General features: G+C 65.6%; 41 protein-coding genes and 1 tRNA gene. 16 read left to right on the top strand and 26 right to left on the bottom strand.

From position 1 onward, the window contains the following. Positions 1-89 precede the first annotated feature (89 nt). From ltrA to ACFTR6_RS19675, 7 genes are all read right to left on the bottom strand, one after another. Positions 90-1427: a group II intron reverse transcriptase/maturase gene (ltrA, locus tag ACFTR6_RS19705; RefSeq protein WP_377959174.1), complete on the bottom strand. Its 1338-nt coding sequence runs from the start codon at positions 1425-1427 to the stop codon at positions 90-92. 577 nt (positions 1428-2004) lie between these two features. Continuing rightward, positions 2005-4062: a DEAD/DEAH box helicase gene (locus ACFTR6_RS19700; protein ID WP_377959173.1), complete on the bottom strand. Its 2058-nt coding sequence runs from the start codon at positions 4060-4062 to the stop codon at positions 2005-2007. Between the two features lie 502 nt (positions 4063-4564). After that, positions 4565-5218 (bottom strand): MOSC domain-containing protein, encoded by a 654-nt coding sequence (locus ACFTR6_RS19695; RefSeq protein WP_377959172.1) that lies wholly within the window; start codon positions 5216-5218, stop codon positions 4565-4567. A 50-nt stretch (positions 5219-5268) separates the two neighbouring features. Beyond that, positions 5269-5586 (bottom strand): antibiotic biosynthesis monooxygenase family protein, encoded by a 318-nt coding sequence (locus ACFTR6_RS19690; protein ID WP_377959171.1) that lies wholly within the window; start codon positions 5584-5586, stop codon positions 5269-5271. A 417-nt stretch (positions 5587-6003) separates the two neighbouring features. Next, the gene (locus tag ACFTR6_RS19685; protein WP_377959170.1) at positions 6004-6633 is read right to left on the bottom strand and encodes a hypothetical protein; all 630 of its coding nucleotides are present in this window, start codon (positions 6631-6633) and stop codon (positions 6004-6006) included. Positions 6634-6767: 134 nt separating this feature from the next. Continuing rightward, on the bottom strand, positions 6768-9209 hold the full coding sequence (locus tag ACFTR6_RS19680) for an AAA family ATPase (protein WP_377959169.1): 2442 nt from the start codon (positions 9207-9209) through the stop codon (positions 6768-6770). A 24-nt stretch (positions 9210-9233) separates the two neighbouring features. Beyond that, positions 9234-9692 carry a hypothetical protein gene (locus ACFTR6_RS19675; protein WP_377959168.1) on the bottom strand — a complete coding sequence of 153 codons (459 nt, stop codon included), beginning with the start codon at positions 9690-9692 and terminating at the stop codon, positions 9234-9236. Positions 9693-10876: 1184 nt separating this feature from the next. Here ACFTR6_RS19675 and ACFTR6_RS19670 point away from each other — a divergent pair. The 5 genes from ACFTR6_RS19670 (at position 10877) to ACFTR6_RS19650 (ending at position 16169) form a co-directional block, all read left to right on the top strand. Further along, positions 10877-12097: an acyl-CoA dehydrogenase family protein gene (locus tag ACFTR6_RS19670; protein WP_377959167.1), complete on the top strand. Its 1221-nt coding sequence runs from the start codon at positions 10877-10879 to the stop codon at positions 12095-12097. A 55-nt stretch (positions 12098-12152) separates the two neighbouring features. Continuing rightward, positions 12153-13814 carry a phospholipase D family protein gene (locus tag ACFTR6_RS19665; protein WP_377959166.1) on the top strand — a complete coding sequence of 554 codons (1662 nt, stop codon included), beginning with the start codon at positions 12153-12155 and terminating at the stop codon, positions 13812-13814. A gap of 63 nt (positions 13815-13877) precedes the next feature. After that, positions 13878-14276 carry a nuclear transport factor 2 family protein gene (locus ACFTR6_RS19660; protein WP_377959165.1) on the top strand — a complete coding sequence of 133 codons (399 nt, stop codon included), beginning with the start codon at positions 13878-13880 and terminating at the stop codon, positions 14274-14276. Positions 14277-14355: 79 nt separating this feature from the next. Then, positions 14356-15096, top strand: a complete 741-nt coding sequence (locus ACFTR6_RS19655; RefSeq protein ID WP_377959164.1) for an SDR family NAD(P)-dependent oxidoreductase — start codon at positions 14356-14358, stop codon at positions 15094-15096. Positions 15097-15221: 125 nt separating this feature from the next. Continuing rightward, positions 15222-16169 (top strand): DUF6454 family protein, encoded by a 948-nt coding sequence (locus ACFTR6_RS19650; RefSeq protein ID WP_377959163.1) that lies wholly within the window; start codon positions 15222-15224, stop codon positions 16167-16169. A gap of 4 nt (positions 16170-16173) precedes the next feature. On the opposite strand, the gene ACFTR6_RS19645 is transcribed toward ACFTR6_RS19650, so the two are convergent. The 7 genes from ACFTR6_RS19645 to ACFTR6_RS19615 form a co-directional block, all read right to left on the bottom strand. Beyond that, a complete protein-coding gene (locus tag ACFTR6_RS19645) occupies positions 16174-16944 on the bottom strand; it encodes an SDR family oxidoreductase (RefSeq protein WP_377959162.1) in 771 nt (256 codons plus the stop codon). An 81-nt stretch (positions 16945-17025) separates the two neighbouring features. After that, on the bottom strand, positions 17026-18441 hold the full coding sequence (locus tag ACFTR6_RS19640) for an MFS transporter (protein ID WP_377959161.1): 1416 nt from the start codon (positions 18439-18441) through the stop codon (positions 17026-17028). Beyond that, entirely contained in the window at positions 18438-18986 is a 549-nt protein-coding gene (locus ACFTR6_RS19635; RefSeq protein WP_377959160.1) for a winged helix-turn-helix transcriptional regulator, read from the bottom strand. The genes ACFTR6_RS19640 and ACFTR6_RS19635 overlap by 4 nt, the downstream gene beginning before the upstream one ends. A gap of 32 nt (positions 18987-19018) precedes the next feature. After that, positions 19019-20338, bottom strand: a complete 1320-nt coding sequence (locus tag ACFTR6_RS19630; RefSeq protein ID WP_377959159.1) for a glycosyltransferase family 87 protein — start codon at positions 20336-20338, stop codon at positions 19019-19021. Beyond that, positions 20335-21495, bottom strand: a complete 1161-nt coding sequence (locus ACFTR6_RS19625; RefSeq protein WP_076801087.1) for a cystathionine gamma-synthase — start codon at positions 21493-21495, stop codon at positions 20335-20337. Before ACFTR6_RS19625 ends, ACFTR6_RS19630 begins: the two co-directional genes overlap by 4 nt. Before the next feature lie 32 nt (positions 21496-21527). After that, a complete protein-coding gene (locus ACFTR6_RS19620; RefSeq protein WP_377959158.1) occupies positions 21528-22913 on the bottom strand; it encodes a cystathionine beta-synthase in 1386 nt (461 codons plus the stop codon). A 65-nt stretch (positions 22914-22978) separates the two neighbouring features. Continuing rightward, positions 22979-23380, bottom strand: coding sequence for a VOC family protein (locus tag ACFTR6_RS19615; protein WP_076801084.1), 402 nt, complete (start codon positions 23378-23380; stop codon positions 22979-22981). A gap of 153 nt (positions 23381-23533) precedes the next feature. Here ACFTR6_RS19615 and ACFTR6_RS19610 point away from each other — a divergent pair, with 153 nt between their 5' ends. Then, entirely contained in the window at positions 23534-24553 is a 1020-nt protein-coding gene (locus ACFTR6_RS19610; RefSeq protein ID WP_377959157.1) for a DNA-3-methyladenine glycosylase family protein, read from the top strand. Between the two features lie 68 nt (positions 24554-24621). Here ACFTR6_RS19610 and ACFTR6_RS19605 read toward each other — a convergent pair whose 3' ends face one another. Continuing rightward, positions 24622-26295, bottom strand: coding sequence for an AMP-binding protein (locus ACFTR6_RS19605; protein WP_377959156.1), 1674 nt, complete (start codon positions 26293-26295; stop codon positions 24622-24624). 100 nt (positions 26296-26395) lie between these two features. On the opposite strand from ACFTR6_RS19605, the gene ACFTR6_RS19600 reads away from it, so the two are divergent. Continuing rightward, positions 26396-26674: a putative quinol monooxygenase gene (locus ACFTR6_RS19600; protein WP_377959155.1), complete on the top strand. Its 279-nt coding sequence runs from the start codon at positions 26396-26398 to the stop codon at positions 26672-26674. A gap of 75 nt (positions 26675-26749) precedes the next feature. On the opposite strand, the gene trxA is transcribed toward ACFTR6_RS19600, so the two are convergent. Then, positions 26750-27187, bottom strand: coding sequence for a thioredoxin (gene trxA, locus ACFTR6_RS19595; protein WP_377959154.1), 438 nt, complete (start codon positions 27185-27187; stop codon positions 26750-26752). Between the two features lie 397 nt (positions 27188-27584). Here trxA and ACFTR6_RS19590 point away from each other — a divergent pair, with 397 nt between their 5' ends. Further along, positions 27585-28592, top strand: coding sequence for a LysM peptidoglycan-binding domain-containing protein (locus tag ACFTR6_RS19590; protein WP_377959153.1), 1008 nt, complete (start codon positions 27585-27587; stop codon positions 28590-28592). Between the two features lie 97 nt (positions 28593-28689). After that, the gene (locus ACFTR6_RS19585; protein WP_377959152.1) at positions 28690-29424 is read left to right on the top strand and encodes a potassium channel family protein; all 735 of its coding nucleotides are present in this window, start codon (positions 28690-28692) and stop codon (positions 29422-29424) included. Positions 29425-29502: 78 nt separating this feature from the next. On the opposite strand, the gene ACFTR6_RS19580 is transcribed toward ACFTR6_RS19585, so the two are convergent. Continuing rightward, positions 29503-29584, bottom strand: a tRNA-Tyr gene (locus tag ACFTR6_RS19580). Between the two features lie 116 nt (positions 29585-29700). After that, positions 29701-29955 carry a hypothetical protein gene (locus ACFTR6_RS19575; RefSeq protein WP_377959151.1) on the bottom strand — a complete coding sequence of 85 codons (255 nt, stop codon included), beginning with the start codon at positions 29953-29955 and terminating at the stop codon, positions 29701-29703. 199 nt (positions 29956-30154) lie between these two features. Between ACFTR6_RS19575 and ACFTR6_RS19570 the strand changes: the two genes are divergently transcribed. Together ACFTR6_RS19570 and ACFTR6_RS19565 are read left to right on the top strand one after the other, a co-directional pair. After that, on the top strand, positions 30155-30646 hold the full coding sequence (locus ACFTR6_RS19570) for a YajQ family cyclic di-GMP-binding protein (protein WP_076801068.1): 492 nt from the start codon (positions 30155-30157) through the stop codon (positions 30644-30646). 129 nt (positions 30647-30775) lie between these two features. Next, positions 30776-31231: a GNAT family N-acetyltransferase gene (locus ACFTR6_RS19565; protein ID WP_377959150.1), complete on the top strand. Its 456-nt coding sequence runs from the start codon at positions 30776-30778 to the stop codon at positions 31229-31231. Positions 31232-31374: 143 nt separating this feature from the next. Here ACFTR6_RS19565 and htpX read toward each other — a convergent pair whose 3' ends face one another. Further along, complete coding sequence (htpX, locus tag ACFTR6_RS19560) at positions 31375-32244, bottom strand: zinc metalloprotease HtpX (RefSeq protein ID WP_377959149.1); 870 nt, start codon at positions 32242-32244, stop codon at positions 31375-31377. 39 nt (positions 32245-32283) lie between these two features. Then, positions 32284-33555, bottom strand: a complete 1272-nt coding sequence (locus ACFTR6_RS19555) for an MFS transporter (RefSeq protein ID WP_377959148.1) — start codon at positions 33553-33555, stop codon at positions 32284-32286. Positions 33556-33631: 76 nt separating this feature from the next. On the opposite strand from ACFTR6_RS19555, the gene ACFTR6_RS19550 reads away from it, so the two are divergent. From ACFTR6_RS19550 to ACFTR6_RS19530, 5 genes are all read left to right on the top strand, one after another. Then, the gene (locus tag ACFTR6_RS19550) at positions 33632-34105 is read left to right on the top strand and encodes a Fur family transcriptional regulator (RefSeq protein WP_076801058.1); all 474 of its coding nucleotides are present in this window, start codon (positions 33632-33634) and stop codon (positions 34103-34105) included. 19 nt (positions 34106-34124) lie between these two features. Further along, a complete protein-coding gene (locus tag ACFTR6_RS19545) occupies positions 34125-35624 on the top strand; it encodes a catalase (RefSeq protein WP_377959147.1) in 1500 nt (499 codons plus the stop codon). Positions 35625-35760: 136 nt separating this feature from the next. After that, on the top strand, positions 35761-36990 hold the full coding sequence (locus tag ACFTR6_RS19540; protein WP_377959146.1) for a polysaccharide pyruvyl transferase family protein: 1230 nt from the start codon (positions 35761-35763) through the stop codon (positions 36988-36990). Between the two features lie 7 nt (positions 36991-36997). Next, complete coding sequence (locus ACFTR6_RS19535; protein WP_377959145.1) at positions 36998-39112, top strand: DUF6541 family protein; 2115 nt, start codon at positions 36998-37000, stop codon at positions 39110-39112. A gap of 156 nt (positions 39113-39268) precedes the next feature. Continuing rightward, positions 39269-39904: a DUF2461 domain-containing protein gene (locus tag ACFTR6_RS19530; RefSeq protein ID WP_377959144.1), complete on the top strand. Its 636-nt coding sequence runs from the start codon at positions 39269-39271 to the stop codon at positions 39902-39904. Positions 39905-39983: 79 nt separating this feature from the next. On the opposite strand, the gene ACFTR6_RS19525 is transcribed toward ACFTR6_RS19530, so the two are convergent. From ACFTR6_RS19525 to ACFTR6_RS19500, 6 genes are all read right to left on the bottom strand, one after another. Then, positions 39984-41531, bottom strand: coding sequence for an amino acid permease (locus ACFTR6_RS19525; RefSeq protein WP_377959143.1), 1548 nt, complete (start codon positions 41529-41531; stop codon positions 39984-39986). A gap of 252 nt (positions 41532-41783) precedes the next feature. Next, positions 41784-47435: a peroxidase family protein gene (locus ACFTR6_RS19520; RefSeq protein ID WP_377959175.1), complete on the bottom strand. Its 5652-nt coding sequence runs from the start codon at positions 47433-47435 to the stop codon at positions 41784-41786. 364 nt (positions 47436-47799) lie between these two features. Then, a complete protein-coding gene (locus ACFTR6_RS19515) occupies positions 47800-48231 on the bottom strand; it encodes a DUF779 domain-containing protein (protein WP_377959142.1) in 432 nt (143 codons plus the stop codon). Continuing rightward, the gene (gene adhP / locus ACFTR6_RS19510) at positions 48231-49253 is read right to left on the bottom strand and encodes an alcohol dehydrogenase AdhP (RefSeq protein ID WP_172411554.1); all 1023 of its coding nucleotides are present in this window, start codon (positions 49251-49253) and stop codon (positions 48231-48233) included. Before adhP ends, ACFTR6_RS19515 begins: the two co-directional genes overlap by 1 nt. A 95-nt stretch (positions 49254-49348) precedes the next feature. Continuing rightward, on the bottom strand, positions 49349-50872 hold the full coding sequence (locus ACFTR6_RS19505; RefSeq protein WP_076801046.1) for an aldehyde dehydrogenase family protein: 1524 nt from the start codon (positions 50870-50872) through the stop codon (positions 49349-49351). A gap of 174 nt (positions 50873-51046) precedes the next feature. Then, positions 51047-52423, bottom strand: a complete 1377-nt coding sequence (locus ACFTR6_RS19500) for a GAF domain-containing protein (RefSeq protein WP_377959141.1) — start codon at positions 52421-52423, stop codon at positions 51047-51049. Positions 52424-52553 lie beyond the last annotated feature (130 nt).

Genomic DNA, 52553 nt, shown 5'->3' with positions numbered 1-52553 from the left:
CCGCCGCCACACACAAAGGTCCGCCCCACGCTTCCAGGAAGCGTGCACTGCCATGCCCCGAACATGTACTTGACAGGACCTATAGCCAGCTAGGTCGTTTGAAATCGATCCCATGCAGCGCGAAAGAGAATGAGGCCTTGCCCTGCCCAGTACTCGGTTGGGAGTGCCCTGTGGAGGACGGGCGATTTCGCGATCCGCCAGTAGGCTCTGCTGCTGTTGCCCCATTGATAGGCCAGATCCGGCCTGATCCCGAGCTTGCGCAGATTCGCGATGCGGGTCCGCGGTTTCTTCCATTCCTTCCACCGGATTTGGCGCATCCTCCGCCTGAACCACTCATCAAGATCGGAGAACTTCCTCGGCGTCTGTGACAGCCGGAAGTAACCCATCCATCCCCGAACATAGCGGTTGAGTTGTTGGATGCGGTATTCCATGGAGACACTCCATTTGCGCGAGGTCAGTTCCCTGATGCGGTCCTTCATGCGTTTGAACGCCTTCGGAGCTATCCGGATCCTCACCCCGGCTCTGGTGAAGTAGAACCCGAACCCCAGCAACGTAGCTACACTTGCTGGGTTGATTACGGATTTCTCCCGGTTGACACTCAATTTCAGGTCCCGTTCCAGGACTTTCGTGCCCTGGTCCAGTACCCGTTCCGCGGCCCTCCTGGACTTCACAAAGACCCTGATGTCATCGGCATACCGCACGAAACGGTGCCCCCGACCCCAGAACTCCTGATCAAAATCGTCCAGCATGATGTTGGACAGCAACGGCGACAAAGGCGACCCCTGCGGGGTTCCCTCCACCGTCGGTTGCCGCACCCCATCAGCCATGACTCCGGCTTCAAGAAAGCGCCGGATCAGCTTCAAGAGTCGCTTGTCTTTCACTTTCCGCGCAACCCTGGCCATCAGCACATCGTGGTTCACCCGGTCAAAGAACGCATCCAGATCAACCTCGACCACCCACCGATACCCCTGTGAGATCACCGTTCGGGCGACCCTCACCGCATCATGGGCGCTTTTGCCCGGCCGGAACCCATACGAGACCGGCACGAACCCCGGATCAAAGACCGGGGACAGGACCTGCGCGACTGCCTGCTGGATCAACCGATCCAGCACGGACGGTACCCCCAGCCTCCGTTCCCCGCCATCAGGTTTGGGAATCATCACCTGACGAACCGGCAGCGGAGCATAAGTACCCGCGTCCAACGCTTCCCGGGTTTCAGGCCAGTGTCCTAAGCACCACGCACGAAGTTCCTCCGTGCGCAGCCCGTCAGCACCGGCAGCACCCCGGTTACGCTCAACACGTTTCAACGCGATCATCAGATTCTGCCGGGAGAAAACTGCCTCCCACAGACCCTGACCATCCCTGACGTTCTCCCCGATACCCGCCGGGTCCTCACTACGCACAGACAGGGGCCATCCCGGATTCACCGTTCGCTCCTTCACTCTCTGTCCCACCACTCCCGTGGGTTGGCTGCGATTCCTGTGGAACACACGAGAAGCACCGCTTCAAACCATCAATTCCCAGCGTTCAGCCCTTCCCGGCAACCTCGCGATCCCGCCGGTACTATGGCCTCGGCTGACTTCTGCCCCGTCAGAACAACCCTTAAGGTTGATCCGCTCCGGCACCCTTCGGGGCGCCGACGCACCGGGACAGATCTCCCCAGATAAGAACATTCACTTTCCCCCTGCCGCCGCCGCATTTACACACTGGCCGTTTCGGTGGAACGGGCTTCACCATCTGTTGCTGGCTTACCCCGACCAACATGCCTTCTATGCGGTTCGTGTCCCTCGGTGCAGGGATTTGCCTCCGGCTTCCTTCCCACCCCACCTCACGATGACGCAGTTGCCCTTGGCTAGAAGTTAAACCACCTTCTCCTCCAGAGGACTTTCACCTCCAAGCAAATGCCCATGCTGGGCGTACAACAGAAACAGGCCGGCTGGTCAGCCGGCCTGTTTCTATGCGGATGCGGAAGCCACCGCAGCGACATTCATCGCAGTGATGCGGTTACCACTTGCCCTTGCGGTTGAAGTCGCGGTGGCCGCCTTCGCTGCCGTGACGCGGCTTGCGTGCGCCGTTACCGTGTCCTCCGAAGCGGGAGTCGCTCGACTGGCCGCGGTCGCCCGAGATGCTGCGCTCGGCGCGGTCGCTGTACGCGCGTCCGCCGCGGTCAGCGGAGGAACGCTCGCCGTCGTTCTTGCGGAACTCCTTCTTGAAGCCGCCGCTGCCCTTGAAGTTGCCGCCACGGCCGCCCTGGTAGCCGCCGCGGTCGCCACGGTCACCCTGATAGCCGCCACGGTCACCAGATGGGCGGCGTCCGTTGTCCAGCTCGAGGTGGATCAGCTCGCCGCCGATCCGGGTGCGGGACAGGGCGCGCAGCTGCTCCTGGCTCAGGTCGGCCGGCAGCTCCACCAGCGAGTGGTCCGAGCGGATGTCAATGCCACCGATCTGGGACGAGGAGATGCCGCCCTCGTTGGCGATGGCGCCGACGATGGAACCCGGCATAACGCGCTGGCGGCGTCCGACGGCGATTCGGTAGGTGGCGTTTCCTTCGGTCAGCGGGCGTGACGGGCCGCGGGAGCCGAAGCCGTCCTTGCCGCGTTCGCGCTTCTGGAAGTCCGGAGCAGCGGGCAGTTCCTTGACCAGCAGCGGCTGGCCGCCCTGGGCCATGACTGCCAGTGCCGCAGCGATTTCTGCTGCCGGCACCTTGTGCTCTTCCTCGTAGGAGGCGATGAGGTCGCGGAACACCGCAACGTCCTCTGACTCCAGCGTCTCCGTGATGCGCTCGGCGAACTTGCCCAGGCGGAGCGAGTTGACCGTTTCCGCCGTCGGCAGGTGCATCTGCTCCACGGACTGGCGGGTGGCCTTTTCGATGGCCCGCAGCAGGTACTTCTCGCGCGGGGTCATGAACAGGATCGCGTCACCGCTGCGGCCCGCACGGCCGGTGCGGCCGATGCGGTGGACGTAGGACTCGGTGTCGTGCGGGATGTCGTAGTTGACCACGTGGCTGATGCGCTCGACGTCGAGGCCGCGGGCGGCAACGTCGGTGGCCACCAGAATATCGATCCGGCCTTCCCGCAGGGCATCAACGGTCCGCTCGCGCTGCTGCTGCGGGATGTCGCCGTTGATGGCCGCGGCCTGGAAACCGCGGGACTTCAGCTTGTCGGCGAGGTCCTCGGTGGCCATCTTGGTGCGGACGAAGGCGATGACGCCGTCGAACTCTTCAACCTCGAGGATGCGGGTCATGGCGTCAAGCTTGTGCGGGCCCATGACCTGCAGGTAGCGCTGGCGGATGTTCGTGCCCGTGGACGTCTTGGACTTCACCGAAATCTCGGCGGGGTCGTTGAGGTACTGCTTGGACATGCGGCGGATCTGGCTCGGCATGGTGGCCGAGAACAGCGCCACCTGGCGGTCCTCCGGCGTCTGCTGGAAGATCTGCTCAACGTCCTCGGCGAAGCCCATGCGCAGCATCTCATCGGCCTCGTCCAGGACCAGGTACTGCAGCTCGGAGAGGTCGAGCGAGCCCTTGGCGATGTGGTCGATGACGCGGCCGGGGGTACCGACAACAACCTGGGCGCCGCGGCGCAGGCCGGCCAGCTGGGGACCGTAGGCGGAGCCGCCGTAGACGGGCAGGACCGTGAAGTCGTCGATGTGCTTGGCGTAGGAAGTAAACGCCTCGGCCACCTGGAGCGCCAGCTCGCGGGTCGGGGCGAGAACCAGGGCCTGCGTCTTGCGGGACGGGCCGTTCAGGTCGTGGAGTTCAGCCAGCTTGGACAGTGCCGGTACTGCGAATGCTGCAGTCTTACCGGTACCGGTCTGGGCCAGGCCAACAACGTCGCGGCCTTCCAGCAGCAGCGGAATGGTCGCTGCCTGGATGGGAGAGGGCTTTTCGTAGCCGACGTCCTGCAGGGCGGCCAGGACCCGGCCGTCGAGGCCAAGGTCGGTGAAGCGGACGCCTTCTTCTTCCGTCTCAGCAGCAGGGCGGGTTTCAGCGGCAGCTGCGGTTTCGGGAGCTTCGGTTACTTCCGCGGCTTCGGTGGTGGCTTCGTCGTGATTTTCGGGCATAGGAAACTTTCCTCATCCATAGGGGGCCAGGCGGCACAACCCGGAATGAGCGGAGCCGCAGTACATGTGCCGTGGGCGCCGGGCATCCATTGACCGGCCGGTCACGTCGAAGTCCGGCGCTTTCGCAATCCCATGGCAGGACTTCGCACTGCATCTCTTGGCTGCTATCCCAGCAGTCTGTACAGCGTTTTCTTCAGCCGGCTCTCCCTATGAAACTGCCCGCATCACATTTGCGGGCCCCAACACTTGCCAGTCCTGCCTCAAAAATTGGGCAGGAATAAGGGATTTCCGGAGTGGGGGATGCTTCAAGTGTAGGGCATGGCGCCGCATGCGGACGAACCGGGGGTCCGGCAGGGGCGGTGAGCTTGGGCACACACGGCATTTCTGCACCGGTTTCCACCTCTGCCGGATCCTTCGGCCGGTTCCCGCGGCCGCACCGATTCAGGGGCACGTCGGGTGGGGGCTGCCGAAAGCGGTGCAGCAATGCGGCAGGACGGCGGGACTAGCGGCCCACCCGGCGGAGCATCTTCTCGAAGCGGTCGTGGTATTCGGGCTGCAGGCGGATTTCGCCGTCGGCCTCGGCGTCCCGCAGGGCCTCGATGGCATCCATGTCGGGCTCGCTGAACCACTGGCCAATGGTCACGCCGTGCTTCGGCACGAACAGGCGGTGGATGTGGTCCCCGGCCTGCACCGAACCGGTCTTGATGACGCGCAGATAGGTGCCCACCCGGCCGGCCTCCGTGAAGCGCTTGACCCACTGGGTCTCGTCCATGCGCCGCTGGAAGGTGGCGCACGGAACACGCGGCGAGGTGACCTCGACTTCAACGTCCAGCCCGATCCGCCAGCGTTCACCGATGACGGCACCGGTGGTTTCGATCCCTGCCACCCGGAGATTCTCGCCGAAGATCCCCGGCGGCAGCTCGCGCTCCAGCTCTCCGACCCAGTAGTCGGCGTCGGCCTGGGAGTAGGCGTACAGGGCCTGGTCCACTCCCCCGTGGTGGATGCGGCTGGCCTGGACGTCACCGTGCAACCCGAGCTTGTGCACCTTCACCGGCCCGTCCACGGGGCGCTTGTCGATGGCGGTAACGCCCACGCTTCCCTCATCCGGCAGGAGCTGGTGGACCCGGCAAACGGCAAGAAGAGTGGCGGTATGCATGCGACAAGTCTATATACGCTTGTTCTAGCATTAGCCCCCACTCTCCCTACTCAGCTCTGTTCTCCCCTTCTTGACCAACCGTACGTTTTCCACATAGTCGAAATCCTGATTTCATAACTTTCGAAAAATTCATCTCGGCCCCGTTGTTGGGTACGCACATGCTCCGGATGGTCTCGCCATTCTTCGATGGCAGCGGCGGATTCGAACTGGGCAACCGCCAATTCGGAACCATCCGCACCGCTGAATCCCTCAATAGAAATAAATCCGGGTATCTCCGCAACTAGTTCGAGCATGCGTGCAAACGTTGCTTCATACTCTTCCTGGTCTATGTCCTCACGGGTGTGTATACGGAAAAGAACTAGCTCCACAACTTTCTCCTAGTCATGCTTGCTTCGAACGTACATCGACAATATCTCGAAGAACAACCCGCCGATCAGCGTCTTTGCTTGTTAGCCAGCGGGTTGACGCGGGCATACGCTTTCAGTCAGTTTTGGACGACAAGCAGTTGACGGTCACCGCTAACAGCACCTGTGCCACGGCTCGATATCAGACCTTCGAATTGGACTGTTCTTTCCCGAAGGCAACCTCCCTGAAGCTGAGAATACCTCATGTTTCACGTTTCGGAATAAGCTTCTCAAACTCTTACGCGGAGCCGAAAATGAGGAAATAATTACCAGCACTTGGCATCTCCCCGGGCTAAATTGAGCGCTATCAATATTGCACATTTGAACTTGGCCACGTAGCCCACCCCGCCGATGCCCGGCCACATAACTGTGGAATCGTTACTACTTGCGGTATGGCATTTCCTCCCATCGATTCACAGGCCAGAGTCCTCGATTCATGTCGACCCCAGCAGCGCTTCGTAAGAGGCTTGCGACAGCGCTGTCAGTGAGTGAGGCCGCGCCTTCACAAACGGTGAAGTACTCCCGGAGGAACTCCTCGAGAATCCCGGGACGCACGTGCTCGGTTCGATCGAGGCGCAGGAGGAACATCCCCGGCACCCGGTCCGAGTCGAATCGCAGGGCGGGCTGGAAGTACTGGAGCGGTATTATGGTTGCACCGTGGCGCCCGTAAAAACGTAGTCGGTCAAGGGCTATGCCGGTGGCCATGTCGCCTGGCCAGCTGCGGGGGTCATCGACTTCTGCAAGGACCAGTGCACCGGGTGAGCCGGAGACCCATCGCGTCATCGCTGACTCAAGGAGCAGGGACCCCAGGCCCGTCCCACGCAGGGCGGCTGTCACTACCAGGTAGGTCATGAGCAGGACGCTGTGTTCCCGGTACCACTCCCCGAGCACGACTGCTTGCGGCTCATCCTGGACAACCAATACGGCCGACGGCTCAGGCTCTGTTCCACCGTAGCAGTCGAGCATTTCGTCAAGTTCGATGAGCTCCTCGGCGCGAAAGGCCGGTACCATCAGTCGCGCATACACTTCTTCCAACACTGGCTTGGGCAAATCCCCAAGCTCGAGAACTAGTCCTTCCTGAGGACTGATAATTTGATATTCTTCACGGCGCCCGGGTAGATGCCTAGGAGTCCAGGACGACGGAGTCATGAGGAACGTGGCCTAAGTAGGTCACCGCGGAGGCTTGCTTGCACGCGGTCCTCGATCCTCAACAGCATCTTCATGAAGGGGGTGGACTGCTGATTCAGCTCGCCAATATCCGGTCCCCGAGGAAACAGCATGTTGGCTAGCTCAGCAACGGTTCCGTTCCTGCAGACCTCTATTAACTCAGTTTCAGACCGCTTCGGCAAAGACGGCATAGTGGGAAATGACTCCTGCATTATCTGACCAAACCGCACTGACTCCGCGCTGCGGCCGCTGCGCCACAGCACCAGCATTTTCTCGATCGCCCGACCTCGCGCCTCGAAATAGAACTGCATCGTGTAGTCATCGGGAGGCCCGCCAATTCGGTGGAAAAGGAATGAATGCACGACCGCCAGACCATACTCCTTGGCTGCAAGGTCCGTCTTACCGTCGAGCCACGCGCAGTCCGCGCGTAGGCGGTGAATATTGGCGATGAGCTCTTCGTCCGGGTTCTTCTCGTCGAAGTCGTCGTACAGCAGAGAAGCTGCGTACGTTGCCTCATCCAGAGCTAGCTTTGTGTCGCCACTTTCCAATGCAAGGTCGCCGCGCTCGAAGACTACCCAAGGGACGTCCCAACTACGGTCAACCAGAGCGAAATGTCGAGCCGCCTCGTCGTAGTGCCTCTTTGATTCAAGGGGGTCGCCGGGCGAGCCGTATCGAGACGCGTGCGCAAGGAAGACTTGGAGCAGGGCTTCGGTGTGGCGTTCGCGTTCGCTCAAGTCTGTGCTTGGGTGGGTGAGGCCGCAGAGTTCCCGGATCTCAAAAAGCGCGTCCTCGACCTCGTTCCACGGCGCAGCTGGGTACGTCCGGTCAAAGTCCTGTCTGAGCTTGGCGCGATAAGGGTAGTTGTCCCTGAATCGCCGGACGGCGTCGGCGAATGCAACGAGATTGTCATCCTGTGTCTCAGAGGCCAAGCCCTCGAAGTCCGTGATCAGAATCTCGCAGAAGTCGAAGTTGACATAGTTGCCCCACCACCAGAAAGCGTCGAAGAACACCCTTGCAGCCTGCAGCATTGCAGTCCGCCGATCCTCGGAGTGCGCCACGTGGTAGAGCCATTTGCGTAGCCACGACTGCTGATCGGGTTTCTCGAAACCGAACATCTCGAAGTAACTGTTCGAGCCGGTGAACTGCCCGTAGAAGTATTCTGCCGCCACTGAATGCAGATGGTTCCGTTCGTGTGGGGCGTACTTGAGCATGCCATCCGCAATTCCTTGGCGGATGAACGCGTGGACCTTTACGTAGTCGATTTTGTCGATCGGCGACTTATACTCGTCTGTAAAGCTGAACGCCTCGAGGTCCTTCATAAGCGGTATAGCTGACTCTGGGGTCACACCATCGTCGGCGAGCAGGGCAGCAAGCAACTTGATGTCACACTCGGCGGGAATGCTGGCAGCCCGTAGCGCCTTGCCCAAAGGTCTCCCTTCCAGTCGCTCGACCATTTCGGTGACGACTCCGGCCAAACGCCCTTCTGCATTCCCCGGTAGTCGTAGCAGCCGCTTCTCCAGGTCTTCCCTACACAGCTTAATGGTCGGGTCGTTCATGAGGTCGACCAAGACCTGCAGTGCAATCGGAACGCCGCCGCTCCATTTGTAGAGCAGGGCCACCAAGTCGTCCGATATACGCTCCTGCCCTAGCGTCTGCGTCAGAAACTCGGATACTTCATCCAAGGAGAACGGCGATATCTGCAACGCGTCGCCCGTGCCCCGAGGGGCGTCTAACACGGAGTTTGGCTCGTGGGCGAGGACCACGACCGCGCCTTTAAGGTTGGAGATAAGGTGCGAAATCCAAAACCCCAACTCCTGTCCGGCGACGATGTCTACATTGTCGAAGAGCAGTAACATGGGCTGCGAACTGGAGATATCGTTGAGCGACGCAGCGAGAATGTTACTCAGCTGCAGTGTCGCCTCCCGAGCTGCCCCCACCAAAACTGCATCCTGGGCTGCATTCTGGTCGAAGTTGACCTTGATCGTCTGCGGAGAAGCCGAGATCAAGGCCCCGGCTCCAGCGGTCATCTCCGAGTAGACATTAACCTTTCCAACTTTCATTTTCTGGCGATTCCTAGTGAACTCCTGATCTGTCTCTTCGAGCACGATCGCTCGCTCCGGATCAAGATCGTGCAGGAGATCACTAGCCAGTGCCCGAACCTCGTTGTAGTGCTTGAGCGCCTGACCATAGGTCTGGTCTACACCGCCGCGGCCCCGGGCTTCAGGGTTGTAGCGAGCCAAATCAACGCTCGCGACAACCATGCCGGTGGACCTGGCGGCACTACGCCGCTGCGCCTCCTGAAGCAGGGTGGACTTCCCCATCCCCGTCGCACCAGCCACATCGGTTGTGCGGAGCCTCTGGCCCTGTTCCAAACCGGTCAGCAGTCGTGCGAGCAGGTCCTCACGCCCGACAAAAGGCATCGTTCGTTGACCCGGCATGGCGTGTCATTCGTCTTCGGAGTGCCCGAAGGTGATCGTCTGGCCGCTATCTTCGATCAGGGCGTGTTCGCCGGCGCGCATGACTTGTCGCACTCGCTGGGCGGTAACGCCCTTCACGGATTGGCCCGACCGCCGGACTGTTGTCCAGTTGGCCAGCTGCATTTGTTGCTCGACGTCGACGCCTTCGGCCTTGGCCACTCGTTTGGCGAAGTTGACTAGTTCGTCCTCTTCGCTGACGATTTCCTTGCTGAGTAGTTGGGTGAGTGCGGCCTTCTTCTTTTCCGACTCGGGTGCATCTTCCACCGCCTCGACAAGCACCTCCGCGGTGGGGTCGGCACTGAACCGATTCAGGAGTTTCCTACGGAAGGCGCTGTAAGCTTCCTTGACTTCGTCCTTGACGGCGTCGGTCATTCCTGCCGAGGCGCCCGCGATCACCGCGGCAACAACCAAACTGACCGGATCCATGTGTACTCTCCTCGTCCTGTGGTTGTACAGAAGTGTGCCTGTGGGTGGCTGTTCTGGCAAGAACTCAATGAGAATCACATGTAAGCCCCGTGGAGGCAGGGGCCGTCCCTCTCATGGGAGCGGCGAATGAGTGCCTGGGCGGCGTGGCGTATTCATCAATGCTAGAGAAGCGGACTTGCCGGCCCCAGGAGGTCGCGTCAGACTCGAGTCGAAGCCGACAATCTGCATCGGATACTTGACTCGAGCCGTTTCCGCTGGGCGCCGGTTGGGCTGCTACGTCCCTTCTCCCTCGCCCTTGGCTTATTGGTGAGCTTCATGGCGCCAGAGCCGATGCACAATCTTCCTGTTCAGCGCCGCACCGTCCCATATCGGCTGGGCCAGCACGTGCCACCTGGCCTTCCGCCAGGACCGCCGTTCGGATGCCCGAACCGCCCGTCGGGAATCCGTTCACGGTCTTCTACGTCCACATGCAACATCTCACGCTCCAGCATGTTCGTATCGCCGGGAACGATCCCGGCCATTGACTCCTATCCCTGCGTCCGATTCGATGAACGGCAGCGGGCACTGGCAACGGTCAAGATCCGGTGGACCGCGGAGATGTTCAAATGCAGATGGTACCCGATCCGGGCAGGACCCCACCGCCTGTTCACCCGCAAACCCAGCACCCGACTTTCGCTGCATACCCGGTCCGGTGCGGCCAGGTCAGGGGCGGTCCTGCAGTCCTCCAACACGTCTTCCCCAGCTCCCGATAGCGATATGACCAGCGTGCTGTGATCGGTACGGGATATTGAACATTTCCGCGACGCGGGGCAAAGGCCAGCCATCCACCACAATGCAGCGGGCCAACTGAAGACGGCCCGAACAAGCCAGAAACGCGTTACGGCGAGAACGAGGACCTTCTAGTTTGCAGGAGAACTGATAACTGCCGTACCGTCCTGAAATCCTTGCAAGAACGGTCGAAGCAGCTGAGGCTCGTGCCGCTCGATCCAAAAAGCTGCGCTGCCTATGGGCGGGCGCTCGGACCGGGGGTCCATGCATTCTGGCTTCCTTCAAGACAGATCACGCGGCTCACCCAGCGGCAAACGGCATTGAGTCCATAACTGCACGGCGAGCTCCACGAGTCCTCCGGCTATCACACAAGAGCCTGACGATTTGTACAACACCATGCCACGTAGGATGCTGGCATGAGCAACGACGCCCTTGATGCAGCGGAAGCCTCGGCCGAGTACGGCCTCCCGGACCCCTCGGATGTCCTGGCCCTCGATTCCCTGCTGACCCCCGATGAGCTGGCCCTCCGGCAGCGGATCCGCGACTTCACCGACCAGCAGATCCGCCCCGACATCGCCGACTGGTACGAGCAGGGCGTCTTCCCGATGCACCTGCCCGCGCAGCTCGGCGAGCTGGGCGTCCTGGGCATGCACCTGGAGGGCTACGGCTGCCCCGGCCGGTCCGCCGTCGAGTACGGCCTGGCCGCCATGGAGCTCGAGGCCGGCGATTCCGGAATCCGCACGTTCGTCTCGGTCCAGGGTTCCCTGGCCATGACCGCCATCCACAAATGGGGCTCGGAGGACCAAAAACAGGAGTGGCTCCCCCGGATGGCCGCGGGCGAGGTGATCGGCTGCTTTGCGCTGACGGAGCCGACGGCGGGGTCGGACCCGTCGTCGATGGCCACCGTCGCGCGGCAGGACGGAGCCGGCGAGGATGCCGGCTGGGTCCTGGATGGCGCCAAACGCTGGATCGGGCTCGCGTCGGTTGCCGATGTTCTGGTGGTCTGGGCAAGGACCGACGACGGCGTCCGCGGCTTCCTCGTACCCGCCGGCACGGCGGGCGTTACCGCCGCTCCGATCGGGCGCAAGCTGTCCATGCGCGCGTCCATCCAGTGCGACGTGACGTTCGACGGCGTGCGGCTGGGTCCGGAGGCACTGCTGCCGGGCGCGCTGGGGTTGGGCGGTCCGTTCAGCTGCCTCAACGAGGCACGGTACGGCATCGCCTGGGGGGCCATGGGCGCGGCCCGCGACTCCTATGAGGCGGCGCTGCGGTATTCGCTGGACCGCCAGCAGTTCGGCAAGCCGCTGGCCGGCCACCAGTTCACGCAGGAGAAGCTCGTGAACATGCTGCTCGAGGTCCAGAAGGGCACCATGCTCGCCCTGCACCTGGGCCGGCTCAAGGACTCCGGCCACCTCCGGCCCGAGCAGATCTCACTGGCCAAGCTGAACAATGTCCGCGAGGCCATCAAGGTGGCGCGGGAAGCACGGACCATCCTGGGCGGCAACGGCATCACGCTGGACTATCCGCCCCTGCGGCACGCTGCCAACCTCGAGTCGGTGCGCACCTACGAAGGGACTGACGAGGTGCACACCCTGATCCTCGGCCAGCACATCACGGGGCTCCCGGCGTTCCGCTGATTCCGAACGGCTTTAGCCCTCGCCGTGGCCGCACGGCCGGGAGCATACTGGGCACATGGCTGACGCTGACGATTTCCTCGCCTTGGGAGGGACCGGGGAACATCGGGTGGACAGTAGTCCTGCTGCATGGTTCCTCAGCGGCGATGAGCGGGAGAATGCAGCCACCGACGTACACGCGGGCGGCTCCGGATCGCTGTCCTGGTCGGAGGGCAACCTCGTGCGGCCACTGATTGACGGGGCAACCTACTTCGCCCGGCTGCATGAGGAGCTGTCGGCCCTGAAGCCGGGAGACCGTGTGTGGTTCACCGACTGGCGCGGCGATTCCGACGAGCGGCTGACCGCTGACGGACCGGCTATTGGCGAGTTGCTGGCGCGGCTGGCCAAAGCGGGCGTGGAAGTGCGCGGCCTGATCTGGCGATCCCACGGCGAGCGCGTGAAGGCCCCGATGAGTTGGCGGTCCAACGAGCTCCTCAGCCGCCGGATCAACGACGCCGGCGGGGAGGTGCTGCTGGACCAGCGCGTGCGCCTCTTCGGCTGCCATCACCAGAAGCTGGTCGTCATCCGCCGGCGCGACGACCCCGCGCTGGACGTCGCGTTCGTGGGCGGGATTGACCTTTGCCACAGCCGTCGGGACGATGCCGAACACCGGGGCGACCCGCAGGCGCTGGCCATGGATTCCCGGTACGGGAAACAGCCACCGTGGCATGACGCCGCCGTCGAACTGCATGGCCCGGTAGTGGCCGATGTGCTGGAACTGTTCGCCGAACGGTGGAATGACCCCCATCCGCTGGACCGCCGCACCCCGTACCGGATGCTGCTGCAGCGCCTGGCCGACATGCCCCGGCACCCCGAGCCGCTGCCCGACACTGCGCCGCCGCCACCGCCTGCGGGACCTCACGCCGTGCAGCTGCTGCGCACTTACGGCATGAAGCATCCGCCGTTCCCGTTCGCACCCAGCGGTGAGCGGAGCGTTGCCCGGGCCTACACGAAGGCCTTCGGCCAGGCCCGCTCGCTGATCTACATCGAGGACCAGTACCTCTGGTCCGAAGAGGTCGCAGCCGGAATCGCAGCGGCGCTTGAACATAACCACGGGCTGAACGTGATCGCCGTCGTTCCCCGCTACCCGGACTCCGACGGCATCCTCGGAGGGCCGCCCAAGCGGCTCGGGCAGATGCGTGCCATCAACAGGATGCGCCAGGCTGCGCCCGAGAGAGTTGGAGTGTTTGACCTGGAAAACACGGCCGGTACTCCGATCTATGTCCATGCCAAGATCTGCATCATCGATGACGTGTGGTTGACCTGCGGATCGGACAACTTCAACCGCCGGTCCTGGACCACCGACAGCGAGCTCACCTGCGCTGTGATCGACACCAGTGCCACCCGCAGGGAACCGGCCGGCGCGGAGACGGACACCGGGACCTCCCGCCCGCTGCCCTGCGGGCTGCGGCTCCAGCTCTGGGCCGAACACCTCGGCCTGGACCAGAATGACCCTCAGCTCCAGGACCCGGCGGCTGGGCTCAAACTCTGGAACGCCGCCGCCGATGCTCTGGACCAGTGGCACAGGAGCGGCCGCCGCTCGCCGCGCCCCAAGGGACATGTGCGCCACCACACCACAGAACCCGTGCGGCCCCTTCACCGTATCTGGGCGGAGGCTGCCAACCGCCTTGTGGTGGACCCGGACGGCCGCCCCCGCCGGATGCACGGCACCCCGTTCTAGGCACGCAGGCTGCCGCTGTCCCCGGCCCTCGCGGGGCCGGGCAGCCGGGAGCATACTGGGCACATGTCTGACGCGGACGATTTTCTGGCTTGGGTGAGGTCGGCGCTGTATGAAGCGGAGCTGGCCATCCACAACGGCGATGCCGGGCCGCGGCGGGCGATCTGGTCCCGCAACGAACCCGTGAGCGTCCTGGGCGCATGGCGCAACGCCTTCGGGCAGCAGGAACTGGATGAGCTGTTCGCAGGCCTTGCGAAGCAGTTCTCCAATTGCACCTCGTACCGCTTCGAACTGCTCGCATACGACGTCGTGGGAGACATGGCCTACACAGCCGGACTGGAACACACTTCGGCCTCCGTGGATGGTCAGCCGCGCAGCTATGTTTTGCGGGCCACTCAGGTTTACCGGCGTGAGGACGGCGAGTGGAGGGTCGCCCACCGGCATGGCGACACAGTGAACCCGTAGGCTCGTCGGCAGCGCGCCCACTGCTCACGGCATGTCTATCTGTAAGTACCCAGTTCGAGGTCCCAATGGAGGCATCAAGATGACAGCCGAACGCACTGTTCTGGTTACCGGAGGCGCCCGCGGAATCGGCAGGGCAATTGCCGAACGGTTAGCGGAAGGCGGCTGGAAGGTGGTTGCCACCTATAACACCGGCCTCGATCAAGCAAGGGAGCTGGCGCGAACGCACGGTGTGGAGATACGTCAGGTGGATCTGGCAGACAGAGCCGAATCACTGGACTTCGCCCGCCGGATCAGTGAGGAATTTTCCTTCGGCGGACTTGTCAACAATGCCGGGATCCTCGAAAAGGAGCCTCTCGGGGAAATGACTCTCGATGCCTGGGACAGGACCTTTGAAGTCAATGTCACGGCACCGCTCATCCTCGCCCGAACAATCGGCCCTCACATGTCCCGTGGCGCGAGCATTGTAAACATTGCCAGCATTGATGCCTACATCGGATCCTTCCGAAGCTTCGCCTACTCGGCCAGCAAAGCGGCTCTGGTTTCAGTCACTCGTAGCCTCGCAAACGTCCTTGGCCCCCGGGGCGTCCGGGTGAACGCTGTGAGTCCAGGCTGGGTGGACTCCGGCATTCTGACTGAATCCTATGAAGCAGCAAGCCTGACACCATTGGGTCGCAATGGAAGCCCCCTCGACATTGCCCGGACGGTCGCTTTCCTCCTGAGCGACGACGCATCGTTCATCACAGGAACATCAATCGTCGCTGACGGCGGGTACAGCGGCGTTGACTACTTCATGCACAAGGAGAATGAATCCCTTCACTAAACCCAATGACCTTCCGGCTTCTCGCTTCACCCTCCCGATACCTGCCGTTATCTGCCGTGCCATCCGGGATGCCTACGTTTGAACGCACCCGCAACCGGGCATCCCATCACGCACCTGGAGAAAACATGAAGACGAAGCGCGCCCTGGCCATTGCCGCAGTGGCAGCCGCCGCCCTGACAGCCGGAACCTCGGCTGTGGCCACCAACGGGCAGACCCCGCAGGGCCTCACGGCGGAGGCCGAGGCTTTCATCAAGGTGGACCGCAACACGCAGTGGAAGGAGGTCCAAAACCTCAAGCTGGACTTCCCGACCTTCCACCCGCAGGGCATGTCGCTCGTCGGCGACAAGATCTTCCTCAGCAGCGTCGAGATCCTCGAACCGACCGTGCGCTACCCCTCCCCCGTCGACGGTTACGACCGCACAACCGGCAAGGGCCGCGGCCACGTCTTCGTCATCGACCGGCAGGGCAAGCTCCTGAAGGACATCGTTCTGGGCGAAGGCACCATCTACCATCCGGGCGGCACGGACTTCGACGGCGACAGGGTCTGGGTCCCCGTGGCCGAGTACCGGCCCAACAGCAGCTCCATCGTCTACACCATCGACCCAGACACCTATGAGGTCATAGAGCAGTTCCGCCAGGCGGACCACATCGGCGGTGTCGTCGCAGACCGCAAGACCAACCGGATCAGCGGCGTGAGCTGGGGTTCCCGCAAGCTGTTCACCTGGAACAGCCAGGGCCGGCTGCTGGGGACACAGGGCAACCCCAGCCACTTCATTGACTACCAGGACTGCGAGTACGCCGGTGCCGGGCAGCAGCTCTGCTCGGGCGTGACCGGCCTCAAGACCGCCGACGGGAAGCCTTTCGAACTCGGCGGCCTCGCCCTGACCGACCTGTCGGACGGCACTATCACCCACGAGGTCCCCTTCCAGAAGTTCTCCACCGCCGGCCACTCGATAACCCGCAACCCGGTCGCCCTGGAATCCGACGGAGAGGTATTGCGTCTGTTCGCCGCCCCCGACGACGGCGAAGAGGCCGCCGGCACCGAGCTCTTCATCTTCGAAGCCCGCCCCTGAGGCGTTAAGCCGAAAACCCGCCGTCGGCCTTGATGAGCTGCCCGGACACCCAGCGGCCTGCCGGGGACAGCAGGAAAGCCACGGTTCCCGCGACGTCGGCGGGCGTGCCGAGCCGGCCGCCGGGCTGCCGCCGGGTGAGCCCTTCGCGGAGCTGATCATCCATCCAGCCGGTGTCCACGGGGCCGGGATTCAGCACATTGGCGCTGATCCCCAGCGGCCCCAGTTCACGCGCCGCGGCGATCACGATCCTGTCCAGCGCCCCTTTCGACGCCCCGTACGGGAGGTTGAACGCTGTGTGGTCGCTGGTCAGCGCGACGATCGCGCCGCCGTCGTCCGCTGCCTGCTGCGCGAAGGCCTGGACAAGCTGCCAGCTGGCCCGGGTGTTCACGGCGAAGTGCCGCTCGAAGCTTTCAAGCGTGGTGTCCAGGATGCCCGAGTCGACGGATTCGGCGTGGCTGAGCACCATCCCGTGCAAGGTTCCGGCGTGCGCTGCAGCTTCGGCCATGAGCCGGTCCACGGCGCCCGGGTCCCGAAAGTCGGAGGGCAGGGCCAGCACTCTGGAGCCGGCGGCCTGCAGTTCAGCGGTGAGCCGCCCGACGTCGTCCGGCTGAATTCCCCAGGGCATGCGGGCGTCGTAGTCTTGCCAGTAGGTCAGCACCAGGTTCCAGCCGTCGGCGGCCAGCTGCCGGGCGATCCCCGCACCGATCCCCGCGAGGCGCCCCACCCCGGTCACGAGTGCAGTTTTGGCCGTAGTATTACCGTCGGTCTGTCCCATGTCGCGTCCCCCAGTGGTCGTCCGGCAGTTTTGCGCCTGCAGGAGCCTCCCCCGGGGCGCCCGCCCAGTTTACAGAAGCGGCTAGTCTACTGAAGCGGCAGCCACCGCGGCGGGCTGCGGCCGTCCGGCGTCCTTGCGGATGGTGGCACTGATCACCGCGGCGATGGTGCACATGGCGGCGGCCCCCAGCCAGGCGTACGTGTAGTGGCCGGTGGCGTCCCGGATGGCCCCGGCTGCGAGGGCGGCCGCGGCGGCACCCAACTGGTGCGCCGCAAACACCCAGCCGAACACCACGCTGCCGTCGGCGCCGAACACCTGGCGGCAGATCGCGGCGGTGGGCGGTACCGTGGCCACCCAGTCGAGGCCGTAAATCACCACGAACACGATCATGCTCGGCTGGACCGAGGAGCCCAGCAGCAGCGGGAGCACCAGGAGCCCAATCCCGCGGAACTGGTAGTACACGGCCAGCAGGATCCTCGGATTGAACCGGTCGGTCAGCCAGCCGGAGGCGATGGTGCCCAGGATGTCGAAGATCCCGACGACGGCGAGCAGGCCGGCCGCTGTTGTCTCCGGCATGCCGTGGTCATGGGCGGAGGGGATGAAGTGGGTGCCGATCAGCCCGTTCGTCGTGGCGCCGCAGATGGCGAATCCGGCAGCGAGCGCCCAGAACGTGCGGTTCCGGCTGGCGCTCCGCAGCACCAGCAGTGCCCGGACGGCGGCGTTGCGGCGGGGTTCGGCGGGCGTTCCTGCTCCCACGGCGGGCGCATTTTCTGCAGGGGCAGCGGACGGTTCCTCCGCACCGTAAGGCAACACCCCGGCGTCGGACGGTGAGTTTTTCAGGAACTTCAGCACCAGCGGAACCACTGCCAGGGCACCGGCGGCGATGAGCAGCGAGGCCTGGCGCCAGCCCGGGTCCTGGGCGAGCACTGCGATGAACGGCAGGAAGACCAACTGTCCGGCGGCGCTGCCGGCGGTGAGGATGCCGATCACCAGTCCCCGGCTCCTGGTGAACCAGGTGTTGGCGATGGTCGCCGCGAACACCAGCGCCATGGAACCGGTGCCGAGCCCGATCAGCAGGCCCCACGTGAGGAGGATCTGCCAGGACTGGTTGACCAGCACCGTCAGGGCACTGCCGGTGCCGATCAGCGCGAGGGCGACGGCGGTGACGGCCCGAATGCCGAACCGTTCCATGAGGGCGGCGGCGAAGGGCGCCGTCAGCCCGAAGAGCACCAGGTTGATGCTCACCGCGGCCGACAGCACCGTGGTGGACCAGCCGAACTCCTGCTGCAGCGGCACCATGAGCACGCCGGGCGCGGCGCGGAACCCGGCCGCCCCGACCAGCGCCAGGAACGCGACTGCCGCAACGGTCCATGCCGGGTGCAGCCGGCGCCGCTTCTTAGGCTTGTCCTCTGGAGTTTTTGTCCAGATATCGTCCTCTAAAGACCCTTCAGGCCGCGATATCTGTACAAAAACCCGGGGCTCTTCGGAGGTGCTCATGCGCCCGTTCCTTTTTCTCCGCCGCCTTGTCCGCGGTTGGCTGTTGTCTCGGTGTGCTTGTGGGCCGTCGCCAGCGGGATCGGCTCATCGCTGCGGGTCAGGCTGTGCCAGCTGGTGTTCTCCACGGTGAGCCGTTCTCCGCACTCCGTGCAGGTGTCCGCGGATGAAGTGCGCTGCCCGCAGGCTGCGTGGACGATGTACACATGTGCCTGCTCCGACGGCGCCTGCAGGTGCTTTTCCGACCAGAGCACGACGGCGTTCAGCACCGGCAGCGCATCTTCGCCCTTGGCGGTGAGGACGTATTCGTGCCGGGTGCGGCCGCCGTCGTCATAGGGCTGCCTGGACAGCAGCCCCGCTTCGACGAGGGCGGACAGGCGCCGGGTGAGGACCGAGTCGGCCACCTGGAGGCGGGTTTTCATCGCGTCGAAGCGGCCGTTGCCGAAGAAGACCTCACGGAGGACCAGCATTCCCCAGGGGTCGCCGAAAATGTCCAGGCCACGGGCCATGCTGCAGTTGCGCTGGGACCAGTCGGAGCGGAGAGGCATGCTCCGACCGTAGCTGACTTTCTTGAAGAAAGCTAGCGCCGCGAACGGATCCCGGTTCTCGAGGGCCGGTAGGCGGCGGCCCAGTAGGCCAGGAGCGCCACGCCGCAGACCACGCCCAGGCTGGAGGCCACCAACGGCCACTGCGTCTGCGGGTTCACGCCCCACACCTCCGCGCCGGCCGCCATCGCGAGGTCCTTGGGGGCGAGGTAGAAGGCCACGGCCGACGCCGCCACCACCAGCCAGCCGGCCAGCCGCATGCGGCCGGTCCGGGAAGGGACGCGGTGCATGGCGAAGGCCATCGACGGCAGGGCCACCGCGATCCACACCCAGTGATGGGACCAGGACACCGGACTGACCAGGAGCATGAGCACCGCGGTCGCAGACACTGCCACGAAGTTCTCCTCCACCGCCACCGCCCACCTGATCACCAGAGCAGTGAGACCGGCGAGGGCCAGCGCGAGCACCAGCCAGAGCAGGCTGGTGGACCCCGAATCCGGCAGTCCGAGGTGGAGCAGCAGCCCCTTCAGCGACAGGTTGTCCACGTACCCCGGATCGCCGATGCGCCTGGTGTTGGGCAGGATTGTGGCCCAGAACATGGCAGAAGCATGGGGCAGCGCCGCCCAGGCCACGGCGATGGAGCCGAGGAAGCCGGCCGCCATCCAGCCCAGGGCCTTGAAATCACGGCGGACCAGGAAGTACAGGCCGAACGCGAGCGGGGTCAGCTTGATGCCGGCGGCGACGCCGATCAGCAGGCCGGCAGGCCAGCGGATCTCACCCGCGCGGGATTTTCCATGCAGCGCGAAGTCGGCCAGGATCAGGCCCATCAGAATGATGTTGATCTGCCCGAAGACGAAGGTGTCCCGCCACGGGCCCAGCAGCACGATCGCACCCGTCCCGGCCAGGGCCACGGTCCGGAACCGCCAGTCGGCAAACGCGTCGCGCCAGCGGGTCATCTCGAAGTAGTGCCGGGCAAGCCATGCCGACACCACCGCCGCGCCGCCCAGCGCGGCCCAAATGAAGAGCTGCCCGCTCTGGCCGAGCGTCATGGTGGCCAGGCCGGCGAACAGCAGCGCAGCGAACGGCGGATACGTGAACGGCAGGCCGTCCCGGGGTGCATACAGCTCGTTAATGCCGGTCTCGCCGGTCTGCAGCACCTTGGTGCCGCCGTAGTAGTAGACCTCGAAGTCGTTCATGTCCGGCGGGTACTGGGCGTACAGCACCTTCAGGGCAACGACGGCGGCAACCGCACCGGCCGCCGTCGCCAACCATCCAAGGGCACGCCGTGCCCTCGCCGGGCTGCCGGTCCCCGGCCCTGCACCGGGGACTTCCTGCGTCTGCGGAGAGGCCGTCACTGGATGTGCGTGAAGGCTTGCTCGAGATCGGCGATGAGGTCCTCGACGTCCTCGATGCCGCAGGAGAGCCGGATCAGGTTAACGGGTACAGCCAGTTCGGTGCCCTTGACCGAGGCGTGGGTCATCTCGGAGGGGTAGTTCATGAGCGACTCGATGCCGCCCAGCGATTCAGCGAGGGTAAAGACCGACGTCGATTCGGCCACCTTGCGCGCAGCGGCCTCGCCGCCCTTGAACTGGACCGAGACCATGCCCCCGAACTTCCGCATCTGCTTTTTGGCCAGCTCATGGCCGGGGTGCGAGGGCAGGCCTGGATACAGGACCGCTTCGACCTCCGGCCGTTCCAGCAGCCATTCCGCCACGGCCTGGCCGTTGTCGCTGTGCCGGTCCATGCGGACGCCCAGCGTCTTCAGTCCGCGAGTGGTGAGGAAGGCGTCCATCGGGCCCGAGACGGCGCCCACGGCGAACTGCACGAAGCCGATCTTCTCAGCCAGGCCGGCGTCCTTGACCACGACCGCACCGCCCACCACATCGGAGTGTCCGCCGATGTACTTGGTGGTGGAATGGACCACGACGTCGGCACCCAGGTCAAGCGGGGTCTGCAGGTAGGGCGACGCGAAGGTGTTGTCGACGATCAGGAGGGCCCCGGCGTCGTGCGCCACCTTGGCGAGCGCCTCGATGTCGGTGATCTTCATCAGCGGATTGGACGGAGTTTCCACCCAGACGAAGCGGGTCTTGTTGGCGGCGACGGCCGCCTCAACGGCCGCGAGGTCGGCCATGTCCACGGGGGTATTGCCGATCCCCCACTCGCCCAGCACGCGGCTGATCAGCCGGTAGGTGCCGCCGTAGGCATCGTTGCCGAGCACGATGTGGTCGCCGGGACGCATCAGCGCGCGGATCAGCGAGTCCTCGGCCGCGAGCCCGGAGCTGAAGGAGAAGGCGTGCGTGCCGCCCTCAAGCGCGGCAAGCTGTTCCTGCAGTGAGTCGCGGGTGGGGTTGCCGCCACGGCCGTATTCGTAACCGTCCCGCAGCCCGCCGATGCCGTCCTGGGCATACGTCGAGCTGAAGTGCAGGGGCGGAACGACGGCGCCGGTGCGCGGCTCGAAGGCCTGGCCGGCGTGCACGGCGCGGGTGTTGAATCCTTGGTTCTCTTCAGGCATGGGGGCTCCTTGATCAGTTGCTGAGGTAGGGATCAGTTGCTGAGGTAGGCGAGGAGGTCGTGGCGGGTCAGGATGCCGATGGGCGCGCCCACGAATGTCACCATCACGGTGTCGACGTCGGAGAGCAGTTGGCGGGCGGCGGAGATGGTTTCGAGCGAGCCGATCACGGGCAGCCGCTCCCCCATGTGCTCGGCGATCTTGTCCGTCAGCTTGGCCTCGCCGCGGAACAGCTTGGCGGTCAGGGACCGTTCATCCACGGCGCCGAGCACCTCGCCCATCACCACGGGCGGCTCCGCCGACAGAACGGGGATGTGGCTGACGCCGAACTCGTTCATGATGTTGATGACATCGCGGACGGTTTCGTTCGGGTGGATGTGCACCAGGTCCGGCAGTTCGCCCGTCTTGGACTTGAGGACCTCGCCCACGGAGGCCTCCTCGCCGCCCGAGAGGAAGCCGTAGGAGCGCATCCACTGGTCGTTGAAGATCTTGGCGAGGTAACCGCGGCCGGAGTCGGGCAGGATCACCACCACCACTGCGTCCTCGGGGAGGTCCCTGGCGGTGCGCAGCGCGGCCACCACGGCCATGCCGGAGGAGCCGCCCACCAGCAGGCCCTCCTCGCGGGCAAGCCGCCGCGTCATGGCGAAGGAGTCCGCGTCGCTGACGGCGAGGACCTGGTCCGGGACCGACTTGTCGTAGTTGCCCGGCCACATGTCCTCGCCGACGCCCTCGACGAAGTACGGGCGCCCCGTCCCGCCGGAATAGACCGAACCTTCGGGGTCGGCGCCGATGATCTTGACCCGGCCGCCCTCGGACTCCGGACGGTCCACCGAGACTTCCTTGAGGTACCGGCCGGTGCCGGTGATGGTGCCGCCGGTGCCGGCGCCGATGACGCAGTGCGTCACCTTGCCGTCGGTGTCGCGCCAGATCTCGGGGCCGGTGGTCTCGTAGTGGCTCAGCGGCGCGGCGGGGTTGGAGAACTGGTCCGGCTTGTAGGCGCCGGGAATCTCGGTGACCAGGCGGTCGGAAACGCCGTAGTAGCTTTGGGGGCTGTCAGGTTCGACGGCGGTGGGCGTCACCACCACTTCGGCGCCGTAGGCCTCCAGGACCGCTCGTTTGTCCTCGCCCACCTTGTCCGGAACCACGAAGATGCACTTGTAGCCTTTTTGCTGCGCCACCAGGGCCAGGCCCACGCCGGTGTTCCCCGAGGTGGGTTCAATGATGGTGCCGCCCGGCTTGAGCTTGCCGTCGCGTTCGGCTTCCTCAACCATCTTCGCCGCGATGCGGTCCTTGATGGATCCGCCGGGGTTCACGTATTCCAGCTTCACAAGGACGGTGGCCTTGACGCCCTCCGTGACGTGGTTCAGCTTGATGAGCGGGGTGTTGCCGATGAGGTCCAGGACCGACTGGGCGTACTTCATGGGTACCAACTTACCGTCTTGGGCCGCGGCACCCGCGCGGCCACGGCCCACGTTGGCCGCTTGCCTCAGCCGGCGGCGCCGCCGGCATCTGCCGGCAGGTTCTCCCAGAGCCCCAGGATGTTCCCCTCAGTGTCCTTGAAGTAGGCGTAGTGGCCCATGCCCGGGATGGTCTCCTTAGGCTTCACCACCGAACCGCCCAGCTGCTCGACCGTGCGCAGCGTCGCATCGATGTCCTCCACGTCCACGGTGATGACTGGCGTGGTCAGCTCCCCCTCCCTGGCCATCATGCCGCCGTTGATGGCGCCCGGCTCCGTAGGCCGGCCGTTTTCGTCCATCGGGGTGGTGATCACCACGTTGTAATCCATCTCCGGCATGGGGTCGATCCGCCAGCCGAGCGCCTGGTTGTAGAAGTTTCTTGCGCGGTCCTGGTCGTCCGCGGGGATTTCGAAATGCACCACTCCACCCATTGCGATCACCTACAGCTCGAAGGAAGGGACGCGGCCCACCCGCGCCACACTCGGGATTGTAGTCCGGGCACCATCCCCGGTTAAGGGCCTGGTGGAAACCCTCCCGGCGGGACGGGCGGCAGCTTTGTCAGTCCGGCGTGGGACGATGAATGCATGACCATTGCTGACGCCCCCGCCCGGCTTGCCGCCGCGGCGGACGCGTCCCTGAGGTGGCATCCGGACGGCCCGTATGACCTGCGCCGCACCCTCGGAATCCTGATGCGCGGCAACGGTGACCCCTCCTTCTCCTCGCGGCCGGACGGGCTGTGGATGGCGTTTACGACGCCGGATGGCCCGGTGACACTGCGGCTCACAGTTGCAGATGACCGGGCCGGATCTCCGACTGACCGGGCCGGATCTGCGCCGGACGGCGGCCCCTGCATCAATGCCCAGGCCTGGGGTCCAGGTTCCGGTGCTGCCCTCGCAACTCTTCCCCGGCTGCTCGGTGCCGGCGACGACTGGTCCGCGTTCGACGAGCCTTCCTTCGCCGCCACGCTCCCCCGCATGGTCCGCGAAGCCCGACGCCGCAACCCGGACGTCCGGTTGCCGTCCACCGGGCGCATGGTTGATTCCCTCGTGCCCACCATCTTGGAGCAGAAGGTCACCGTCATCGAGGCGCGGCGGAGTTTCCGCTATCTGATGTACCGGCACGGAACGCCCGCCCCCGGGGCCGGCACCGTCGCACCTCCCGGGCTGCTGGTCCGGCCCACCGCCGAGGGCTGGCTGCGCGTCCCGTCCTGGGAATGGCACCGGGCGGGTGTCGGCCCGCAGCGGTCGGCGACCGTCATGCGCGCCCTGCGTTCCGCCGTCGCACTTGAACGCCTGGCTGCCCTGCCGGCGGCCGAGGCAGCCGCCAAGATGCAGACCATCCCGGGGATCGGGGTGTGGACGGCCGCGGAGGTGGTGCAGCGGACGCACGGCTGCCCGGACTCCATCGCCGTGGGCGACTACCACCTGGCCGCCTATGTGGGCGCGGCGCTGACCGGACGGCGCACCGACGACGCCGGCATGTTGGCGCTGCTGGAGCCGTGGGCAGGGCACCGGCAGCGGGTGGTCCGGATGCTTGGCCTGAGCGGCTTCCGGAAACCCACCTTCGGCCCGCGAATGACCATCCAGGACCACCGCGCCCACTGATCTGGCGCGAACGTACAGTTGGGGCCCCAGGGAAACGCTTTCCAAGGGCCACAACTGTACGCTCGCGCTCAGAGACCCAGGCGGGCGACGGCTTCCTCGCGCATCTCCACCTTGCGGATCTTGCCGGACACCGTCATGGGGAAGCTGTCCCGCACCTCGACGTAGCGGGGCACCTTGAAGTGCGCCAGCTTTCCGCGGCAGAACTCCGCCACCGCGGCGGCGTCCAGCGGCGCGGCCCCGGGCTTGAGGATGACGCAGGCCATGAGTTCCTCGCCGTACTTGGCGTCCGGGACTCCGATCACCTGCACGTCCTGGACGGACGGGTGCGTGTAGAGGAACTCCTCGATCTCGCGCGGGTAGATGTTCTCGCCGCCGCGGATCACCATGTCCTTCATCCGGCCCTCGATCACCACGTACCCGTCGTCGTCCATCCGCGCCAGGTCCCCGGTGTGCATCCAGCCGTCCGCATCGATGGCCTCGGCTGTTTTCTCGGGCTGGTTCCAGTACCCCTGCATCACGGCGTAGCCGCGGGTACACAGTTCACCGATCTCGCCCCGCTCCACGACCTCCCCGGCCAGATCCACGATCTTGCTTTCCAGCCGCGGCATGGTGCGTCCTACGGTTTCCGTCCGTTGCTCCAGGGTGTCGCCGGCGCGGGTCATGGTGGACACCGGCGACGTCTCCGTCATGCCGTAACAGATGGCCACGTCCTTCATGTTCATCTCGGAAATCACCCGGTTCATCACCTCGACGGGGCACGGCGAGCCGGCCATCACCCCGGTGCGGAGCGTGGAGAGGTCGTACGAGGCGAGGTCGGGCAGCACGAGCTCGGCGATGAACATGGTGGGAACCCCGTACAGCGACGTTCCGCCGAAATCCTGCACGGCCTCCAGCGCGGCGGCCGGCGTGAAGCCCCGTCCCGGAATGATCGTCGCGGCGCCGTGGCTCAGTGCGTTCAGGTTGCCGATCACCATTCCGAAGCAGTGGTAGAACGGCACCGGAATCACCACCCGGTCGTGCTCGGTGTACCCCAGCAGCTCGCCGATGGCGTACCCGTTGTTGAGGATGTTGTGGTGCGTCAGCGTGGCGCCCTTGGGGAAGCCTGTGGTTCCGGAGGTGTACTGCAGGTTGACGGGATCGTGCGGACCGAGGCCGGCCATGCGGGCCAGCAGGACAGAATGCCCGACGGCGTCAGCCCGCTTCAGCAGCTCAGCGTAGGTGAGCTCCTGCTCACTTAGGGGGACGCCGGCGTCGAGCCCCTCCAATCCGAAATCCGGCAGGAACACGAGCTCGCGGAGGTCGGGGCATTCGGCGAGCGCCTGGCGGGCCATGCCCACGTAGTCGCTGTTCCGGTCCGAGGGTGCCGTGACCAGCATCCGCATGCCGTTTTGTTGCACCACGAACTCCAGCTCGTGGCTGCGGTACGAAGGGTTCACGTTCACCAGGACCGCCCCGATCTTCGCGGTGGCGTACTGCAGGATGGTCCATTCCGCGCAGTTCGGGCTCCAGATGCCGATCCGCTCACCCTTCGCGACGCCCAAGGCGAGGAGCCCGCGGGACAGCCGGTCGACGTCGTCGTTCAGTTTGGTGTAGCTCCAGCGGCGGGCGTCCGCGCCCGGCACGGGGGCGGCTTCGATCAGCGCGTCATGCAGCGGGAACTGCGCCACCACGCGCTCAAAGTTCTGGCCGATGGTTTCCTCGAGCAGGGGGACGTCTGCGTCCCCGGCGGTGTAAGCGCGCATGGTGGCACGCTATCAACTGGGCGGATGCCAGAGAAGCAGTACGGGGCCGCTTGACGTAACCGGTCAGGGCGCACTGCCGCGGGCCGGTATTGTGAAATCCATGAGTGCACCCATCGACCTGCAGGCCACGTTCATCCCCAACGACGGCGAATTCTTCCGTGTGAAGCTCGCCCTGGAAATCGCCATCGACGAGGTAGTCAACGAGCCCGGCTGCATCCGGTACGAGCTCACCGAGGCGACGGAGGAGAAGCTGGTCCTGACTGAGCGCTGGGAGACGGAAGAGGCCCTCGACGCGCACTCCAAGGGCATCGCCCTGCAGGACCTGAATGAATCCCTCAGCGCGCTGCTGGCCGAACCGGTCAAGGTGGAACGCCTCTAGTTTTTCGGCAACGAACAACGCGGGGTCATTCTCTGTCAGAGAATGACCCCGCGTTTTCTGGTTAAGAGAGAGCGCTTAGAAGTCCGGGATCTGCGAGCCGTCCTGCGGCCCGGCGTTCTTGGCTGGGGCGTTGTTAGCCGCTGCGGCGGCCTCGGCCTGGGAGCGCGCCACATGGGCGTGGACTTCCTCCATGTCGAGGGCCTTGACGGCGTCGATGACCTGCTCGAGCTGCGCGGCGGGCAGTGCACCGGGCTGCGAGAACACCAGCACCTTCTCGCGGAATGCCATCAGCGTGGGGATCGAGGAGATGCCTGCCTCCGCTGCGAGCTGCTGCTCGGCTTCGGTGTCCACTTTCGCGAAGACGACGTCCGGGTGCTTCTCGGACGCCGCGGAGAACGTGGGAGCGAACTGGCGGCAGGGGCCGCACCATTCGGCCCAGAAGTCCACCAGGACAATGTCATTGCCCTCGATGGTCGATGCGAACTGTTCACCTGTGATGTCAACGGTAGCCATGGTTCAACCGTACGCGAGCCGTGTCCGGAAGTCCCGCGGCCCGGAGTCTTGTTCGCTCCCCGCGTCACCGGGAATATTCCATGCCGGCCGAAGTACACCCGTTGCCCGGGGCGTCAGGGCCGTCCGGCATCCGGAAAATCTGCGGCTTCTGCGGAAAACAAGTGCCTGCTCCCGGAAAAACGAGTATTTCCTACTCGTGCACCGCCCGCCCGGTGCTTCCTACACTCGAATCAGGCTGGGGCCGGCACGTTAGCGAGCGTGCACCACTTCTGAATAGCGGTCATGCGCCCCCATATGCCGTGCTTCTGCCCCCGTGGGCCCGAGCGACTCCTGTGTCTGCGCGTCACCGTCCGCCGCGCACCCGGACATCCGCCTGCGCATCACGCAAAGGTCCGCCATGAACCAACAGGAGACGCCAGATCCCCCCGATACCTCTGGCCACAACAGCTTCGCCGAACCTGCTTCAGGGCGGCATGGACCGCTGGCCGGAAGGCCGGCCGCCCGGCTACTGGTCATTTCCGCCGCGGTATCCGCCGCCCTGTTGGCGGCCTCCGCGGGCGTCAGTGCCCTGGTAGCGTCCGACGGCGGGAACTCGGCCGCCGCCGTCGGCCAGCTTGTCGCCGTCGAACAGACAGCACCCTCGGCCCCCTCCGCAGCAGCGGCGCCGGCGGCCAATACGCCGGCGAAGGCCCTGGCGGCACCTGCAACCGCGGCGCCTGCGGCGAAGGCACCCGTGAAGACCGCGCCCAAGCCGGCATCGAAGGCAGCCGCCAAAGCACCAACCGCCGCCAAGGCGCCGGCGAAAACGGCAGTCGTCCGCAAAGCTGCGCCGAAGCCGACAACATACCGGGTGGTTGCCGGCGACACGGTCAGTTCGATTGCAGCACGCTTCAACGTCAGCACCGCGGGGATGCTCGCAGCCAACGGCCTTGGACCCAGCTCTGTCATCTTTCCCGGCCAGACGCTCAAGCTGACCGGACCCGCGGTGTCGGCGCCCGCACAGGCTCCCGCGCTTGTTCCTGCTCCTGCACCCGCGCCAGCGCCGGCACCTGCGCCGGCTCCTGCTCCAGCCCCGGCCGTACGGACCATCTACGTGGCCGGCGCCGGCGGCCAGGCGATGGTGGACGCCTGCATCGGGCCCATCCATTTCACGCCCACCGACGGGTACTCGCTCTTCATCACGGAGCACGATTTCTGCGGCGGCTGGGCGCGCTTCTCCGGAATCGGTGTCGGTGAGCGTGTGGACATTCCGGGCTACGGCTCCTACCTGGTATCGGCCCGCGGCCAGGTGCCGAACCCCGGGACCACCAATCATGTCGCTGCAGTGTTCGGCGGCTTCCCCCGGGCGGTCCTGCAGACCTGCATCCCCGGCACCACCCAGATGCTCGTCATAGCGCTGAACTGACCGGATTCCGCGACGGGTTCGGGACCGGCCGGGACACCAGGAATTCCCGGCCGGGAACGGGCGCGGCTGCTCCGGCCCCGCCCGTAAGATCATGCCCATGACTCAGCAACGCTACCGGGACCTTGCCGAATGGCCGCTAATGGGGACGGCCATCGTGTTCCTGGCGGCGTACGCGTGGCAGGTGATCGGCAGGATGGAAGGCCGCGGAGCCGAGTGGCTCGAGGCCACCATGTGGACCACGTGGGGCATTTTCGTGCTGGACTATGCGGCCAACCTGTGGCTGGCAGAAGACCGCTGGCGCTGGTTTGTGCGGAACCTGCACGAACTGCTGATCGTTGCCCTGCCGTTCTTCCGCCCCCTGCGGCTGCTCCGCCTGGTGACCCTGCTGTCGGTGCTCCACCGGACCGTGGGTGAAACGCTGCGGGGCAGGGTGGTGACCTACGTGGCCGCCTCCGCAGCCCTGCTGGTGTTCGTCGGCGCCCTGGCCGTTCTCGACGTCGAGCAGTCCGCTCCGGATGCCAAGATCCTCACGTTCGGCGACGCCGTGTGGTGGGCCGTGGCCACCATCACCACGGTGGGCTACGGCGATATGTACCCGGTGACTGGGCTCGGCCGCCTCGTGGCGGCGGCGCTGATGATGAGCGGCATTGCGGTTCTGGGCGTGGTGACGGCCGCCATTGCCTCGTGGCTGGTGCGCCGGGTCGAAGAGACAACGGTGGCAGCGGCCGAGTCGGCCGAGGAGCCGGTACTGACGGAGGTGAGCGAACTGGCAGCCGAGGTTGCCGCCCTCCGGCGCGAGATCGCCGAGCTACGGCGCGATCCTGCTCCCTAGGTCTGCGGAACCCAAGAAAGCAGGACCGGCAAGCAAAAGGCCTCCGGAACCAGTAGGTTCCGGAGGCCTTTCACAATGTGGCAGATGAGGGATTCGAACCCCCGTAGGCGTTGCCAGCTGATTTACAGTCAGCCCCCTTTGGCCGCTCGGGTAATCTGCCGAACTTCAAAAGAAGATCACCCCGGTTTTGTTTCCATCCCCGCGGGCAAGACAACCTTACAGAACTTCTGCCCAAGAATCGAATCGAGGGCCGCCGAGCCCGAAAAGCCCGCGAAATCAGGCTTCGCCGAGGATCCGGCCGGCGAGCCTGGCCTGGAACCGCAGCGCCTGCTCCTCGGTGATCTGGTTGAGCTGCACAGCCCGCTGGAGGTCCGCCTGCACTCCCTCCAGCCGGGTCGAGGCGTCGGCTACGGGGCTGAGGATGATGGATGCGGCCACGGCAGCGGCCGCCACGGAGGAGGCAGCGGTGGCGATGGTCCCGGCGGCTGCCGCGGTGGACTTGGTGACGTAGCGGACGGCCTTGTGGGTCATTGCTTTCCTTCCGAGCGGCTTCCAACTGCTACAACTCTGGGCACCGAAGCTTCGTTCCCGCCCTGACTTGGCTATGAGTGAACTGTGAATGCCGCCCACCTTCACTTCCCCGCCATCCGTACTACGCTGGAATCCAGATATCCCTACCCTGCCCGGAGCGTCACCGCCCGGGCGACGCACGCACCAGCAAAGGAGAGTCATGGCAGGCGAGTCCACATTCGACGTCGTAAGCAAGGTAGACAAGCAGGAGGTGGCCAACGCGCTGAACCAGGCGCAAAAGGAACTCGCCCAGCGCTACGACTTCAAGGGCGTGGGTGCCGAGGTCGACTTCAGCGGCGAGAAGATCCTGATGAAGGCGAACTCCGAGGAGCGCGTCCTGGCCGTGCTGGACGTGCTGCAGTCCAAGCTGATCCGCCGCGGCATCTCCCTCAAGTCCCTGGACACCGGCGAACCGTACGCGTCCGGCAAGGAATTCCGGCTGGAGGCCTCCATCAAGGAAGGCATCGCGCAGGACCTCGCCAAGAAGATCAACAAGCTCATCCGCGACGAGGGACCGAAGTCCGTCAAGTCGCAGATCCAGGGCGATGAGCTCCGCGTCTCGTCCAAGTCCCGCGACGACCTCCAGGCCACCATGGCGCTGCTGAAGGACTTCGACGAGGCCGACCTGCAGTTCGTGAACTTCCGCAGCTAGCGGAACGGGTCTGGCGACGCGCTACCGGTCTGCCGACGCGCTAATGGGCCGGCGACACTGGAATTCAGGTGTCGCCGGCCCATTAGCGCGTCACAGGCAATTTTCCGTGTCGCGGAGAAAGGACAGGACATGAACTTCGCGGTTACCCCTGAGCCGTGGGACGCCGAGGACGGCGCCGCGCTCCGCAGCATGCAGCGCGCCGAACTCGATGCCCGTTACGGCAGCGACGACCACGAGCCCGGATCCGCGCCGAGCGCCGAGGACATCAGCGTGTTCCTGGTGGCCCGCAACCGCGAGGGCATAGCCGTTGCGTGCGGCGCCCTGCGCCAGCTGGACTCCCGGTCCGCGGAAATCAAGCGGATGTTCGTGCTGCCGGACCACCGCGGAAGCGGCGCGGCCACGGCCGTCCTGCGAAGCCTGGAGGCCGAGGCCGCCCGCCTGGGCCTGGCCGAGCTCAAACTGGAAACCGGCACAGCCCAGCCTGACGCTATCCGTTTTTACGAGCGTGAGGGCTACCGGCCCATCGACAATTTCGGGCCTTACGCCGGCGAGCCGCTGTCCGTCTGTTACGCCCGGTCTCTCTGACGCGGCCTGCCTTGCCAGGCGACGCGCAAATTCCCACCCGCTGCAGGTATTCCGGCCGCGCCAGGGATTGTGCGCGTCGCAGAAAATTGTGCGCGTCGCAGGGTGCGGCGGGTGCCACAGAGCGGCAAGTACGACGGCGGCCCTTACCTGAGCGGCCGGCCCGCCATTCGCTCCAGGCGGCTGATGCGGTCCTGCATCGGCGGGTGCGTCGCGAAGAGCTTGCTGAGCCCGCCGCCCCGGAACGGGTTGGCGATCATCAGGTGCGAGGCGTTGACCAACCGCTGGTCCTGCGGAAGCGGCGCCGCCTGGACGCCCTGGTGGATCTTGTGCAGGGCGGAGGCGAGGGCCAGCGGATCGCCGGTTAGCTGCGAACCGTCCTCGTCGGCGTCGTACTCGCGCGTGCGGGAGATGGCCACCTGGATCAGTGATGCTGCCAGCGGTGCCAGCAGCGCCATGGCGATGAGCGCCAGCGGATTCGAATTCCGTCGGTCCCCGCCGCCAAAGAACAGCAGCATCTGCCCCACCGACGTGATGACTCCCGCCACCGCAGCGGCCACGGACGAGGTCAGGATGTCGCGGTTGTAGACGTGCATGAGCTCATGGCCGAGGACGCCCCGCAGTTCCCGCAGGGTGAGCAGCTGCAGGATCCCTTCCGTGCAGCAGACGGCCGCGTTTTGCGGGTTCCGCCCCGTGGCGAAGGCGTTGGGCGCCATGGTGGGCGAGACGTAGATCCGCGGCATGGGCTGGTTGGCGCGGGCAGAGAGCTCCCTGACCATCTGGTACAGCTGCGGCGCCTGCCCTTCGGAGACGGGATAAGCCTGCATGGACCGGAGCGCGATCTTGTCACTGTTCCAGTAACCGTAGGCCGTGGTCCCCACGCCGATCAGTGCCATGATCAGGATCGGGGTGGAGCTGCGGGTGTTGGCGGCAATGAGCGCTCCCAGGCCCAGCAGGATCGCCCACAGCACGCCGAACAGCGCCGCCGTTTTCAGTCCGTTGTGGTGATTGTGCACTCTTGCCTCCCGCAGCTCAGAAGACGGACCGGCACCTCCCTACGGAACCGGATTCCGCGCGTCGTACTTCATAAAGCCGGACTGCCACCGCGCCACCGCCCAGGCCACGACGATGCACAGGACGCCGCCGAGCAGCAGGACCCAGCCCTCACTCAGAATTTTAGTGCCGCCACCGGCCAGCATGTCGCCAAGCCGGGGGCCTCCGGCAACCACCACAATGAAGACGCCCTGCAGGCGGCCGCGCAGGTGGTCGGGGGTCGCGGCCTGCAGGATGGTGGTGCGGAAGACGGCGCTGATCGAGTCGGAGATTCCCGCCAGGGCGCAGCAGAGGGCCGCCGGAATCAGCCACAGGGTCACTCCTTCGGACCCGGACCGCCCGGCCAGCACCACCACCAGGCCGAACCCGGCGATGGACGCACCCCAGCCCATGACGGACCACACCACTGCGCTTCCCTGCCGCCGGATCGCGCCGAGCGGCCCGGAAAAGAGGCCGGCGAGGAAGGCGCCCACCGCCACGGAGGCCAGCAGAATACCCACCGTTGTTTCCCCGCCGCCGATCATGAGGGCTCCGACGGCGGGCAGCAGCGCCCGCGGCTGGGCCAGGATCATCGCAATCAGGTCAAGGATGAACGTCATCCGCAGGTTGGGCCGCGTGCCCAGAAACCGGAAACCCTCGACGACGGACCGCAGCCCGGCACGCCCCGCCTCCTCCCCCGGCGGCATGGGAGGAAGCTTCAGCAGCGCCCAGAAGGCAAAGACGAAACTGACGGCGTCCAGTGTGTACGTCCAGCCGAAGCCGACACTGGCCACCAGGACGCCGGCCAGCAGCGGCCCCGCCGTCATGGACAGGCCGAACGTCACCATGTTCAGTGCGTTGGCGGCCGGCAGGAGCTCTTTGCGCAGCAGCGCGGGAATGATGGCGCTGCGCGCCGGCTGGTTGATCGCCTGCGCTCCGCTCTGCACGGCCACCAGCCCGTACAGCAGCCACACACTGCCCACCTCCAGCCAGGCCTGAAGGGCGAGTCCGCCGGTGGTCAGCCACAGCACCCCGGACGACAGCAGGGCCACGGTGCGGCGGTCGTGGGAGTCGGCGATGGAGCCGCCGAGCAGACCGCCGAACACCAGCGGAACCAGGGCAAAGATGCTGAGCAGGCCGACGTACAGGCTGTCCTGGGTGAGCCGGTACACCTCGAGGCCCACCGCCACGAGGGTGAGCTGGCTGCCGATGTTGGAGACCGCCGAACCAATCCACAGCCGGCGGAAATCAGGGCTTTCGCGCAGCGGAGTGATGTCAGCCAGAAGTTTTCCCACCCGGCAACTTTAGCCTCAGGAGGAACTTAGCCTCACCTTATTGTGATCTAGTCAAAATAAGTGCTTCAATGGAGTCATGACCGATCACCCGGAAAGCCATGAAGCATGGGCCGCGGCCCTGCGCGCCCACGGCCGACGGGTGACCAAGCAGCGGCTGGCAGTGCTGGCCGCCGTCGAACACCACCCGCACTCCCCGGCGGAAAACATCCTGGCGGCTGCCCGCGAGGAACTGCCGGAACTGACGGCGCAGTCCGTGTACGTGGTGCTGGGTGATTTGACGGACCTGCAAATGCTGCGCCGTTTTGAGCCTCCGCATTCGCCAGCACTGTATGAGACGCGGGTGGGCGACAATCACCATCACGCGATCTGCATCAGCTGCGGCCGGGTGGAGGACGTCGACTGTGCCGTCGGCCATGCCCCGTGCCTGACACCGCACTGGAACGAGGATTCCCAGCCCATGACCATCCAGATCGCGGATGTCATGTACCAGGGGATCTGCGGAGAGTGCCAGCGGGCCCAAAAGCTTCCTGCAAACGTAAATGGCAAGTAATCAAGTAATTAGGAGAAAGATGACTTTGAACATCTCTGCGCCTGCTGTGTCGACCACGCAGTCGGGTGCGCCTGTGACCTCGGATTCGCATTCGAAGTCTGTCGGTGCTGACGGCGCGATCATCCTCACGGACCACTACCTGGTGGAAAAGCTCGCGCAGTTCAACCGTGAGCGGGTCCCGGAGCGCGTGGTCCACGCCAAGGGCGGCGGCGCGTTCGGCACGTTCAAGACCACCGAGGACATCTCCAAGTACACCAAGGCCGCGTTCCTGCAGCCCGGTGCCGAGACCGAGATGCTGATCCGTTTCTCCTCCGTCGCCGGCGAGAACGGCTCCCCCGACACCTGGCGGGACCCGCGCGGTTTCGCGGTGAAGTTCTACACTTCTGAGGGCAACTACGACCTCGTGGGCAACAACACCCCGGTGTTCTTCATCCGCGACGGGATCAAGTTCCCGGACTTCATCCACTCCCAGAAGCGCCTGCCCGGCACGCACCTGCGCGACGCGGACATGCAGTGGGACTTCTGGACCCTGTCCCCCGAATCCGCCCACCAGGTCACCTGGCTGATGGGTGACCGCGGCCTGCCCGCGTCCTGGCGCGAAATGCAGGGCTACGGCTCACACACCTACCAGTGGATCAACGCCGAAGGCGAACGGTTCTGGGTCAAGTACCACTTCCGCTCCAACCAGGGCGTGAAGAACATCACCGGCGAAGAAGCCGAGGCCCTCGCCGGCTCGGACGCGGACTTCTACATCCGCGACCTGCACGAAAACATCGAAGCCGGGAACCTGCCCTCCTGGGACCTGCACGTGCAGGTCATGCCCTACGAGGACGCCAAGACCTACCGGTTCAACCCGTTCGACCTGACCAAGGTCTGGCCGCACGCGGACTACCCGCTGATCAAGGTCGGCACCATGGAACTGAACCGGAACCCGGAAAACTACTTCGCGCAGATCGAACAGGCCACCTTCGCCCCGTCGAACTTCGTGCCCGGCATCGCCGCGTCCCCGGACAAGATGCTCCAGGCCCGGATCTTCTCCTACGCCGACGCGCACCGCTACCGGGTGGGCACCAACCACGCCCAGATCCCGGTGAACCAGCCCAAGAGCCCGGTCAACAACTACAGCCAGGACGGCGCCGGACGCTACCTGTTCAACGCCCCCTCCGTTCCGGTCTACGCCCCGAACACCGTCGGCGGCCCGGCCGCCGTGGAACCGCAGTCCCCGGCCGGCGGCTGGGAAAACGACGGCGAACTCACCCACGCCGCGCACTCCCTGCACGCCCAGGACAGCGACTTCGGCCAGGCCGGCACCCTCTACCGCGAGGTCTACAACGACGCCGAAAAGGCCCGCTTCCTGGACACCATCACCGGCGCCGTGGGCGGCGTGAAGAGCCCCGGCATCAAGGAACGCGCCATCCAGTACTGGACCAACGTCGACGCCGAACTCGGCGCCAAACTCCGCGCCAACCTCGGCGCAGCACCCCTCTCCGACGCCGAAGCCGCCAACAAAATCGGCTAACAGCACCGGACAAAACACCACGGAACCCCGCCACGGCACAGTGACCCGCTCACAACCGCGGCGGGGTTCCCTGCGTTAAGAGCCGGTGCGGCCGCCGAGGCGCGCTCCGCGCCGGCGGGAAGATATAGTCAACAGCATGCAGTCGGGTCCTCTTTATCTGATCGGCCCTTCGGGCAACCCCAATTTCGGCGACGAGTTCATCGCCGCGGCATGGCTCAAGCATCTTGCCGAGGTGCGGCCCGACGCCGATGTCTGGCTGGACTGCCCCCAGCCTGGCCTGGCGCAGGTCCTCTTCGATGGGCTGCATCCGCGCCTGCGCGTCACCAACACACTGTGGCGGCTGGTGCACGAGACCGCTGAAATGCCGCTGGACGAAGCGGCGGAGGTCATCAGGGCCCGGGTCACTCGCCTCGGCTCCCCCTCCTACGATCTGGGCCTCCTCAAGCTGCGCGAAGCTCAGTCCCTGCACCTCATCGGGGGCGGCTTCATCAATGAGAACTGGTCCCACCACGCCGGACTGGTAGTTGCCATGCGTGCCGTCCACGCCATCACGGGCGCCCGGCTGATTGCCACCGGCCAGGGACTCATGCCCGAACTCACCTCGGCGCCTGCCGAGATGCCCCTGTTCCAGGACTTCGCGCACGCAGCAGCCAGGGACGAAGCCGGCGCCCGCGCCTACGGCATCAGCCAGGAACTGGACGATGCCTTCCTCGGCCTCACCGCCGAACTGGCCCGCTCGACGGCCGAACCCGGCCTCTACGTCTGCATCCAGAGCGACACCGCCGACCCCGAGCGGTTCGGGACCGCGGTGGAACTGGCGAGGACCGCCGTCGAAAAGGCCGCTAGCGAGGGAACGAACGCCTATTACGTTGAAGCCATCCCGGGCGCCGACCGCGTTGCCTACGAACAGATGGCGGACCTGATCCCGGAAGAACGGTTCCTGCCGTTCCTGCATATCTGGGCCCACGGCCTCCCCCTCTCCGGGGACCAGACCTGGGTGACCAGCCGGTTCCATTTCCACCTGCTGGCCGCGTCGGCGGGGGCACGGGGCATGGCAGTCGGCATGAAGAAGGGGTACTACGACGTCAAGCACGAGTCGCTGACCGCCCTCGGCAGTGGCTGGTCGCTGGCGCTTGACGGCGACGCTCCCGGAATCCCTGAAAACCGCGGTTCGCTGCGCGATGAACTCCCGGCGCTGGTGGCCCGCAAGCGCGCCGAGGCTGACAAGATCTATCCGCCGCTGCCGGACCAGCCGACAGCCACAGCGCCCCTGACCGCGGGTTCGCTGACTGCCGGTGCCGCGAAGCTCTTCAACAAGGCACTCGCCGCGCCGCGGAGGAACAAGGTCCGGCCGGGAGCTCTCTGAATCGACCATGCTTGATTGGCTTTTCGGGCTGGCCCCGTCGGTCCCGACTGTTGTATTCCTTGTCGCGGCTTTCTTCCTCCCGGGGCTCCTGGTTCTTCTGCCGCTGAGACCCGGTTGGCCGGCGGCCATAGCGCTCAGTCCCGCCGTCACGCTGCTGATGCTGCTGGCCGGCAGCTTCGCGGCGGCCGCCGTCGGTCTCCCGTGGAACGCAGCAACTGCCGCCCTCACAGCCCTTCCCCTGGTCCTCACAGCCTGGTTTGCCGGAAGGCGGTTCGCCTTCGGACAGCCCCTGACGCCCGCCGGCATCGGCCTGCCGATCTGGCTTGCCGCAGGGGCAGGCACTGCCATCGGTTCGGCTGTTACCTGTCTCGCCCTGCTCCGCGGCATCGGCGACGCCGCCGCCGCCTCCCAGGGCTGGGATCCGATCTTCCACCTGAACGCACTGCGGTGGATCCAGGAATCCGGGCAGGCTACCCCGTGGAGCATCGCCCCGATATTCGGCGCCGGACGTGCCACCTATTACCCTGCGGGCTGGCACAGCGCCGTTGCCCTCGTCCCGGGCAGCATCCCGGAGGCGGCCAACCTGTCCTCGATCGTGATCGGGGGCCTGATCTGGCCGGCCGGCCTGGCCTTCCTGGCCACGGCCGTGCTGCCGCGGCACCCTGCGGCCTGGGCACTGACGCCGCTGGTGGGTGCCTCCTTCATCAGCTTCCCCTTCTCCCAGCTGCTCCGCAGCGGCCAGTGGCCCAACGGCCTCGCCACCGCCCTGGTGCCCGCCACACTGGCCCTGGCCGTGCTGCTCCTCCGGCGTGTGTCGTCCGCCGGGGCGGCCGCAGGGGCGGCCTCCGGGACCTCCGCCGGGACGGCTTCCGGGCGGGCTGAACCGGCCGCCGCAGGTACAGCGGTCCCTGCGCCGGCCCGCGGGCGAATCCTGCTGGCCGTCACCCTCGTTGCCCTGCTCGGCGGCTGCGCCGCGGCCCATCCCAGCTCCCTGTTTGCCATTGCCGTGGCCGTCCTGCCCTTTGTGGCTGCCCGCTTCCTGCCGCTGCTGGTGCGCGGGGCGCGGCGCCGTCCCCTCCCTACCCTTGCGGCTGTCCTGGGCACGGCGCTCCTTGCGGCAACGGCGTGGCAGGTGCTGGCCAACTCGCGCGTGCTGGCAGGTGTCATGGCCTACCGCCGGGCTGTGCGGGCAGAGGTCCCGGATTCCCTGTACCTTGCCTTCTTCGACCTGCCGCGGTTCCCGGCACTCTCCCCGCCGGCGCCGGACGACTTCAACATCGCGGTGGGGCTACTGGTGATTCTTGGCGCGGTTGTGGCCATTTTTGTCCGGGAGGCAAGACCGCTGGCCGTCACCTGGCTCGCCTTCGTTGGACTTTATGTGCTTGCTGCGGGTCCCGAAAACGGGCTTCGATGGCTGACCGGGTTCTGGTACAAGGACACGCAGCGCATCGCCCCCTTTATCGCCATGGCGGGCAGCCTGCTGGCCGCGCTGGCCGTTGCCGTTGTGACGGGTGCCGTGGTCGGGGCGCTGCTCCGTCTCCTGTCCGCACGGTCGCCTGAGCCCCGCACCGCCGGACGGTGGCCCGTTCCTGCCATCCTCTTCACGGCTGCCGCTGCCGCGGTCACCGGTGCGCTTTATGTGGGTTCCGGAAGCTACCGGTCGGTGGAACGTGTGGCGGTTGCCGCCCAGAACTACACGGTCTCCGACAAGCCGGGGAACGGCGTGCTCTCCAGGGGAGAACAGGCCTTCATTGAGCGGGCCGGCCAGATGCTGCCGGCTGATGCCGTGGTGATCGGGGACCCGTTCAACGGAGAAACCTACTTCTATGCGCTGACCGGCCGGCACGTCGTCTACACGCAACTGGGTTCTCCGACAGCCGGCAGCCCCGCCAAGGAGCTGCTCCGCACCGGCTTCAACCGGCTGGCGACTGACCCGGCCATCTGCGAAGCTGTACGCGACGTCGGCGCCACCCACTTCTACGAGGATGCCCCCGGCGCGTCGCACGGAAGTGTCAGCCTCAGGCGCTGGCCGGGTTTTTACAACGTGCCAACCCGGCAGGGCTTTGAAAAAGTGGCTTCCGCGGAGGGCCGCACGCTCTACAGGATTACGGCCTGCCGCTAACTGCTTCTCCCACAGGGGCGGACGTCCCACCCAGGCCCTCTGTTATCCACACGGGCCCCTGTTATCCAGATTTCGCGGTTATCCACATATGCGGTGCCATCCACATGGGCGGACGCGGCCGTGGCCGGGGCCGCCGGGAATCCCTAGGCTTCAACCATGAGCACATTCGAGGGCATCCCGGCCGCGGCAACCAAGTTCTACGCCGAGCTGGAGGAGAACAACAACCGGGACTGGTGGCATGCCCATGCCGCGGTGTACCAGGATTCCGTCAAGGCTCCGCTCCAGGCGCTTCTGGCGGACCTTGAGCCACGCTTTGGGCCAGGGAAGATCTTCCGGCCGAACCGTGACGTCCGCTTCTCCCCGGACAAGTCACCGTATAAGACCGCCCAGGGCGCGTTCGCCTCATATCAGGAGGGCGTGGGCTACTACCTGCAGATCAGTGCCGACGGCCTGCTGGTTGGCGGCGGCTACCACTCGCATTCACCCGCGCAGCTGGTGCGCTACAGGAATTCCGTGGACGCGGGGAGCACCGGCGAACAGCTGCAGCACATCGTGGACGCGATCGCAGCCGCGGGATTCGCCATCGAAGGCGAGAAACTGAAAACCGTGCCCCGGGGCTTTCCGAAGGACCATCCCCGCACCGAGCTGCTGAAGCACAAGTCGCTCTCCGCCGGTGTTACCCTCGGCGAGCCCGAATGGCTCGCCTCCCCGGACGCGGAACGCGAGATTGCCGCCCGCTGGGAACAGCTCCGCCCGCTGGTGGACTGGGTGGGACGGCACGCCGCCCCCTGACGGTCGCGTCAGGGGGCGGGGGTTTTGCATCAGGGGCTGCCGTCCGGCGAAACCAGGAGGGCAGGTCCCGGGGTGCCGGCTAGACCTTGGTCAGCTCGTCGTCGTCCCGGTCGTCAAGATCGGCTGAACGGCCGTCCACGGCGGCTTTGGCATCGGCGAACTTCTCGTTGAGGCGGGAGTGCCGCTGCCCGTAGGCGAAGTAGATGGCAATGCCCAGCACCAGCCAAATGCCGAAGAAGATCCAGGTCTCCACGGCAAGGTTGGTCATCAGGTACAGGCACAGCACCGCGGACACGATGGGAAGCACCTTGCCGAACGGGACCCGGAAGGCAGGCTTCAGGTCAGGGCGCTTCTTGCGCAGCACGAGGATGCCCAGGCTGACCATCACGAACGCGGACAGCGTTCCGATGTTGATCATTTCCTCGAGCAGGTCCACGTTGGTGAGTCCGGCGACCAGGGCGACGGCGGCGCCGCAGATGATCTGCAGGCGGACGGGCGTGGAGCGCTTCTCACTGGTCCTGGAGAGGGAGCGCGGCAGCAGGCCGTCGCGGCTCATTGCCAGCACAACCCGGGCCAGGCCCATCAGCAGCACCATGATCACCGTCGTCAGGCCCACAAGGGAACCGAAGGCAATCACCTTCGCGGCGTCGGTGTTGCCGACGGCTTCGAAGGCGGTGGTGAGGGTGGGGCTCTCCGCCTCGGCCAGCTGCGTATAGGAGACCATGCCGGTCAGGGCGAGCGACACCAGGATGTACAGCAGGGTCACGAGGGCCAGGCCGCCGAAGATGCCGCGGGGCAGGGTCTTCTGCGGGTTCTTCACCTCTTCTGCGGAGGTGGCCACGACGTCGAAACCGATGAAGGCAAAGAACACCAGCGCGGCGCCGGCGAAGATGCCGAGGGTGCCGTACTGTGCGGGGGCGGCACCGGTGAGGAAGCCGAAGAACGACTGCTTCATGACGTCGGCGGCGCCGGCGTTGGCCGTCGGTTCAGAGGCCGGGACGAAGGGGGTGTAGTTGGAGAACTTTACGTAGGTGAAGCCCACCACGATCACGAAGAGCACCACACCGATCTTGATCAGTGTGAAGATGTTGCCCACGCGCGCGGACAGCTTGGTGCCAAGCACCAGCAGCACGGTGAAGACGGCAACGATGAGGAACGCGCCCCAGTACAGGTCCACGCCGCCAAGCGAGACGGCCGGGGGCAGGTCCACTCCCATCAGGGAGAAGACCTTGCTGAGGTAAATGCCCCAGTACTTGGCGATCACCGCGGCCGCGGTGAAGAGCTCCAGGATGAGGTTCCAGCCGATGATCCAGGCCAGGACCTCGCCCATGGTGGCGTAAGTGAAAACGTAGGCGGAGCCGGCAACCGGAATGGCGGTGGCGAATTCGGCGTAGCACATGATCGCCAGGGCGCAGGTGATGGCGGCGACCAGGAAGGAGATGGTGACGGCGGGGCCAGCGAAGTTCGCGGCGGCCTTGGCGCCCACGGAGAAGATGCCGGCGCCGACGGCAACGGCGACGCCCATGATCATGAGGTCCCAGGTGCTGAGGGAGCGCTTCAGTTTGCGTCCGGGCTCATCGGCGTCGGCTATTGACTGCTCGATGGATTTGGTCCGGAAAAGGTTCATTGGAAGTCCACGATCCTGATAGGGGATGGAAACAGACCTATCAAGTGTAGTGTCCATCCAGTGGACGGCCACAATTGTCCCGAATAATGAGACGGCACGCAGGCAAAACCACGCCCGGCCCTCCTCCGCGCTGCGGCTGCGCGGTGTGGTGGAGGGCCGGGCGTGGGGTCCAGATCCCGCATCTGTCGGTACCGTTGATGCGGAGAGCGCTGCCGGCAGCTTCCATGGGAACCCGCCGGCAGATTCCAATAGCTAGCTGATCGCCGTCATAGCGTTCCAACCCCCGCCAAGGCGCGTCCGTGCACCAAACCCGCCAGTACCGTTGCCGGGGTAGATGTACAGGCTTCCTGCTGAGTCCCGGGCCAGCAGGTCAGGCCTGCCGTTCCCGTTCAGGTCGCCCGGGACGGTGAAGGCCGTCATGGCATTCCAGCCACTGCCAAGCCGGACGCGGACTCCGAAGCTTGATGCACCGGTACCCGGGTACACCCACAACACTCCGGCAGAATCCCTGCCCAGCAGGTCTGCCTTGGCATCTCCGGTCACGTCACCTGCGGCGACAATCGCGGTGATGGCATTCCAGCCGCCGCCAAGCTGAACGCGCGCCCCGAAGCCGGAACCGGTGCCGGGGTAGATGTACAGCACCCCGCCGGAGTCCCTGGCCACCAGATCGGATCGGCCGTCACCGGTCACATCGTTGGAGGCAGTAATCGTCGTCATGGCGTTCCAGCCCGTGCCCAGCGTGATCCGCGACCCGAAGTTGCCGGCGCCGTTGCCCGGGTAGATGTACAGCCTTCCACCAGAGTCCCTGGCTACCAGATCGGATCGTCCGTCACCGGTGAGGTCACCGGAGGCGGTGATGACCGTCATGGCGTTCCAGCCGGAACCCAGCCTGACCCGGCTACCAAACCCACCCGTGCCGTTGCCCGGGTAGATGTACAGCCTGCCGGATGAATCCCTGGCGACCAGGTCAGCCCTGGTGTCACCGGTGAAATCACGAAGGGCGCTGTTGGCAATCACCGGGGCGGCCTCTGCCGCAACCGGCTCCGAAGTCAACGTTACTGACTCGTACCCGTCCTTGGCCCCCGTGACGCTGACGGTTACCGGCTGACCGGCATCCGCGTCCCTGACTGTGTACGTGGACTGGGTGGCGCCGACTACAGCGACCCCGTTGCTGAACCACTGGAAGGACAGTGCCACCGGCGCCGGTCCCCAGACTCCTGTTGCCGCCGTCAGGGTGCTGCCGACTGTGGCAGTTCCCGTAATGGACGGGACTGCCGTGACCAGCACCGGCGCCACCGGGGTGACGGTGTTGGTAACCATAACCGTGCTTTCACCGTGCACGTTCGTGGCGCGGACCTCGAACTTGACGGCTACGCCATTCGTCAGTCCGTCGATCACCATGCTGGTGTCGCCACCGGGCGCCGTCCTGGTCTCACCGATCTGTGCGCCGGAGGCCGCGTCAAGAACGCGGATGGAGAACTGATCAGTGATGCCGCCGGTTTCGGCTGCGGTGAAGTTCACCGTGGCCTGGCCGTTCCCTGCCTGCGCGGTCACGCCGGTGGGTGCGCTTGGAGGTACGGAGTCGGCAAAGACCAGGGTCTCGATGTTCCGGAGCGTGTCGACTCCGTCGGTACCTCCGCCGTTGTGGCTCACAGTGGTTACTCCGTCGGTTTCAGTGACGGTGTAGTTCGCCTCGATGTCGGAGAATACGGCCTTATCCGTGCCGCCGCTGGTGGAGAGGATCTCCCTCACGGCCACGATGTTGCCCGGGTCGATCTTGCCGGCGAAGACGTCCGCCTGCAGGGTCGCTCCGGTCAGGCCGCCCGTCGCATTCCTCAGGTACTGCGCGGTCATGCTGGTGGCGCTGCCGATCTCGGTGTTGGGATCAGCGGCATTGGTGCGCACGCTGAGCCGGACGTTGAGGTAGCGGTCGCCGTCGATGATGTCATTGCCGCCGCGTCCCTCGATGATGTCGCTGCCGCCACCGCCGAGGAGGATGTTGCCATCGCCCCAGGCCATCGCGTTCGCGGAGCTGTCCAGGAGCGGGCAGTCCTTCGATGCCGAAGCGGCAATTACGTCGGCGATGGGTGTGGTCCGTGCGGCGTCCGGGATCAGTTCGTTGAGACCGGAGATGCGGTTGACGCCGTGCACATCCAGGACGTTGCAGCCGATGAAGCCGCCGCCGCCCCGTTCGCTCGGGATGATGTCGTCGCCGCGGAGCTTGTCATCAAAGGGGCCGCCCGAGAGGGCTTCCACTTCGTTGTACCTGTCGCGGACCCCCACCTGAAGGATATCGAGAGGCAGGATGGGCAGGTCCAGGTCGGCGTCCTGCGGCTGCGGATCGTGCAGGCCGATCTCCCAGTCGTAGCCCGAGGCACCGGCAATTTTCTCAATGCCCGGACCGGCGAGGCCGACGTCGTCGCCACCTTCCATGTCGTAATCGTCGTCGCCGCCCTGACCGAAGAGGATGTCGTGGCCCGGCCTCTGCGAATCATCGAGGAAGAAGAGGTTGCTGGAGTCACCCATCAGGAGGTCGGGCTCGTCGCCGCCTTCCATCCAGTCGTCTCCGCCGTCTCCGAAGACAGCATCCTCACCCTGGCCGGCGATGGCGAAGTCGTTGCCTTCACCGGAGAAGGTTTCGTTAATGTTGGCTCCGCCGTTCGTGAAGTCGCTGCCGTCACCGCCCATGATGATATCCAGGCCGGGGCCGGCGTCGATCGCATCGTTGCCTGGGCCACCCTTGTGCACGTCATCGCCGGCGATATCGGTGATGATGTCGTTGCCTTCGCCGCCCAGCGCGACGTCGGCACCGTCACCGCCTTCGATCACGTCGTTGCCTAGGCCGCCCCAGAAGGTGTCGTTGTCGTTGCCGCCGTAGGCGCGGTCAACGTTGGCGGTCCCGTTGAAGACGCTCTGGCCGTTGATGCCGGACGGGTCCACAGTGTTGGTCATCCGGTACTTGATGGTGCCGTCCGACATGCGGATCAGGACCTTGGATTCGTCGCAGTCGGAGGCCGGGTCGTTCGCGACCGTGTTGCCGAAGCTCGTAAAGCCCTCAGTGGTACCTGCGAGGTTCTTCAGCTCGAACTTGCAGTCAGCGGTGGCGAATGCATCCGCCTTGAGCGCCTGGGCGTTGGTGTTGCGCATCATCAGCTCGGCGAAGGAGTTGCCCTCCAGCTGTGCCCGCAGGTTCATGCCGGGGGTTCGTGCCAGGTAGTAGAAGCGGTCGCCGTTCTGGAGCTCCGTCAGCTGCTGTTCAAAGACGAAGTTGAAGGTGCTGCCGAGCAGGCCGCCGAACATGTTGGTGCGTTCGGCGAGGCCGCCCACCCACAGTTCGACGTTGTCGAGCCCGGTCTTCGACGCACCGTTCTCGTTTGCCCATCCGTCACTGCTGTTCATGAACGCTGCAGCGTCTGTAGGAGGGACGTCCCCAGCCACGGTGTCGGGATTGACGATGGCGCGGGCGGCGTCACGGCGCGACTTCAGTGAAGCCGGCTTGTCGTCCCCGTTGCCCAGTACCTTGTCAGGTCCTGCATCAGTGAGGATTGTCGGGTGCTTGCCGTAGGCAGCCACGAAGTTGATGAGCGACTCGGGGTGCTTGAGGTTCTCACCGAAGTCGATCCAGTTCGTGTAGGGCTTGAGCTGGCCGTCGTTGGTTTTGGCGTGCAGCTCCTTGCGGAAATTGTTGAGTGTCGGAACGCCCTCGGACCGGGCCCTCGTCATGTTGATGGTGGCGAGATCCAGCGGAAGTCCCAGCAGGTTGTTCCGCAGCGTGTCGGTGACGAACTCGTCCAGTTCGTTGCCCTCCTGGTCGGACATGCCCATCACGATGCTGCCTGCCGCCTCTTCCGATGTCAGCTGCCCGGCGTCGCCGCCGTCGGTATACGCCGGCGGGTTGAGGAAGCCTTCAAGCAGGGAGATGTCATTCTCCGAGCCGGCGATGTCGTCGGAAGTGCCGTACACGGCGTCCGGGCCCGGCTTGTACTCATTCCGCCGGGAGATCGTCTCGGTGAGCATGGAGTGGCCAAACCGGTACACGGCGTGGGCGAATTCAGCCTTGATCGCCGGGTTAATATCCGTCTGTGTGAAGGCAAACGGCTGGAACGGGTTGATCAGCGGCTGGATCTTGCGGGCAAACTCCTCGAAGACCAGGTGCTGGTACTCCATCTCGGTGACGAATCGGGCTGCCTGGAAGAGGCGTTCGCCGTAGTCGAACGTTGCGTCATTGACGTCTTCGAACTGTGCCTTGAGATCTGCGTTCTCCGTCTTGGCCAGGGTGGCTTTGATGTCGTCAACGAGCCGGTCGTGTTCCGAGTGGAACACCTGGTGGATGGCGGTCAGGCCAATGTTCTCATTGACGCGGCCGTCGCCGGCGATGAAGTGCGCATCGAGCATCTCATCGTCGTAGGTTCCGCGTGGCTGGTTCGCGAAATCGGCTGAAGCAGTGGTGTCCGTGTCCTTGGTCGGTGCCACGGCGGGGGTGCCGGGGTTGTGGTCCGTGTCCTTGGGCGACGGGTCGGCGTTGTGCGCAATGTCCGTGAGGAACGGGGTGTTGAAGTACAGCGCATCGGCGGGAACCAGGGTTCCTTTGTTCTCGTTGTCGGCCGGGTTGGCCTCGACCTCGCCGCTGGCCGTCACGAACACGGGAAGGCCGCGCGCCGGTCCCGGAATGAAATTGCCATACAGATCGGACTTGATCATCGGGACGTTCAGCACGTCCTTGTCCAGCAGCTGGATGCCCAGCAGCTCCTGCGCCTGCTTCTTGGTGGTGGCCCAAGTGGCCATACCGCCGGCGGTCGGGCCGGCAGGCCCGCCGAGCAGCTTTCCGGTGGAGAGGGGTCGGCCGGTCGCGGTGTCCGCGACGTACTCGCGCAGGAAGACCTGGTGCGAGGGGTGGGAGGTGTAGGTCTGGCTCTGGTCCACCCACGGGGAGTCAGTGTTCAGCGCGTCCTGCACGTCGTCGGCGCTTTCGTCCACGTCAGTCGTCTTAGGATCGTCACCCAGGATGCCGTCCTCGCCCGGCTGGTTCAGCCCACGGGTAAGGGCCATGAACCGCAGGTGCACGGGCAGGTCGTCGCCCTCCACGACGTCACGCGTTGCGGGGTCATCGACACCCTCAACCGTCGCCGTCGCCGGATCATCGTCAAACTTGTGGTTGGGACCGGCAATCAGCGGATCGTCAGCCTTGAGCGGAACGTACACGCTGCCTCCGCCCTTCACCGTCTGGTCGATGCCGTGGTCAAAGAACTGGCCAAAAAGCGTAAACAGCGAGTTGTACGGCGGGGAAAGCCCGACGTCGGTGGTGATGTTCGGGATGAAGAGGGTGCTGTGGGAGGGCACGCAACCTGCAGGCACGGCGGCAACGGGAGGCTCGGCGAGGGGATCCGGATCGGTCGTGCAGGGAACAACGCCCTCGTTGCCCTGGCTGCGCACCGGGTTTCCGGCTGCGGATACGGCTGCCGGGTTCGTCGAGGTCTGATCCACGATCAGGTTGCTGATGACGCGCGGCTGCGAGTCGAAGACGTCGCCCTTCTTCTGGGTGTAGCTGGACGAGGTCGGCCCGAACATCGAGTTCTCCGCGTCTTTGAACGACGCGGCTCCCAGCCGTGGGAACACCTGGTCCGCGGCACCGTAGTTGTCCTGTCCGGGCTCGAGGTGATTGCAGCTGCCGTCCACAGTGCGCAGCCCGAAGGACAGCATCGGGCTGGCGAGCTGATTGGGTCCTGTACCCAAAAGGGCGCCGCAGGGGCCGGTTTCCGACGTGGTGTTGGCAACGTGTGCCTCAGCGATCTTAATCTGCTTCAGGATGAAGGACAGGTCTGAAGGTGTGACGTTGAATCCTGCCCCGACAGGTGCCTGAACGGCGTTCGCCGCGACCACGGGCAGCCCCATCGCTGCCGGCATGGCGAGCGTGGTAACCGCCGCAATCAGCCGGAAGGAAACCGGCCGCTCACGTCGCTTGCTGCGGCGTTCCCGCCGATTCAAGGGTGGATCCGTGGGTGCTGCGGATCTGTCGCGATCCGCGCCCCCGTCTGACTTCCAGGCTAAGAGTTTCATGGCACACCTGCCGCTAGGAGGGTTTTGACCGTGCCATCGTCCGTAACCATGCCCGTGAAAACCTTGTGGAAGCGGCCGGACCGGAGTTCTTTTACGCAGTTGAGCCGCCCCAAATTGGGGGTTCCCAATCACGTTTTTAACGCTCAATGTCCGGGCGGGGCCACTTGTTTGTGGCCCCGCCCGGACATTGTGAAGCTGGGAACTGGCCGGATTACACCGGCCAGTCCATGAGCGTGGAACGGATCAGGAAGCGTTTACCTTCTGGCGCCTCGACGGAAAACCCGCTGCCCCGGCCGTCCACCACATCCACCGTAAGGTGGGTGTGGCTCCAGTAGCTGAACTGCTCCCGGGACATCCAGAACTCCAGCGGCTGGCCGCCGTCGGAAGCGGAACCGGACCCTCCGCCGTCGGCAACGGACAGATCAAACCGCCCCAGCAGCACATCCGAGTCACCGGTGAGGAAGTCCCCGGCCGGGTAGCACATGGGCGCGGAGCCGTCGCAGCAGCCGCCGGACTGGTGGAACATGAGCGGCCCGTGCCGCGCCCAGAGCTTCCGCAGCAGCGACACCGCCTCGGGGGTGAGCGCAACCCGGGAAAACTCCTCCCCGGGCACCGTCACCGCGGCGTCCAGCCTGGTGCCCATCAGAACGTCAGCACCACGCGGCCGTCGATCTTCGCGTGCTTCATCTCGTCGAAGACGGCGTTGACCTCGGAGAGTTCCCGTGTGGACACCGTGGGGTGGATCTTGCCCTGCGCGTAGAAGTCCAGCGCCTCCTCCAGGTCCTGCCGGGTGCCCACGATGGAGCCGCGGACGGTCAGGCCCTTGAGCACGATTTCGAAGATCGGTGCCGGGAAGTCGCCCGGCGGCAGGCCGTTGAACACGATGGTGCCGCCGCGGCGGGCCATGCCGATGGCCTGGCCGAAGGCCGACGGGTGCACCGCCGTGACCAGGACTCCGCTGCAGCCTCCGGTTTCCCGCTGGATGACCTCCGCCGGGTCCTCGTGGAGAGCGTTGACGGTGAGCTCTGCGCCGTGCTTCCTGGCGAGGGCGAGTTTGTCGTCCGCGATGTCGACGGCGGCAACGCGCAGGCCCATGGCGACGGCGTACTGGACGGCGATGTGCCCCAGTCCGCCGATGCCGGAGATGGTGACCCACTCCCCCGGCCTGGCCTCGGTCATTTTCAGCCCCTTGTAGACGGTGACGCCGGCACAGAGCACCGGGGCAACCTCCACCGGATCCGAGCCCGCCGGAATCCGGGCCGCAAAGCGGCTGTCCACCAGCATGTACTCGCCGAAGGAGCCGTCCACGCTGTAGCCGGCGTTCTTCTGGGACTCGCACAGCGTTTCCCAGCCGGTGCGGCAGTACTGGCAGTCGCCGCAGGCAGACCACAGCCAGGCGTTGCCCACCAGATCCCCGACGGCGAGGTCGGTCACCCCCTCGCCGAGGGCCACCACCTCGCCCACGCCTTCGTGCCCGGGAACGAAGGGAGGCGACGGTTTGACCGGCCAGTCCCCTTCGGCGGCGTGGAGGTCGGTGTGGCAGACACCGCTGGTGATGAGTTTGACCAGTGCCTGGCCGCGGCCGGGCGCGGGGACAGGTATGTCCTGGATCTGGAGGTCCTTGGCGAATTCGGATACTACGGCTGCTTGCATTGTCGTCGTCATTGGCGAAATCCTTGCGTCGTTGAATCGGTTGGTGGGGTGGAGTGGGGCGCGAGGGCCCCGTCGTGGCGACGGAGTCGAGACGACGGGAGCGCCCTTTAGAAGAAGCCCAGCTTGTTTTCGCTGTAGCTGACCAGCAGGTTCTTGGTCTGCTGGTAGTGGTCCAGCATCATGGCGTGGTTTTCACGCCCGATGCCGGAGGACTTGTAGCCGCCGAACGCGGCGCCGGCCGGGTAGGCGTGGTAGTTGTTGACCCAGACGCGACCGGCCTGGATCTCGCGGCCTGCCCGGTATGCGACGTTGCCGTTGCGGGACCAGACGCCGGCACCGAGGCCGTAGAGGGTGTCGTTGGCGATGCCCATGGCGTCGTTGTAGTCGCTGAAGCGGGTCACGGACACGACGGGGCCGAAGATCTCCTCCTGGAAGATGCGCATCCGGTTGTGGCCTTCGAAGATCGTGGGCTGGACGTAGTAGCCGCCGGCCAGGTCCCCGGACAGTTCAGCGCGTGCGCCGCCGGTGAGTGCCTTGGCGCCTTCCTGCTTTCCGATGTCGATGTAGGAGAGGATCTTCTCCAGCTGGTCGTTGGAGGCTTGGGCTCCGATCTGGGTTTCGGTGTCCAGCGGGTTGCCCTGGATGATCTTCTGGGTCCGGGCCAGGGCGTCGGCCATGAAGGAATCGTAGATGCCTTCCTGGACCAGAGCCCGGGACGGGCAGGTGCAGACTTCGCCCTGGTTGAAGGCGAAGAGCGTGAAACCTTCAAGCGCCTTGTCGTAGAACGCGTCGCTGGAATCGGCGACATCGTTGAAGAAGATGTTCGGGCTCTTGCCGCCGAGTTCCAGCGTCACGGGGATGAGGTTGTTGGAGGCGTACTGGCTGATCAGCCGGCCGGTGGTGGTCTCGCCGGTGAAGGCGATCTTGCGGATCCGCGGGCTGGAGGCCAGCGGCTTGCCGGCCTCGACGCCGAAGCCGTTGACCACGTTCACCACGCCTGCCGGCAGCAGGTCGCTGATGAGTTCGATCAGGACCAGGATCGACGTCGGCGTCTGTTCGGCGGGCTTGAGGACGACGGCGTTGCCCGCCGCGAGCGCGGGCGCCAGCTTCCAGACGGCCATCAGGATGGGGAAGTTCCAGGGGATGATCTGGCCGACGACGCCGAGCGGCTCGTGGAAGTGGTAGGCGGTGGTGTCGTCGTCGAGCTGCGACAGCCGGCCTTCCTGGGCCCGGACGGCGGAGGCGAAGTAGCGGAAGTGGTCCGCGGCCAGCGGGATGTCCGCATTGAGGGTTTCGCGGACCGGCTTGCCGTTGTCCCAGGTCTCCGCGACGGCGAGCAGTTCGACGTTGGCCTCCATGCGGTCCGCGATCCTGTTCAGGATCGCGGCGCGTTCGGCCACCGACGTCTTGCCCCACGAGGGAGCCACCTTGTGCGCGGCGTCCAGGGCGAGTTCGATGTCCTCGGCGGTGCCGCGGGCCACCTCGCAGAAGGGCTTGCCGGTGACCGGCGTGATGTTCTCGAAGTACTGGCCCTTCACGGGTGCAACCCACTCGCCGCCGATCCAGTTCTCGTAGCGGTCCTTGAACGTGACCTTCGAACCTTCGGTGCCGGGCTGTGCGTAAACGGTCATTGCTAGCTCCTTTGCTGTGCAACACGGAGGCGATATCTCGTGGTGATCGCCGATGCACTGAGCCTAGGGGCGGGCAGGTTGCAGCCAGGTTGCAACGATGTCAGTCAAAGGGCAGGTGGGCCCACGCCTGCAGGGTTCCCTGGCCGAGCTTGCGAGGTTAGGGGCAGGTGGGGATTAAGCGCCCAGTTCCGCTTCCAGCCGCTCGAGATCGGCGACGACGGCGGCCCGCTTGGGCGAGCGGGGCGGCAGGAGCTTCAGCGCGGCGCGGCGGACGCCGGCGTCGTCCGCGGCCTCCGGCAGCTCGGCGTACTTGAGCAGCGACTCCGCGCTGCCGTCCGTCAGGACGGCCTCACGCAGCAGCGCGGACACGCGGTTCCGCAGCTCGACGACGCCGGGCGCCTCCGAGCGGGGCAGGACGGCGCCACGGTAGATGTCGAGGGCGATGCGGTGTGCACCGCGCTGCAGGCAGGTGAGCACCTGGCTGCAGTCAGGCAGCAGGTCCATGGACAGCCGGTACGGCCGCGACTCCGGCACTGCGGCGGGGTCCAGCTGCTGCAGGACCTTCCGGAGGCGCACCATCTCGGCGCGCAGGGTGATGGTGGAGCCGTCCCCCGGATAGAGGAGGACGCACAGCTCCTCGGCGCTGAGCCCGTCCGGGTGCGTGCTGAGCAGGGCCAGGATCTCGCTGTGCCTGGCGGAGAGCACCACGCTGCGGCCCTCAATGCTGAGCAGTGCCTGGTCGCGGCCCAGCAGCTGCAGGCTGTTGCGGTACAGGCTGCCTTCCCGGGCGGAACCGCCGGCTGGCCCCGAACCCGGGTGCCGCCGTCGTGCTTTGGCACGGTCCTGTTCGGCGGCGAGCTGCAGCCGTTCGACGCGCAGCTGGGCCTGGGCGGCAGCGACGGTGGCCTCCACGAGGGAGAGCGTGTGCGGCGCGACGGCGGACTCCGTGCCCGTGATGTCCACGACGCCCAGCAGGGCGCCGGAGTCGGGGTCCTGGAACGGCACCGCCGTGCAGCTCCATGGGTGGACCGACCGTTTGTAGTGCTCGGCGCCGGAAATCTGGATGCCGCGGCCCAGCGCGAGCGCCGTCCCCGGGGCGCTGGTGCCCACGGTCGCCTCCGACCAGTCGGCGCCGGGAACGAACATCATGCCCTCGGCCCGGCTGCGCGCGCCGGTGTCGCCTTCCACCCAGAGCAGCCTGCCCACCTCGTCGCCCACGGCCACCAGCAGGCCGCTGTCGTGGCTGGGCCGGATGAGGAGCTTCTGGATCACGGGCATGATGGCGGCCAGGGGGTGCTGGCGCCGGTATTCCTCCAGCTCGTCGGCGGCGATGGCCAGCGGGGCCTCGGGGAGGTCAGGGTTGGCCCGCAGCTTGGCGGACCGCTGCCAGGATTCGCGGATCAGGCGGCGCAAGCCGGGGATCTCTTCCGCGTCCGGGAAGGCTTCTGTGTGCGCATGGCTGTCCAGGAGTTCGTGGCCGGCCAGGGCACGGCGCTGCAGCAGCACCGAAGCCTCGGTTCCGGGTGCCGCCGGCTGGATCAGGTTCTTCATCGAACTCCCACTCGCCCAAACGCTTGCCCGCGACAGTCTAATACGAAAGTAAGGTTCGTCAGGCTGCGGTGGCCGGGGTGATGGTGACGTTGAAGCCTAGGCTGTTGAGTTTTTTGATGGCGTTGTTCTT

Origin of the sequence: Arthrobacter sp. NPDC057009, from assembly GCF_042673905.1 — a bacterium.
Taxonomy (GTDB): Bacteria; Actinomycetota; Actinomycetes; order Actinomycetales; family Micrococcaceae; genus Arthrobacter.
Note: the sequence above shows the minus strand (reverse complement) of the source record. Positions and strands in the feature narration are given on the sequence as shown.

Excerpts from the sequence above, each read along its gene's own strand:
- ACFTR6_RS19700 (WP_377959173.1), bottom strand. The coding sequence starts at position 4,062 with ATGCCCGAAAATCACGACGAAGCCACCACCGAAGCCGCGGAAGTAACC.
- ACFTR6_RS19695 (WP_377959172.1), bottom strand. The coding sequence starts at position 5,218 with ATGCATACCGCCACTCTTCTTGCCGTTTGCCGGGTCCACCAGCTCCTG.
- ACFTR6_RS19685 (WP_377959170.1), bottom strand. The coding sequence starts at position 6,633 with ATGGTACCGGCCTTTCGCGCCGAGGAGCTCATCGAACTTGACGAAATG.
- ACFTR6_RS19680 (WP_377959169.1), bottom strand. The coding sequence starts at position 9,209 with ATGCCTTTTGTCGGGCGTGAGGACCTGCTCGCACGACTGCTGACCGGT.
- ACFTR6_RS19675 (WP_377959168.1), bottom strand. The coding sequence starts at position 9,692 with ATGGATCCGGTCAGTTTGGTTGTTGCCGCGGTGATCGCGGGCGCCTCG.
- ACFTR6_RS19670 (WP_377959167.1), top strand. The coding sequence starts at position 10,877 with ATGAGCAACGACGCCCTTGATGCAGCGGAAGCCTCGGCCGAGTACGGC.
- ACFTR6_RS19665 (WP_377959166.1), top strand. The coding sequence starts at position 12,153 with ATGGCTGACGCTGACGATTTCCTCGCCTTGGGAGGGACCGGGGAACAT.
- ACFTR6_RS19660 (WP_377959165.1), top strand. The coding sequence starts at position 13,878 with ATGTCTGACGCGGACGATTTTCTGGCTTGGGTGAGGTCGGCGCTGTAT.
- ACFTR6_RS19655 (WP_377959164.1), top strand. The coding sequence starts at position 14,356 with ATGACAGCCGAACGCACTGTTCTGGTTACCGGAGGCGCCCGCGGAATC.
- ACFTR6_RS19650 (WP_377959163.1), top strand. The coding sequence starts at position 15,222 with ATGAAGACGAAGCGCGCCCTGGCCATTGCCGCAGTGGCAGCCGCCGCC.
- ACFTR6_RS19645 (WP_377959162.1), bottom strand. The coding sequence starts at position 16,944 with ATGGGACAGACCGACGGTAATACTACGGCCAAAACTGCACTCGTGACC.
- ACFTR6_RS19640 (WP_377959161.1), bottom strand. The coding sequence starts at position 18,441 with ATGAGCACCTCCGAAGAGCCCCGGGTTTTTGTACAGATATCGCGGCCT.
- ACFTR6_RS19635 (WP_377959160.1), bottom strand. The coding sequence starts at position 18,986 with ATGCCTCTCCGCTCCGACTGGTCCCAGCGCAACTGCAGCATGGCCCGT.
- ACFTR6_RS19625 (WP_076801087.1), bottom strand. The coding sequence starts at position 21,495 with ATGCCTGAAGAGAACCAAGGATTCAACACCCGCGCCGTGCACGCCGGC.
- ACFTR6_RS19620 (WP_377959158.1), bottom strand. The coding sequence starts at position 22,913 with ATGAAGTACGCCCAGTCGGTCCTGGACCTCATCGGCAACACCCCGCTC.
- ACFTR6_RS19615 (WP_076801084.1), bottom strand. The coding sequence starts at position 23,380 with ATGGGTGGAGTGGTGCATTTCGAAATCCCCGCGGACGACCAGGACCGC.
- ACFTR6_RS19610 (WP_377959157.1), top strand. The coding sequence starts at position 23,534 with ATGACCATTGCTGACGCCCCCGCCCGGCTTGCCGCCGCGGCGGACGCG.
- ACFTR6_RS19605 (WP_377959156.1), bottom strand. The coding sequence starts at position 26,295 with ATGCGCGCTTACACCGCCGGGGACGCAGACGTCCCCCTGCTCGAGGAA.
- ACFTR6_RS19600 (WP_377959155.1), top strand. The coding sequence starts at position 26,396 with ATGAGTGCACCCATCGACCTGCAGGCCACGTTCATCCCCAACGACGGC.
- trxA (WP_377959154.1), bottom strand. The coding sequence starts at position 27,187 with ATGGCTACCGTTGACATCACAGGTGAACAGTTCGCATCGACCATCGAG.
- ACFTR6_RS19590 (WP_377959153.1), top strand. The coding sequence starts at position 27,585 with ATGAACCAACAGGAGACGCCAGATCCCCCCGATACCTCTGGCCACAAC.
- ACFTR6_RS19585 (WP_377959152.1), top strand. The coding sequence starts at position 28,690 with ATGACTCAGCAACGCTACCGGGACCTTGCCGAATGGCCGCTAATGGGG.
- ACFTR6_RS19575 (WP_377959151.1), bottom strand. The coding sequence starts at position 29,955 with ATGACCCACAAGGCCGTCCGCTACGTCACCAAGTCCACCGCGGCAGCC.
- ACFTR6_RS19570 (WP_076801068.1), top strand. The coding sequence starts at position 30,155 with ATGGCAGGCGAGTCCACATTCGACGTCGTAAGCAAGGTAGACAAGCAG.
- ACFTR6_RS19565 (WP_377959150.1), top strand. The coding sequence starts at position 30,776 with ATGAACTTCGCGGTTACCCCTGAGCCGTGGGACGCCGAGGACGGCGCC.
- ACFTR6_RS19550 (WP_076801058.1), top strand. The coding sequence starts at position 33,632 with ATGACCGATCACCCGGAAAGCCATGAAGCATGGGCCGCGGCCCTGCGC.
- ACFTR6_RS19545 (WP_377959147.1), top strand. The coding sequence starts at position 34,125 with ATGACTTTGAACATCTCTGCGCCTGCTGTGTCGACCACGCAGTCGGGT.
- ACFTR6_RS19540 (WP_377959146.1), top strand. The coding sequence starts at position 35,761 with ATGCAGTCGGGTCCTCTTTATCTGATCGGCCCTTCGGGCAACCCCAAT.
- ACFTR6_RS19535 (WP_377959145.1), top strand. The coding sequence starts at position 36,998 with ATGCTTGATTGGCTTTTCGGGCTGGCCCCGTCGGTCCCGACTGTTGTA.
- ACFTR6_RS19530 (WP_377959144.1), top strand. The coding sequence starts at position 39,269 with ATGAGCACATTCGAGGGCATCCCGGCCGCGGCAACCAAGTTCTACGCC.
- ACFTR6_RS19525 (WP_377959143.1), bottom strand. The coding sequence starts at position 41,531 with ATGAACCTTTTCCGGACCAAATCCATCGAGCAGTCAATAGCCGACGCC.
- ACFTR6_RS19520 (WP_377959175.1), bottom strand. The coding sequence starts at position 47,435 with ATGCCGGCAGCGATGGGGCTGCCCGTGGTCGCGGCGAACGCCGTTCAG.
- ACFTR6_RS19515 (WP_377959142.1), bottom strand. The coding sequence starts at position 48,231 with ATGGGCACCAGGCTGGACGCCGCGGTGACGGTGCCCGGGGAGGAGTTT.
- adhP (WP_172411554.1), bottom strand. The coding sequence starts at position 49,253 with ATGACGACGACAATGCAAGCAGCCGTAGTATCCGAATTCGCCAAGGAC.
- ACFTR6_RS19505 (WP_076801046.1), bottom strand. The coding sequence starts at position 50,872 with ATGACCGTTTACGCACAGCCCGGCACCGAAGGTTCGAAGGTCACGTTC.
- ACFTR6_RS19500 (WP_377959141.1), bottom strand. The coding sequence starts at position 52,423 with ATGAAGAACCTGATCCAGCCGGCGGCACCCGGAACCGAGGCTTCGGTG.